This window comes from Brevundimonas sp. UBA7534 (assembly GCF_002479325.1).
GTDB lineage: Bacteria > Pseudomonadota > Alphaproteobacteria > Caulobacterales > Caulobacteraceae > Brevundimonas.
Genome location: NZ_DLMO01000106.1, coordinates 1 through 46,568, shown reverse-complemented (window position 1 = coordinate 46,568; position 46,568 = coordinate 1). Strand labels below are relative to the sequence as shown.

Below are 46,568 nucleotides of genomic sequence, written 5' to 3'. Positions count from 1 at the left end.
TCCGGCACGGCGTCGATGGGCAGTCGCAATAGCTCGCGCGCGCCCAGGATGCTCAGGATCAGGGCCAGTCCGACGACCAGCCAGCGGAAGCGCACGGCGGCGCCGATGATGCGGTCGAGCATGATCAGTGTCCATGCTCCACTTCGCCCTTGGCCAGTTCGGCCTTGAGCAAGAAGGCGCCGGCTCCGGCGATGCGTTCGGACCCAGTCAGGCCCGAAACGATTTCGATGCGGCCGTCCAGGGTCCGTCCGGTGACGACAGGGCGGGCGCGGAAGCCATCGGCCTCAACGACGAAGACCGACGCGACCCCCTCCAGCGTCTGGACGGCGTCCAGCGGCACGACGATGGCGCCCGCGCCCGCACCGGCGGTGACGCGAGCCGAGACGACCGAGCCGGCGGGCGGCACGACGCCGGTCGGACGCGCACGGACGATGACCACGCCCGCCTCATTAGCCGGGGCGATAGCGACGACGACGCCCGAGACGGCGTTGGCGCCAGCGATGGAGCTTTCCAGCGTGTCGCCGACCCTAAGCAGGGCGGCGGCGGCCGGCGGGGCCTCGAAAACCAGTTCGACGCGGCTGGGATCGGACACAGCGGCGACCTGCAGGACCTCCTCGTGCAGCACCTGGCCGGGCGCGGCGCTGATGCGTGTGACGACGCCGGCTATGGGGCTGCGGACCACGGTCAGGCCGTTCGAGCCGGGCGCGCCATAAGCGCCGACGCGGGCGCGAGCGGCGCGCAGGTCGGCCTCGGCCCTGCGCGCCTCGGCGGCCGTGACGTCGAGCCGCGCCTGCGAGACCCAGCCCTGTTCGAACAGGGTGCGGTCGCGGCGCTCGGCGGCGCGCGCGGCGTCGACCTGGGCCGAAGCGGCGTCGGCCTCGGCGCGGGAGGCGGCGCCGTCGGGACTGCGCAGGGTGACTAGCGGCGATCCGGCCGCAACCTGGTCGCCCAGGCCCACGTGGACCCGCGTCACCGCGCCGGCCAGCGGCGCATCGACGGCGGCCTCTGCCCCCGGCGCGAAGACGACCCGGCCGGGCAGTTTCAGCTCGGCGCCGCCGCCGCGTTGCAGGCCGACGACGGAGACACCGGCCGCCGCAGCCTTATCGGGCGTCAGGGCGACGACGGCGCCCCTTGCCTCTTCATGGCCCTCTTCGGGGTCGGCCTCCGGGAAGGCGGCTGAGGGCTTCATCAGTTGGGCGGCGCCGAAGCCAACACCCAAGGCGGCGATGACGGCGGCGCCGGTCATCAGCCAGTGTCTTTGCAAATTCATGATTGATCCTCGACCGGCGCAGGACCGGTCCGAACAGCAGGGCGCGCGCCCGAAAACGGGCGACGCGAGCGGGGGAGGCCGGGTCAGGAGACCCGGCGAGGATCAGGCGCGAGGAGGGCGGCGCGGGCCGGCTGCGTCCGCCAGAGGGGGCGCAGTGGAGTGGCTCCACAACAGCGGCGCAGGCAGGACCGGCGCCACCTGCAGCATCAAAACATCCGGGGGTGTGGCGACGTGCTGAGCGTGGCAGCAGCCATTCGAGCATGGCGCGCCGCAATCTGCGCACGGCGGCCCAGCGTCTGCGGCCGCGCGAACGGACTCCTCCACGACCACGGAGCAGGCGGCGTCCACGCACACGTGCGCCTCTGCTGCGGGGGCGGCGAACATCAGCGCCAAAAGCAGCCCACACATCAGGCCAGCTCTTTCGATCATGTGCCGCAGGCGCTTCGGCATGCCGGACATCTAGCAGTGATGGAGCTTAAAGTCGCTAGCGTCCGCTCGTTCACCAATAGGGTCGCATGGAAGAGTTGCCGCGGCCCAGGCTCAGGCTCGCCCGGCATACCGGTGTCTCCTTCGGCCTGGCGATGCTCATGCCTGGTCAAGGAAGGCGTCGTGGTCGGCGAACCCCGATGCGACGCGCCAGCGTTATCCAGGCGTCGCATCGAGGCTTAGCAGAGTGGCGCGTCGGCGTCAGAACCGGTAGCTGACGCCCAGCTTGTAGGATGCGCCGTAGCGGTAATAGCCCTGCGGCAGCAGCGGGTTGCCGTTGATGGAATAGGTGTTGGCCTCGTCCAGAAGGTTCTGGCCCTCCAGCGAGATGTCGATGCTGTCGGTGACCTTGTAGGAGACATGGGCCGTGACCCAGGTGATCGGGTCGGCTTCCTCATTGTAGCCTTCACCCAGCACGTTGATCGCCGTGGTGAAGCCGTCGGTGTGGTCGCCCGACACGCTCATCGACAGCGGACCGCGCTCATAGAACAGGCCCAGCGAATAGACCGACGGCGCGATGCCTTCCAACGGGCGTTCCTGGTCGCCGACATAGCTCTTGGACCAGTTGCGAGTGTATTGCGCGCGCACGCCCAGGCCGTTGTCCAGGAAGTGCTGCAGGCCCACCTCGACGCCGTGCACTTCGGCCGTATCGCCGTTGATCGGCCGGCTGATGTTGAAGAGGTAGCCCGGAACGCCGATGTCCTGGCCAGGCTCCCAGCTCGAAGTGATCTGGTCCTTGATGTCCTTTTTGAACACTGCGACGTTGAAGATCGAGTTGGGCCGGAAATAGTATTCCAGCGAAGCGTCGTACTGGGTGGCCGAATAGGGCTTGAGGTCCGCGTTGCCGCCGTAGATCTGGGTGAACTCGCCCCAGGAGACGCTCTCGGTGGTGTTGGTGGGCGCCAGGGTCTCGACCGACGGCCGGGCCATGGTCTTGGCCGCGCCAAGGCGCAGGCGAAGTTCGTCTGTGATGCGATAGTTCAGGTTAATCGACGGCAGGACATAGGTGTAGTCGTTGTCCTGGGTCACCGATGTCGGATCGTCATAGACGGCCGTATAGTTGAAGGCACCGTTCTCGATGATCTCCAGAATCTTGGCGTCCCACGCCTGGGCGCTGGTGTTGGTCTGGACGACGCGGACGCCGACGTTGCCGCTCCAGCGATCGGCGCGCAGGTTGGCCTGGACGTAGCCGGCCCAGGTCTCCTCGGTCACGCGATAGCTTTGCAGCGGGTTCCACACCGGCGCGGCGTCGGCGTAGCTGTAGACGCCGCCGCCCGGGCGAGGCGTGCCGTCGTAGGCCTGCAGGGCGGCCTGATAAGAGGCGATGTCAAAGGCCAGGAAGGTGCGGGGGAAGTTTCCGCTGACCTCGCTCATGAAGTTGGGCAGGGCGAAGCTGTTGGAGATGACGCCGCCGCCCAGGGCGCCGACGTTGATCGCATAGTCGCCGGAATAGTAGTCGGCGCCGCCGGTGAGGGCGTTGTTGATCAGGTCGCGCGACTTCTTGCGGTCGGTGTAGTTGACGCCGAACTGCACATTGTCGAGCCAACCGCGCTGGGCCGCCCAGCGTCCGCTGAATGCGGCGCCCGTGATCTCGTCGTCGATGTTGTCGCCCGCCAGCGAGAAGTAGTGGGTGTTGAAGTCGGCGTCGCCGAAGGCCCCATTGGCCAACCCGGTCGCCAGATCCCGTCCGTCATCGAAGTCCACCACGACATTGGGCACGTAATCGCCCGTCAGTTCGATGTGGGCGGTGTTGGGCTGGTTCATCCGCAACACGACATAGCTGTCCTGTCCGCCCGAGTGACGGCTGGACGTCGAGCGATAGACGTCGCCGGTCACGGTCAGGCTGTCGGTGACCTGCCATTCGGCGTTGACGCCGTACAGTTCGGTCTCGACCACGCGGTAGGAGGTCTGGTTCAGCAGTTCCGGATTCAGCCGCATCTCCGGATCGGGATTGTCCATGTCGAAACTGGTGACGATGCCGTCGGTGATCACCATGTTCGACCAGCGGCCGGGCGCGTACAGCGGATAGAAGGACTGCTGATAGCCGACCTGCGGGGAATCCAGCTTGGTCTTCAGGCCGTCGACCACCAGGCGGAAGGTGTCGGTGGGGCGCCATTCCAGCTTGGCCGTGTAGGCGTTGCGCTTCTTGGTTTCCAAGATGGAGCCGACGCGGAACTGGCCCGGTCCGATCAGGCCGTATTCTTCCGGATCCAACTCGCCGTTGCCGTTCGGGTCGATGTTTCCGCCCCAGGCGTTGCCCCACAGCCAGCTTTCGTCCGTGGGATCGGGGTTGCGGGTCCAGCCGCCGTCGTTGCCCGCGATGTCCGTGCGGTCGTCGCGACGTTCAGCCACCACGCCCAGGATCACACCGAAGGTGTCATTGAGGAAGGTGTTGCTGTACACGCCCGACAGCTTGGTCCCGTCCAGTTCGGACATCAGGTTGCGGTCGCCCTCGACACGGATGATGCCGTGCTGACCGCGCTGATCGAAAGGGCTGGCCGAGCGCAGGTTGATCAGGCCGCCGATGGCGCCTTCGGTGTTGGCCGCCTCGGCGCCCTTGATGACGTCGGCGCCCGATATGACGTCGGACGGCAGGACGTCATAGGCGAAGTCGCGCCCCGCGCCGTCGGTGGCCAGGATGCGGCCGTTGAAGGTCGACAGCGTGTATTCCGGACCCAGGCCGCGCACGCTGACGCTCTGGCCTTCGCCTCCCGCCGTGCGTGAGATCGAGACGCCGGTGATGTGGCTGAGGGAGTCGGCCACGTTGTCGTCGGGAAACATGCCAAGTTCCAGCGCGCTGATGGAATCCTGGACCGTGCCCGACTCCCGCTTCAGTCCCACGGCGCGGGCGATGCTGGCGCGCGTGCCGACGACGACGATTTCCTCGACCGTCTGGGCGTCGGCGGATGCCGGTTCTATCGCTTCGGTTTCCGCGGACTGCGCCTGCGCCGCCCCCGCGGCGAACAAGGCGGCGATGCCGACGCCGGCCATACAGGCCGTACGGAGAGATGGACGACGTGACATTGCGATCCCCTTTGCTCGCATGATCGACGAAGGTCGCCTGGCTGATCCGACGCTTTGGTTGCCGCCAGGAAAACGCTACAAAAAGGAACTACGGTTTCGCGAAACTGTCAAATAGATACGTAACGAAACTTTCGTATTGGTTGGAAGCATTGCCGTCAGGCCATGGCTCGCCTGCGAAAATCAGGCTGCGGCTGTGACGGGCAGGGTCTCGCCAGCCAGACGGGCGGCGTAAAGCGCGGCGCCGGTCGCCGGGCTGCACCGTGGCGCGATGATCTCGTAGTCCGGCGAACAGGCGGCGAGGCCCCGGCGGAACGGCTCAAGGATCAAGTCGCCGCTCTGGAACACCCCGCCGGAGTACGACAGGGCGACGCGCTCTCCCGGCGGATAGGCCAGTCGGCGGCGTATGCCGTCCACGATCTCGGCCAACTCTCGGCCGGCCTGATCGAAGATGCGCCGGGCGGCGTGATCGCCCTCGATCGCCGCCTGGGCCACCAGGCGCGACAGTGCGGCGATCCGGTCGCGCTGCGGCGTGTCCTTGGCGTAGATGCGCCCGCACAGATCCAGGTCGCTGGCCAGTGCGAACTCGCGCCTCAGCAAGGCGTGGAGAGGCCCCGTCGGCAGTCGGCCGTCGGCCATGCGGGAAAAGGCGTTCAGGCCCTGGGCGGCGATCCAGTAGGCCGAGCCCTCGTCCGAAAAGACCTCGCCCCAGCCGCCGCCGCGCGCCGCCAGGCCCTGGCGCTCGCCATAACCGATCGAGCCGGTGCCGGCGACGATGTTGATGCCGTCCTCGCCGCCCAGCGATCCGGCCCAGCCGCAGATCATGTCGTTGCCGCAGGCGTAGCGATGGTGGCCCAGCAGAGCCTCTGGGATCACGTCCAGAACCGGCTGGACCTGCGAATCCTCCCCGTGGGCGGGCAGGCCGAAGAAGGCGAATCGAACCTCGTCGGCCGAGGCCTTGGCCTGTTCCAGAACCGCGCGTACGCCTTCCTGCAGCACCAGGTGCAGGCGTTCGACGCCGATCTCGACATGATAGCTGGAGCCGCCTTCGTGGCGGGCGCGCTCGCGCCCGTCGCGGTCCATCAGCACGAAGGCCGTCTTGGTGCCCCCGCCGTCGACACCGAGATAGTATCCGCCCGTCCGGTCCATGCCCCCTGATCCCACGCCGGCCGCCCTCAGCTCAACTCGTGGATACGCACGCCCTGCACCACGCGATTGACGGTGCCGGAGGTGTTCGGATTGTCCGGGGTCAGGCCCCGGCGCAGGGATTCGAAGAAGGCCAGGATTTGCGGCGCGACGATATAGGCGAACAGCAGGTCGACGTCCTCGGCCACCGCCAGGCCCGGCACGCGCACCTCGTCCCGTTCGGGCAGGCCCACCCCGTCCTGGGCGGTGACGGCGATCACGCGCGCGGCGTCGTTGTCCCGGCGCAGTTCCTCCAGCAGGTCCCCATCGTAGCTGCGGGTGTAGGCGTTGTTGGAGAAGAAGACGACGATCAGGGTCCGGTCGTTGACGATGGTCTTGGGGCCGTGACGAAAGCCCAGCGGCGAATCGAACATGGTCACCAGGTCGCCGTTGGTCAGTTCCAGCAGCTTCAGCCCGGCCTCGCGCGCCAGGCCCTTGAAGATGGCGCTGCCCAGATAGACGACGCGCTGATAGCCCGCGTCCGCGGCCGCCTTCATGACCGCGGCGTACTGCGCGATCACCGCTTCGGTGGCGCGGGCGATGCCGTCGATGCGGCTCTCCATCGACGCGATGCCGCTGAACACCGCCAGCGCGGCATAGGTCATGCACGAGAAGCTGGACGTCATCGCGAAGCTGCGATCGTGGGTGGCCTCGGGCAGCTGCACCGTAAAGCCGCGCGGCCCCTTGCCGTATCTGGCCAGGGCGCCGTCGGCGTTGCAGGTGATGACCAGATGGCTCGGCGACTTGACCAGCCGGTCCGCCAGTTCGATGGCCGCCACGCTTTCGGGGCTGTTCCCGGAACGGCCGAAGGAAACCAGCAGCGTCGGGGTGTCGGCCTCGAAGTAGAGGTGGGGCGCGCAGACCAGGTCGGTGGTGGCGATGGCCTCGACCCGACGCCCCAGGCGCCGGGACAGCACCGGGGCCAGGCATTCGCCGGCGAAGGCGGAGGTGCCAGCGCCGGTCAGGATGACGCGCAGGTTCGGCTGGGCGACCAACGGCGTCAGGAAGGCCTCGATCTCGGCGCGGCGCCGCATCAGCAGATCCTGCGTCTCGCGCAGCATGGCGGGCTGCTGGGCGATCTCGCGCGCGGTCCACAGACCGCCCAGCCGTTCCAACTCGCTCTCGGCCAGCCCCAGGTGAACGGTCTCAGACATGGGCGGGCTCCGGTTGCGGCGTACAGGCCGCGCGATAGGTCTCTAGCGTGACGCCGACATGGGCGATCACGAGGTCAGCGGGGGCGAACGGGCGGCCGGCGTCGCGCAGGATGGCATGGGCCTGCGGCAGATGCTGGCTGACCAGCGCCATCGGCGGCGGATTGTCGGTCAGATTGGCGAACATCCGCGTCTGAGCCGCCGCGATCTGCGGGTCCGGCCAGTAGTAGCGGATGCGGTCAGACAGGCTGTACTGCAGGTCGAAACGCAGCGCCTCGCCGGCCGCATGATAATATTTGGCCCAGTTCTTCGGCTCGGCCTGCATCCGCGCGATGGCGGTCTCGCGGAAGCCGGACGCCCGGTCCTCGCCCAGCCATTCGCGCTCGATGGCGTCCAGCGCCCACAGCGCCTCGCGCAGGGCGAAGGTCACGCCCGGCCCGACCTTCAGGATGGCGAAGTGGTCCTCGACCAGGGCCTTCAGCGCCCGGGGCGTCTGATAGTCCGTCGAATGAGCCTCGAAGACGACGTGGGGCTGGCCGTCCATTGCATGGCTCAGCGCGGCGGCCTTGGCGCGGTCGTAGTCGATGACCTTGTGGTGATCGAACTCCACGCCGGGCTGGACCACGATGGCGATGACGCGGGGCCAGGCGTCCGACAGACCTTCCTCAGCGAAGAGGGCGCGGTGCGCTTCCAGGGTGGCCAGCGCGGCCTCGGGCGTCGTCGGCTCCAGTTCGGGCAGGTCCTCGGCGGCGCCGCCCGGCACGGGCACTTCGGTGCCGATCACATAGACGCACGGCTCGCCGCCGACGCGGGCCTGGGCGGCCTCGGCGACCGCGATCAGGCGCGCGGCGCGGCGGGCGATCGTCGCCTCGGGCAGGGGCGTCGGATCGTCGGCGCACGACATGGAGCAGTCCGCGTGGATCTTGCGGAAACCCGCCGCCACATACTGTTCGATCAGCACTTCGGCCTTCTTCATCGCCGCCTCGGCGGGCAGATCCGTCCAGGGATTGGGGCCCAGGTGATCGCCACCCAGCAAGACCCGTTCGACGGGCAGGCCGACCTTCGCGGCGATGGCGTGGACGAAGTCGCGGAAATCGGCCGGCGTCATGCCGGTGTAGCCGCCGTCCTGGTTGACCTGGTTGCAGGTCGCCTCGACCAGCAGCACCTCGACGCCGCCTTGCAGCGCATGGACGCAGGCCGCCTCGATGACCAGCGGATGGGCCGAACAGACGGAATAGATGCCGCAGGCTTGTCCGGTCTTGTGCCGGGCGACGAGATCGAGCATCGCCTTCATGAGCGAAATCCTTTCGGTAGCCGGCTCAGCCTAGCCGACTCGGACCGAAGCGCAATCAAAACAATGAAACCGAAACTTACAAACGTTGTTTCATGGGTCGCTATGCGGCGGTGGCCAGCAGCGCCGCCGCCACAAAGGCCAAGGCCAGGCCGACCATTTTCAGCTCGCCCGGCATGACGCCGGCCACGATCAGGGCGATCACGGCCGTGGCCAGGGGAGCGCCCGCATTGGTCAGGGGCGCGACCACGATCGCCTTGCCGTGCCGGAAGGCATAGACCAGGAACAGGGCGCCGATGGCGTTCAGCATCTGGATCGCGCCGGCCAGCCACGGCCCGTCCCAGCCCCAGTTGATCGGCCTGGAGAAGTCCGTCATGGCGAAGGCGACGGGCGTCAGTATCAGGCCGGTCAGCATCATGTAGAAGAAGATGCTCTCGGCGCTCATCCGGTTGTTGGCCAGCTTCATGAAGAAGGCCTGCACGCCCCAGCACAGCATGATGACCAGGGCCAGCGGAAACCAGGTTGAGCCGTTGGCGAACGAAAAGCCCTGGGGCGAGAAGTCGAACAGCGGCAGGGCGATCAGCGCCAGGGCCACGCCCAGCGCGCCCAGTCGCGACGTGCGTTCCCTCAACACCAGCAGCGACATCAGGATCGTCACCAGCGGCGACAGCGAGATGATCGGGAAGATCAGATAGGCCGGGCCGGTCGACACCGCGTAGAACAGGATCATCTGCCCGCCTGCGCCCGTCAGGCCGATCAGCAGGCCGTAGAGGATCGAGCGCGGGTCGCGGTCCAGCTTCCACTTCTCGCGCTGCATGACCACCACCGCCGGCACGATCATGGTCAGCGCCCACACGCAATAGACCAGGGTTTCGGGAAAGCCGCGCTGGGCCGAGATGCCCGCGAAGGCGCCCCAGACACCCCACAGGCCGACCGTCATCAGGGCGAACCACAGCCAGCGCCGCGACGCGACAGCAGCGGGGGAGGCGGTTGTATCGGTCACGCGGGGTCACCTTGCATCGGGGTCGCCTCGATCAGCAGGAATTTCTCGAACCGGGCCGGAATTCGCGGCGCCTCGGCGCTGGCGGAGCCCAGGTCCACGCCGTTGAAATAATCGGTCAGGCGCCAGGCGCCCTCGCCCAGGCCGCGCAGCTCGACCGGGCCGTCCCATTCCGGGGCGTAGAAGGCGTAATAGAGCCGACCGCCCTTGGCCACGGCGTGGGCCTCGGGCCTGTCGAAGCCGATGTCGTAAAGCTCGCCCAGATACTGGCCCTTGGGCAGCATTCGCGCGTTGTAGATGTCGGCCCACTTGCGCCAAAGCGCCTCGCGCTCCGGCGTCAGCAGGAAGTTCGCATCCTTGCCGCGCCCTTCGTGGGGCCAGGTGAACTTGGTCGAGATGACGGCGCCGATGCCGACCGACGAGGCGAAGTCGTTCCCGCCGTCGCTCAGTTCCACGTGGTCGCCGGCATAGGCGGCGTCGCGCCCCATCAGCGCCTTCAGCGACTTGCCCTTCAGCCGTACCTGCCACGACGACAGCGGGTCCGAAGCAGGGACCTGGTTTGTGTACGGCAGATTGTGGAAGGCGTAGGCGGTGCCGCAGGGACAGAATTCGACCACCGCCTCGGGATCGGCCTCGCGCGCCGTGTCGTAGACCATCTTCCAGAAGTCCTGGAGCTTCTCGACGGACTCTTCCGGGCGGGCGTGGTTGTGGGCCGGGTTGTAGCAGGGCGCCACGCCATTCATGTGCTGGCCGTCAAGTTTCAGGCCCTGGAAACCCCATTCGCCGATGATCTTGTGGACCAGCTTGCGGGTGTAGTCGCGCGTCGGCTCATAGGCGGGGCACAGGGTGAAGGCGTTCCACCAGGTGACATCCTGCACCGCGCCGTTCTCGTCCAGCAGCAGCATGTCGGTGTGATCGTGCAGCAGGTCGGAGCCCGGATCGACCGCCAGCGGGGCCAGCCAAAGCTTCGGCTTCAGCCCCGCCGCGCGGATGTTGCGGGCGAAGGCGATCATGTCCGCTTCGGTGTGGAACTTGCGCGGATCCAGCGCCCAGTCGCCCTCGTTCGTCTGCCAGCCGTCGTCCAGCACGGCCCACTTGAAGCCCAGGTCGCGGACCTTGGCGTAGGTGCCCTCGATTTCGGCGACGGTGAAGTCGCGGTCGTAGCCCCAGGCGCACCAGATCGCCTCGTAGGAGCCATCGGGCGCCTTGGGCGCCGCCAGGCCGCGGTCGGCCATCACGCGGCGATAGGCGTCCAGCGTCGCGTAGTAGTCGCGCCGGTGCGTCGTGACGAAGGTGTCCAGCGAGGTCAGAGTCTCGCCGGGGTTCAGCGTCACCGGCCGCGCCTCTTCCAGCGCCACCGAGGCTCCGGCGGGAGTGGCCACGATCGGCAGGGCGATCAGCTTGGGCGTCAGTTCGACGTGCCCGACGGCCAGGCCCGCGTCTGGCCGCCAGACGTCGGCCACAGGCGTGCCCGAGCCGTAGTCCGACGCGTTCATGCCCATGAAATTGGCTTGGTCGAAGTCTTCGCCGACCGGCTGGACCCAGTCTCGGCGGTCCTCGTGGGTCGAGCCGGACCAGGACCAGAAACCGGCGCCCGACGATTTCAGCGTATGGCCGCCCACGCGCCAGCTCTTGATGGCCAGCGGCTCGCCGCGGGTGGCGCGCCAGGAAACCTTCATAAGCCCAAAGCCGGGGTAGCGGTCGTAGAAGGTGAGGGCGACGGTCTTTTCCAGCCCCTCGGGCGAAACGCCGCGCACGGTGTGGCGCACGCCCGCGCCGTGGACGTCATTCACCGCCTGGCGGTCCTGATCGACGAAGGCGAAGCGGTCGATGATCCGATCGTCGGCCAGGGTCACCGTCTCGGACGGCGCGAAGTCGGTCAGGGCGGCGGTCCGACCGCCCAGCCGCGAGATCAGCCGGCTGTTCATTGACGAATCGAATGCGACCGTCAGCATTTCGTCGCCCGCCTGCGCCACGGCTGGACCGGCCCAGGCGCGCCCGGCGCCCATCGCACCCGTGGCAAGGACCGTTCCGCCCATCAGGGACAGCAGGCCGCGGCGGTGAAGAAGGGGTCTTGTCAGCATCGTCTTAACCCTCGTCTGGCGATCGGCGTCGAATAACCTTGCATGGGCCTCTTTCCACATGCAAACAAAAAGACGCACAACGAAACATGCGCTGTTTCGTCACAGAATGTCGGATGGAGGGCTGTCATGATCTTCAACACGCGCCGATCGCTGATGCTTGCGGCGAGCGGATTGTCGGCCCTGGCGCTATCCGCCTGCGCAACCACGCTCCCCGCGACCTACGCCGCGTCCGATTTCGCGGCGATCCGCAAGATCGACGCCCACGTCCATGTCAACGTCGCCGATGACGCGTTCCTGGACCAGGCGACGGCGGACAATTTCGAAGTGCTGTCGATCAACGTCGACTATCCGGCCTTTCCCTCCCTGGCCGACCAGGCCGAGGTCGCGCACCACTACGCCAAGGCGGAGCCGGAGCGGTTCCACTATGCGACGACCTTCTCGATGCAGGGCTTCGGCGAGGCGGGCTGGGCGGATCGGACCAAGGCCCATATCGACGCCGAGGTCCGGCGCGGCGCCGTGGCCGTCAAGGTGTGGAAGAATGTCGGCATGGTCGAACGCGACGCCGCCGGCGATCTGATCTTCATCGACGACGCCGGCTTCGATCCGGTCTTCGACCATCTGGCGGCGACAGGCATTCCCCTGATCGCCCATCAGGCCGAGCCCTATAACTGCTGGCTGCCGCTGGATCAGATGACGACCCGGAACGACCGGCTCTATTTCAGCGCCCATCCCGAATACCACATGTACCTCCACCCGGAGATGCCGCGTTATCAGGACCTGATGGCCCGGCGCGACGCCATGGTCGCCCGTCACCCCGATCTGCCGTTCGTCGGGGCGCACATGGCCAGCCTGGAATGGAGCGTCGACGAAGCCGCCAAATTCCTGGACGCCCATCCCAACGCGGTCATCGAGACCGCCGCCCGCATGGCCCAGATCCAGTACCAATCGGTGCGCGACTATCGAAAGGTGCGCGACTTCTTCATCCGGTACCAGGACCGCATCCTGTACGGAACGGACCTGACGCTTAATCCCGGCGAGGACCCCGCGACGTTCCGGCAGGCGGCGCACGACTATTGGACCTCGGACTGGGCCTATCTGGTCACCGGCGACACGCAGCATGTCGAGGACATCGGCGCCGAGGTGAAGGGCCTGGCCCTGCCGCGTTCGGTCATCGACAAGATCTATTACGCCAACGCCCGGCGGGAGTTCTTCTCCCGCCCCTGACCCCGGGGGTTCCATGCTCATTCGCGCTCTGCTGGCGTCCGCCGCCATTGGCGTGGTCGCCTTCGCTCAACCCGCTTCCGCCCTGTCGGCCGCCGATCCGCTGGCGCCCACAGGGCGTTGGTCGATCCCTGAACGCGCGCAGGCGCGCACGCCGCCGATGGGATGGAACTCGTGGAACGCCTTTCGCACCGAGGTGGACGAGGCCAAGGTCTTGGGCGCGGCTCAGGCTATGGTCGACAGCGGCCTGTCGAACCTCGGCTACACATACGTCAACATCGATGACGGCTGGTGGCTGCGACGGCGTCAGCCCGACGGACGGCTGGAAATCCGCACGGCGATCTTCCCCTCGGCGCAAATCGAAGGCGGCGCTTCCAGTTTTCGGCCCTTCACCGACGCCCTGCACCGCCTGAGGCTGAAGGCTGGCATCTACACCGATATCGGCCGCAACGCCTGTTCGCAGGCCTATGACCTGCATTCGCCGAACCTGCCCGAGGGCTCCACGGCCGAGCGCGAAGTCGGCCTGGCGGGCCATGTCGACCAGGACATCGGCCTGTATTTCCAGGAGTGGGGCTTTGACTACATCAAGGTCGACGCCTGCGGTGTGAATGTCTACGGACCGGACAACCCGCTGGTGGCCGCGCAGGGCTACACCCCCGTGCCGCCCCTGATCGACCAGGCGTCGATCGCCCGTACCGACGTGGCCGCGGTCAAGGGGCTCTATGAGTCTGTGGCCGAGGCGCTGGAGCATCATAACCCGGACGGCGACTACATCCTGGCCATCTGCAACTGGGGCTCGGCCGACGTGCGCGCCTGGGGCAAGGACGTGGGTCACATGTGGCGCACCAGCGGCGACATCACCCCCACCTGGACCCGGATGCTGCACAATTTCGACAGCGCCTCGACCCGCGCCCTCTATGCCCAGCCCGGCGCCTGGAACGACCCGGACATCCTGTTCATCGGCCACGGCGAATTCGACGAGGCCCACCTGACGGAGGCGCGGTCGCACTTCAGCCTGTGGGCCATGATCAACGCGCCGCTGCTGATCAGCTACGATCTGCGCCAGGCGCCGCAGAGTTTGATGGACATCTGGGGTAACGCCGACGTCGTGGCGTTGAATCAGGACCCCGGTGGGCACCAGGGGATCATCGCCTATGCCTCGGACGATGTGCAGATCATCGTCAAGACCCTGGCCGATGGCCGCAAGGCGGCGGCCCTGTTCAACCGGGGCCTCGGCGAGACCGAGGTGACGCTGACGGCGGCCCAGCTGAAGTTCGCGCCCGACGCCCCGGTGCGGCTGCGCGACCTGTGGGACGGGACCGAGAGCGCCTTCACCGGCGAAACCGCCTTCACACTGGCGCCGCGCCAGACCTTGGTGTTCGCCGCCAGCGGGACGCGTGTCCTGACCGACGGCCTTTACGTGTCGGAGATTCCGGGGGCCGTGAACGTGGCGGTGGATGGGGTCGTGACGCCCGAGCCTGATCCTGTGATCCACCGAATGAGAAACGCCTGGGGCGAGACGCGCGGATCGGGCGAGCGGCCGACCTACGCGGGATGGGGCGGAGCGCGGGCCGATTCCAGCCCCTATGATGAGGCGCTGAAGATCGACGGTCAGGGTTTCGACACCGGCGTCGGCGTGTTGACCAACTCACGCCTGGAAATCCGAAATGACGGCTTCGCCCGCTTCCAGGCCAAGGTCGGCGTCGACGATTCCACCCGCAATACCCGCGATGCGGTCCGCTTCGTCGTTTATGGCGACGGCCGGCTGCTGGCCGAAAGCGGGCCGATGCGGTTCGGCCAGGCGCCCGCCTTGCTCAGCGCCGACGTCGCCGGGGTCCGTCTGGTCGAGATTGTGGCCCGTTCCGACGCCCTTACCAGCGACCTGCCGCTGGTGGCCGTCTGGGGAGAGGCGGCCTTGCGCCGCTGAGACCTGATCAGGCCCGATGCAGGTGAAAGCCCAGCCGCGTCGCCGCCTCGTCGATATAGGCCGGCGCGTCCGCATCGGTGACCAGGGCGTCCAGGTCGGCCAGGCCGATGATGCGATGCAGGCAGATCTTGCCGAACTTCGAAGCGTCGGTCACGGCGATGACCTCGCGCGCGGTCTCGACCATGCGGCGGTTCAACTGGGCCTCGGGCTCATGGTGGGTGGTCACGCCCCGATCGATGTCCAGGCCGTCGACCCCCAGGAAAACCTTGTCCAGGGACATGTCGTCCAGAGCCGCCACCGTCTGCGCGCCATAGAAGGCCATGTTGCGCCGGCGCAGTTCGCCTCCCAGCATGACGATCTTGATCTTTCGTTTCTGGGCCAGGACCGACAGGATGTCGAAGTCGTTGGTCACGACCGTCAGGTCTTCGTCGTCTGGCAGGAAGCGGGCGATCTGCATGGTGGTGGTGCCCGAGTCCAGCATGATGGACTCGCCAGGCTTCACCATGCCGGCGGCCAGGCGGCCCACCCTTTCCTTGGCTTCGGTATGGCTGGCGCGCTTTGTCTCAAGCGCCGGCTCGACCGGGGCGTTGACCACTTCGGTGCTGATCGCGCCGCCATAGGCGCGCGTGGCCACGCCGCGCTCTTCCAGATAGTGCAGATCCTTGCGGATGGTCTGCATGGAGACGTTGAACATCTCCGACAGGGCCGCGACCTGAACGCTGCCCCGCGCACGGATCATGGTCGTGATCTCGCGCCGCCGCTCGGACGTGTCGCGTGAAATCACTCGGGAACCGTCGGCCACGACCCGCATCTCCTCAACCAGAAAGCGGCGTCCAAGCCGCGCGATTCAACATAGCCGTTTTCACTTTGCCTACAAAACGAAAGCTTTGGTGATGAAGCCGGCAGATCAGGCGGCGGTGATGCGGTCGGCCTTGGCAAGCAGGCCCTGGGCCTGGCGGATGGAGGCGACGTCGATCATGCGGCCTTCCAGCGTGGCGGCGCCCCGCCCCTGGGCCGCCGCCTCGTCCAGCGCCGCCAGGATGCGGCGGGCGTGGGCGATCTCGTCCTGGGGCGGGGTGAAGACGGCGTTGATGGTCTCGATCTGGCCGGGATGGATGGCCCATTTGCCGTCGAAGCCCATCGCGGCGGTGCGCCGGGCGGCGGTCTCGAGCCCGTCGAGGTCGGCGTGACGCGACCACGGGCCGTCCAGGGCGCGCAGGCCGTTGGCGCGCGCGGCGACCAGGATGCGCGACATCGGGTAGTGCCAAAGGTCGCCGGGATAGGCGGGGTCCTGTTCGCCGATCGCGGTGGTGCGCGCGCCGGTCGAGGCGGCGTAGTCGCCGGGGCCATAGTGCAGCGCCTCGATGCGGGGCGAAGCGGCGGCGATGGCGTCGACGTTCGCCACGCCCTGGGCGCTCTCGATAATGAGCTCGAGTCCGACGGGTTTCGTCCGGCCCTGCTCGCGCTCGACCTGGCCGATTAGGGCCTCAAGGGCGTGAACATCGGCCGGACAATGGACCTTGGGCAGCATGATGAGGTCCAGCCGATCGCCCTCACCCTCCAGCGCCGAGATGATATCGCGCACGGTCCAGGGGGTGTCCCAGGCGTTGACGCGGATCGACAGCGTCTTGGCGCCCCAGTCGAATGACGAAGGCGCGCGCGCGGCGTTCGCGCGCGCCTCGGCCTTGTCGCCAGCGGCGATCGAGTCTTCCAAGTCCAGGAAAACAACGTCCGCATCGCTGGCTGCCGCCTTCTCGATGAACCGCATCGAAGAGGCGGGGACCGAAAGCTGTGAGCGGTTGAGACGGACGGGAACGGACATGGGCGAAGCCTTCGGGCGGCGGGACGATTCCGCCGCCTGTCTAGCACGAGGTCACGCCTCCGCCTTCGCCTGCTGTTCCTTCGCATGGGCGCGGAAGGCGTGCAGCAGAGGCTCGGTATAGCCGTTCGGCTGGGCCGCGCCTTCGAAGATCAGGGCGCGCGCGGCCTGGAAGGCCAGGCTGTCGTCCGGCGCGGGCGCCATCGGGCGATAGGCGGGGTCGCCGGCGTTCTGGGCGTCGACCTTGGCGGCCATGCGGATCAGGGCGTCATCGACCTGCTCCGGGGTGCAGACGCCGTGCATCAGCCAGTTGGCCAGGTGTTGGGCCGAGATGCGCAGCGTCGCCCGGTCCTCCATCAGGCCCACGTCGTCGATGTCGGGCACCTTGGAGCAGCCGACGCCCTGGTCGATCCAGCGGACGACATAGCCCAGGATGCCCTGGCAGTTGTTGTCCAGTTCCCGCGCGACCTCGTCCGGCGACCAGTTGGTGTTCTTGGCCAGCGGGATCGTCAGCAGGTCCGACAGGGGCGGCGGCGCCTGGCCCGTGAGTTCCTGCTGGCGCGCGGCGACGTCGACCTGATGATAGTGGACCGCATGCAGGGTCGCCGCCGTCGGGCTGGGCGTCCAGGCGGTGTTTGCGCCGGCCTGGGGATGGGCGATCTTTTCCTTCAGCATGGCGGCCATGCGGTCGGGCGCGGCCCACATGCCCTTGCCGATCTGGCCACGCCCGGCCAGGCCGGCGGCCAGGGCGATGGCGACGTTGCGGGCCTCATAGGCCTGAATCCAGGCCGAGGCCTTCATCTCGGCCTTTCGCACCATGGGGCCCGCGCGCATGGATGTGTGAATCTCGTCCCCTGTGCGGTCCAGGAAGCCGGTGTTGACGAAGACGATCCGGCCCCGGACCTCGGCCATCACGGCGGCCAGATTGGCGGAGGTGCGGCGCTCCTCGTCCATCACCCCGACCTTGATCGTGTGGCGCGCCAGGCCCAGCAGGTCCTCCACTGCGTCGAAGACCCGGTTCGTGAAGGCGGCCTCCGCCGGCCCGTGCATCTTGGGCTTGACGATATAGACCGAGCCTTCGCGGCTGTTGCGGAACCGGCCCGTACCATTCAGGTCGTGCTTGGCGATCAGCGTGGTCAGGACGGCGTCGACCAGACCCTCGGGCGCCTCTGACCCGTCCGCCAGGCATATGGCGGGCGTGGTCATCAGGTGGCCGACGTTGCGGACGAACAGCAGGCTGCGGCCGGGCAGGGTGAATGATGCGCCGTCCGGGGCGACATAGGCGCGGTCGTCCGCCAGCCGCCGGGTCAGGGTCTTGCCGCCCTTCTGGAAGTCGGCCGACAGGTCGCCCTTCATCAGGCCCAGCCAGTTGCGATAGGCCGCGACCTTGTCGGCCGCATCCACGGCCGCGACCGAGTCCTCCAGATCGACGATGGTGGACAGGGCCGATTCCAGCACCACGTCGGCCAGGCCCGCCGGATCGGTCGCTCCGATCGGATGGGCGCGGTCGATGACCAGTTCGATGTGCAGGCCGTGGTGGCGCAGCAGCACGGCCTCCGGCGCCGCGGGATCGCCGCGATAGCCGACGAAGGCCGACGGGTCCGCCAGCGCCGGCGACAGGGCGCCGTCACGGACCGACCAGCCGGATGCGTCGGCGTGCGACCCTTCGGCCAGCGGAACGGCCTGGTCCAGGAAGGCCTTGGCCCAGGCGATGACCTGGCCGCCGCGTTCGGGATCGTAGCCGCCGCCCGCCGCCGGGATCGGCGCGATGGCGTCCGTGCCGTACAGCGCGTCATACAGGCTGCCCCAGCGGGCGTTGGCCGCGTTCAGCAGGAAGCGGGCGTTCAGCACCGGCACCACCAACTGCGGTCCCGCCGCGATCAGTTCGGCGTCGACCTTTTCGCTTTCGACGCGGAAGGGCGCCGGCTCGGCGGCCAGGTAGCCGATCTCGGTCAGAAAATCCCTGTACGTCGCGCCGTCGACGGCGCCAGGGTGGGCGTCGTGCCAGGCGTCGATCCGCGCCTGCATCCGGTCGCGTTCGGCCAGCAGGGCCAGGTTTTCGGGCGCGAAACGGGCCAGCAGGTCGGCGAACACGCGCCAGAAGGTTTCCGCATTCAGTCCCAGGCCGGGCAGGGCCTCGGTTTCCACGAAGGCGGCCAGTTCCCCGGCGACGGACAGGCCGGCGCGATCGACGATGCTCATTGGCGTTCTCTCTTTCGCGATTATCCTACGCGCCCGCCGCCCACATACCAGACGCAAAGATGGGTGATCTGTTGTGCGGATTATGCAAATATCGGCCGTGGACGACGAATACGCCCTGTTCGCCGCCGTGGTGGAGCACGGCAGCCTGTCGGCCGCGGCGCGGGCGATGCGCCTGTCGCCGGCGATGGCGTCGCGTCGCTTGGCGCGACTGGAGGACCGGTTGGGCGTCCGACTCTTGAACCGCACCACCCGCCGCCAGAGCCCGACCGAGGCGGGAGCGGCCTTCTATCGTCGGGTGGTGGAGATACTGGCGGCCTCGCGGGAGGCCGAGGCCCTGGTCGCGGGCGGCGCGCGGACGGCGGCCGGGCCGCTGAGGATCAGCGCACCCACCTCCTTCGGGCGTATGCACGTGGCGCCCTATGTGAAAGGTTTCCTGGACCGTCACCCGCGGGTGACGCTGCGGCTGGATCTGTCGGACGCCTATGTCGATGTGGTGGGAGAACGCTACGACCTGGCGATCCGCATCGGCCAGCGGGTGGAGGCGTCGATGGTCGGGGTGCGGCTGGCGTCCAACCGACGGGTGCTGTGCGCCAGTCCCGCGTATGTCGCGGAACACGGCGAGCCCCGGACGCTGCGAGACCTCTCAGGCCATCGACTTCTAGCGGCGGCGGGCCAATCTCCGTGGCGGCTGCAAGGGCCGAACGGCGCGGTGTCGGTCACGGTCGACAGCCGGGTGGCCACCAACTCCAGCGAGGTGGTGCGCGAGTTGGCCATCGCCGGCGCGGGCATCGCCCTGCGCTCCACCTGGGACATCCACCAGGATCTGGCCGCGGGCCGACTGCGGGTCGTGCTGCCCGATCACGAAGGCGCACAGTCGGTGGGACTATACGCCGTTCATCCGCGCTCAGACCTGGTTCCGGCCTCGGTCGTCGCCTTCATCGCCTATCTTGCGGAGATCTACGGCGATCTTCCGCCTTGGGAAGATCAGGCCGATTGACGCAGGTTGAAGCGAATTTCTTGGCGCGCAGCTTTTGTTGACGGCGACAGGACTGCTAGACACGCGCAAAACAAGGAGGAAACCATGCGCGACATCCGCCACTTCATCGACGGCGCGGCCTTCGAGGGCGCCTCGGGCCGGTTCGGCGACGTCTTCGACCCCAACACCGGCGAGGTGCAGGCGCGCGTGCAACTGGCCACGACGGCCGAGGTCGATCGCGCGGTGCAGGCCGCCCAGAACGCCTTCGACGGCTGGGCCAGCACCAATCCCCAGCGTCGCGCGCGGGTGATGTTTGAGTTCAAGCGCCTGGTCGAGGCGCGGATGGACGAACTGGCCGAACTGCTGTCCAGCGAGCACGGCAAGGTCATCGCCGACTCCAAGGGCGACATCCAGCGCGGGCTGGAGGTGATCGAATTCGCCTGCGGCATCCCCCACGCCCTGAAGGGCGAATACACCCAGGGCGCCGGGCCCGGCATCGACGTCTATTCGATGCGCCAACCGCTGGGCGTGGTGGCGGGCATCACCCCGTTCAACTTCCCGGCCATGATCCCGATGTGGATGTTCGGCGTGGCCATCGCGGTGGGCAACACCTTCGTGCTGAAGCCGTCCGAGCGCGATCCGTCTGTGCCGGTGCGCCTGGCCGAACTGATGCTGGAGGCCGGAGCGCCCAACGGCGTGCTGAACGTCGTGCACGGCGACAAGACGGCGGTGGACGCCATCCTGACCCATCCGCTGATCCACGCCGTCAGCTTCGTCGGCTCGTCCGACATCGCCCACTATGTCTATCAGACGGGCGCGGCCAACCATAAGCGGGTCCAGGCGATGGGCGGCGCCAAGAACCACGGGATCGTCCTGCCCGACGCCGACATGGATCAGGTCATTAAGGATCTGTCCGGCGCGGCCTACGGTTCGGCCGGCGAACGCTGCATGGCCCTGCCGGTGGTGGTCCCGGTCGGGAAGAAGACGGCGGACGAACTGCGCGAGCGGATGGTCGCCGAAATCCCCTCGATGCGGGTCGGCGTCTCGACCGACGCGGGCGCCCATTATGGGCCCGTCGTCACCGCCCAGCACCGCGACCGCATCGCCGGCTGGATCGAGAAGGGCGTGCAGGAAGGCGCCGAACTGGTCGTCGATGGTCGCGACTTCAGTCTGCAAGGCCATGAGAAGGGCTATTTCATCGGCCCGTCGCTGTTCGACCATGTGAAGCCCGAGATGTCGTCCTACCAGGAGGAAATCTTCGGACCGGTGCTACAGATCGTGCGCGCCGAGACGTTCGAGGAGGCGCTGGCCCTGCCGTCGAACCACCAGTACGGCAACGGTGTCGCCATCTTCACTCAAAATGGCCGCGCGGCGCGCGACTTCGCCGCCCGGGTCAACGTCGGCATGGTCGGGATAAACGTGCCGATCCCGGTGCCGGTCGCCTATCACACCTTCGGCGGCTGGAAGCGGTCGGCCTTCGGCGACATCAACCAGCACGGCATGGAGGGCGTCCGCTTCTGGACCAAGACCAAGACCGTGACGGCCCGCTGGCCGGACTCGGCGCTGGAGCATTCGGACAGTTCGTTCGTCATTCCGACGATGCGCTGAGGCGGTCATGGATTTCGCTCTCAACGACGATCAGCGCGCCATTCAGGACGCCGCCCGCGCCTTCGCCGAGGCCGAACTGGCGCCCCATTCGGCCCGCTGGGACGAGGACAAGCATTTCCCCGTCAAGGTGATGAAACGGGCGGCCGAGATGGGCTTCTGCGGCATCTACACCGGCGAGGAGCATGGCGGCATGGCCCTGGGCCGGGTCGAGGCGGCGGTGATCTTCGAGGAGCTGTCGCGCGGCGACGTGGCGACGGCGGCCTTCATCTCGATCCACAACATGGCGACGTGGATGATCGACCGGTTCGGGTCGGACGATCTGCGCGTACGGTTCGTGCCGTCGCTGGTCGGGATGGAGAAGATCGCTTCCTATTGCCTGACCGAGCCGGGCTCGGGATCGGATGCGGCGGCGCTGCGGACCGCGGCCGTGCGCGACGGCGACCACTATGTGCTGAACGGGTCGAAGGCCTTCATCTCCGGCGCTGGCACGTCGGACGTCTATGTCGTCATGGTCCGCACGGGCGCCGAGGGGCCGAAAGGCGTCAGCGCCATTGTCGTCGAAGCCGGCACGCCCGGCCTGTCGTTCGGGGCGCAGGAGCGGAAGATGGGCTGGAACGCCCAGCCTACCGCCATTGTCCAGTTCGACGACTGCCGCGTGCCGGTCGCCAATCTGCTGGGCGACGAAGGGGCGGGGTTCCGTTATGCGATGGCCGGTCTGGACGGCGGACGTCTGAACATCGCCGCCTGTTCGCTGGGCGGGGCGCGGCTGGCGCTGGAGACAGCGCAGGAATACGTCGCCACCCGCAAACAGTTCGGCCGTCCGATCGGCGAGTTCCAGGCGCTGCAGTTCCGGCTGGCGGACATGGCCACGGACCTGGAGGCGGCGCGGCTGATGGTGCTGCGCGGCGCCTGGGCCATCGACACCGACCACCCGGAAAAGACCAAATGGTGCGCCATGGCCAAGCGGCTGGCCACCGACGCCTGTTTCCACATCGCCGACGAGGCGCTGCAGTTGCACGGCGGCTACGGCTATCTAAAGGACTATCCGCTGGAGCGGATCGTGCGCGATCTGCGGGTCCACCGCATCCTGGAAGGGACCAACGAGATCATGCGGGTGATCGTGGCGCGGGAGATGGCCCGAGGATGACCGAACCCGAAGTCCTGACCCGCATCGAGAACGGCGTCGGCCGCATGACGCTGAACCGGCCCAAGGCGATCCATGCGCTGAACCGGTCGATGTGCGAGATGATGACCGAAGCCCTGCTGGCCTGGCGCACGGACCCTGCCGTCTCCTCCATCCTGATCGACCACGCCGGCGAGCGAGGTTTTTGCGCGGGGGGCGACATTCGCATGATCGCCGAAAGCGGTGCGGGCGATGCGTCGGAGGCCAAGGCCTTCTTCCTGGCCGAGTACCGGCTGAACCACCTGATGTTCGACTATCCAAAGCCGATCACGGCCATCGTGGACGGCATCGTCATGGGCGGCGGGGTCGGCATCTCGGAGCCGGCGAAGGTGCGGATCGCGACTGAGCGGACGACCTACGCCATGCCGGAAACGGGCATCGGCCTGTTTCCCGACGTGGGCGGGGGCTGGTTCCTGCCGCGCCTGCCGGGGCAGACGGGCGTCTGGCTGGCGCTGACGGGCGCGCGGCTGAAGGCGGCGGACACGGTGGCGCTGGGCGTCCACACTCATTTCATCGACAGCGGCGCGGTCGCGACCCTGACCGGCGAACTGCTGGCGGCCCCGGCCGATCCGCAATGCGTGGCCGATCGCGTGTCGGGCGACGCCGGACCCGCGCCCTTGGCGTCGCATCGCGAGGCGATCGACCGGCTGTTCGCCTTCGACACGGTCGAGGAAATTTTCGCGGCGCTGGCGGCGGACGGTTCCGACTGGGCGATGGCGCAGCTGGCGACGCTGAAGACCAAGTCGCCGCAGTCGCTGAAGGTCACCCTGCGCCAGTTGCGGACCGGGGCGACGCTGAACAGCTTCGGCGACAACATGGCGATGGAATACGCCCTGGGCGGGCGCGTGGTGCGGACCCACGACTTCCAGGAAGGCGTCCGCGCCGTGATCGTGGACAAGGACAATGCGCCGAAATGGTCCCCGGCGGAGGTGTCGGGCGTGACGGACGAGACGCTGGACGCGCTGTTCGCGCCGCTGCCGGAAAATGAAAAATGGACGCCGCTGGCCTGACCGCGTCGCCGCTTTCGCGGGGGTGAGCGGACAACAATAAGGGAGAGAGACCATGACCAAGATCGCCTTCATCGGCCTGGGCAACATGGGCGGCGGCATGGCCGCGAACCAGGCCAAGGCCGGCCATGCGGTCGCGGCCTTCGACCTGTCGGCCGAGGCGCTGGAGCGGGCGGGCGCGGCGGGCTGCACGCCGGCCGGATCGGTCGCCGAGGCCGTCAAGGACGCCGAGGTCGTCATCACCATGCTGCCGGCCGGGCCGCACGTGCTGAAGGTCTATTCGGAGCAGATCCTGGGCGCCGCGCCGTCCAGCGCCCTGCTGCTGGACTGTTCGACCATTGACGTGGAGACGGCGCGCAGGGTCGCGGGTCTGGCGCGAGACGCCGGCTACGCCTTCGCCGACGCGCCGGTGTCGGGCGGCACGGCGGCGGCCGAGGCCGGCACGCTGGCCTTCATGGTCGGCTGCGACGAGGGCGACTTCGGGCGGGTCGAGGCGGCGCTGGATCCCATGAGCCGCATCACCATCCGCGCCGGCGACCACGGCGCAGGGCAGGCGGCCAAGATCTGCAACAACATGCTGCTGGGCGTCAGCATGATGGGGACCTGCGAGGCCATCGCCTTGGCCGAGAAGCTGGGCCTGGACCCCGAGCGCTTCTTCGAGATCGCCTCCAAGTCGTCGGGACAGTGCTGGAGCGTCAGCAGTTATTACCCCTGGCCCGGTCCGGTGCCGACAGCACCGTCGAACCGCGACTACCAGGGCGGGTTCGCCACGGCCATGATGCTGAAGGATCTCAAGCTGGCGCAGGACGCGGCGGCCAAGAGCGGCGCCTCCACCCCCCTGGGCGCCCAGGCCGAGGCCATGTACGCCCTGTTCGACCGCCTGGGACATGGCGGTCGCGACTTCTCGGCCATGCTGCAATTGCTGCGCGGCCGCCTTTCCGAACTGGAGACCTGAGATGGCCGACGCCTATTCGACGCTGCTGATCGAACGCCATGCGGACGGCTATGCGGTCGTCACCCTGAACCGGCCCGAGGCGCTGAATGCGCTGAACTCGACCCTGTTCGGCGAATTGGCGGCCTTCTTGGATGCCGTCGAGACGGACGACAGCGTGCGCTGCCTGATCCTGACCGGATCGGCCAAGGCTTTCGCCGCCGGCGCCGACATCAAGGAGATGGCGGACCAGTCCTACGCCGACATGTTCAAGGGCAACTTCTTCGCCCTGGGCCATGACCGCATCTCGCGGTTCAGGAAGCCGATCATCGCGGCGGTGTCGGGCTACGCCCTGGGCGGCGGGTGCGAACTGGCGATGCTGTGCGACTTCATCATCGCGTCCGAAACGGCCAAGTTCGGCCAGCCGGAGATCAACCTGGGCGTGGCGCCGGGGATCGGCGGATCGCAACGGCTGACGCGGCTGGTCGGCAAGTCCAAGGCGATGGACATGATCCTGACCGCGCGGATGATGGATGCGGCCGAGGCGGAACGCGCTGGCCTGGTCAGCCGCGTGGTGGCCCCCGACGCGCTGCTGGACGAGGCGCGAGCGGCGGCGGCGAAGATCGCCTCGCAGAGCCCGCTGGCGGTGATGATGAACAAGGAAATGGTCAATGTCGCCCTGGAGACGACCCTGACCGAGGGCGTGCGCTTCGAGCGCCGCCTGTTCCACAGCCTGTTCGCCTTCGAGGACCAGAAAGAGGGCATGTCCGCCTTCGTTGAGAAGCGGAAACCGGACTTCAAGGGGCGTTGATGCCCGCGCGCGGCTGGCGCCGCGCCGCCGCGACGCCTTAATAGGGCGAACCCTTCAACGACCCAGGATCGCCTCGCCTTCATGTCCTCGCCCTTCGCCATCGACGAACCGGACCTGGAGTCCTGGGGTGAGGCCGACGATCCCGTGGTTGTTCTGGTCGGCCCGCGCGAACGAATTTCGGCGGATTGGCGCGCTTCGGTCCGGGCCCTGGTCGAGGCAGGACGTCGCGTGGTCGCGCCCGACCTCGATAGGTTGGAGCCGCCTTTCGCAGTCGCGGCGCTGCGTCGCCTGCTGACGGAGATGTCGTCGCGGCCGTCGATCCTGTCCACGGCCGAGAGCTGCGATCTGATCGCCCAGGCCCTGTCGGGCTCAGGCCCGTCGCCGGCGGCGGCGGTCATCGTCGCGGGCGAGGTTTCCGTAGAGGCCGCCGCGTTCGGCGCGCCGGTGCTGGCCCTGGCCCGGGGGCAGGGGGAGGCGTTCGACACCGCCCTGGTCGCCTTTCTGGAGGAGACCGCCCCGCGCGAGGCCCTGGTCTATCACTCGGGATCGGATGCGCGGACGCTGCGCGACGCCCTGGGCTGTTTCGCCACCGGGGTGACGGTGGTGACGACGCGCGACGGGGCGGGTCTGCCCGTCGGCCTGACGGCCAACTCGTTCAGCGCGGTGTCGCTGGATCCGCCGCTGATCCTGTTCTGCCTGGCCAGGAGTTCCAGCAACCTGGACCGGTTCCGCGCCGCCGAACACTTCGCCATCAATGTGCTGCACATCGGCCAGCAGCCGACCTCGGGCGTTTTCGCCCGTTCGACAGAAGATCGTTTTCAGGACGTGGCCTGGGAGGCGTGGGACACCGGCGCGCCGATCCTGTCGGGCGCCCTGGCCAGTTTCGAATGCGCCACCCATCAGGTGGTCGAGGCCGGCGACCATCTGGTCTTCATCGGCCGGGTGCTGCGGGCGCGGTTCGAGCCGCGTCGCGATCCGCTGCTGTTCTTCCGGGGCAAGTATCGTCGGCTGCACTTCGCCTGAGCGCCCTGTTCACGACGCCACGCGCGTCCTATCTGTCCGCCGAAGATCAAGAGGAAACTGTCATGTCCGCGTCCGATCCCGTCGTCATCGTCTCCTACGCCCGCACGCCGATGGGCGGCTTTCAGGGCGCGCTGTCGGACGCCAAGGCCACCGACCTGGGCGCGGCGGCGGTGAAGGCGGCGCTGGATCGCGCAGGCCTGGCGCCCGAGAAGGTCGAGCAGATCATCATGGGCTGCGTCCTGCCGGCGGGCCTGGGCCAGGCGCCGGCGCGCCAAGCGGGCATGGGCGCGGGCCTGCCGGTCTCGACCGAGGCCACCACGGTCAACAAGATGTGCGGCTCGGGCATGCAGGCGGCGATGATGGCGCGCGACGCCCTGCTGGCCGGTTCGACCGAGGTCATCGTGGCGGGGGGCATGGAGTCCATGACCAATGCGCCGTACCTGATGCAGAAGCACCGCGGCGGGGCCCGCATCGGCCACGACGTCATCTCCGACAGCATGTATCTGGACGGGCTGGAGGACGCCTACAATCCCGGCAAGCTGATGGGCCAGTTCGCCGAGGACACGGCCCAGGCCTATCAGTTCACGCGCGAGCAGCAGGACGCCTATGCGACCGCCAGCGCCGCGCGCGCCAAGGCGGCGCAGGAGTCCGGCGGCTTCGACGCCGAGATCGTTCCGGTCGAGGTCAAGACGCGAAAGGGCGTGGTGACGGTCGATCGCGACGAACAACCGACCAAGTCCGACCCGTCCAAGATCCCGAACCTGAAGCCCGCCTTCGGCAAGGACGGCACCATCACCGCCGCCTCGGCCGCCTCCATCTCGGACGGCGCCGCCGCCCTGGTCATGATGCGTCAATCGACGGCCGGCGCGCTGGGCCTGACGCCCGTCGCCCGCGTGGTCAGCCAGGCCGCCCACGCCCACGAGCCCAGCCTGTTCACCACCGCGCCGGTGTTCGCGCTGCGCAAGGCGCTGGAGAAGGCGGGCTGGTCGGCCGAGGACGTGGACCTGTGGGAGGTCAACGAGGCCTTCGCCGTGGTGCCGATGATCGCCATGCAGGAGCTGGGCGTCCCCCACGACAAGATCAATGTGAACGGCGGCGCCTGCGCCCTGGGCCATCCGCTGGGCGCCTCGGGCGCGCGGGTGCTGACGACCCTGCTTTCGGCGCTGAAGGCGCGCGGCAAGACCAGGGGCGCGGCCGCCCTGTGCATCGGCGGCGGCGAGGCCACGGCCATGACGGTGGAAATGGTCTGACCGTCCTGGGGGCGGGAGGACCTAGGCGGCGTGACGACGAAGGTCGTCGGCCAGTCGCGCCGGGTCGAAAGGCTTGGCGATCACGTCGGCGGCACCCAGCGCGCGATAGCGGGCGCGTTCATGCTCGGCCGCACGACCGGTCAGAAACACGACCGGCGTGTCGGCCAGGCCGTCCAGGCGTCGCAGGGCGGCCAGCGTCGTGGGGCCGTCCATATCCGGCATGCAGACATCCAGCAGGATCAGGTGGGGCGGCGGCGCGGCCTTGAGGTGCTCGAGCGCCGCATGTCCCGAATCCAGCGAGGTCAAGGTCATGTCCTCGGCTGCGGCCAGGCAAACGGCGATCAGGTGGCGCATCTCGGCGTCATCGTCGACATGCAGGATCAGCAAGGTGCGAAACGACATAGGGCGCAATACGCGATCAAGCCCGGCGCGGATGCCGCGGCTAGGGTTGAACAGTGTCGGTAATCGACTTCGTCCAGGCGACTCATAGGGATGAGGCTTGACCAAACCAGTGTTACTTGAAGCCGCTCACCTGTCAAAGCGCAGATTGAGCGCGCTTCCCAGGCGGTAGGGCACCACGCCGCGCTCGTTCTCGGGCACTTCCAGCGGGCGGTCGATGGGCGGGAAGGCGCGCTGAGTGCAGTCGGTCCTCTCGCAGATGCGGCAGCTGACGCCGATCTTGGTCGCCGGACCGTTCAGGTCCAGCCCGGCGGCATAGACCAGCGAGGATGCATGCTCGACCTCGCACCCCAGCGACAGGGCGTAGCGCCGGTCATTGGCCAGATAGGAGCCGCTGGGCTTGGACACGCTTTTCGCAATGGAGACGTAGCGGGACCCGTCCGGCATCTCGGCCAGCTGCACATCGATACGGTCGGGGGCGGCGAAGGCCTCATGCACGTTCCACAGCGGGCATGCGCCGCCGAAGCGGGCGAACTGGAAGCGCGTCGCGCTGTGCCGCTTGGTGATGTTGCCCGCCATGTCCACGCGGGCGAAGTAAAAGGGCACGCCGCGCCAGCCGGGCCGTTGCAGGTTCGACAGCCGGTGGCAGACCTGTTCGAAACTGACCTGGAACCGCGTCCGCAGTCGGTCCACGTCGTGCCGTTCCTCGCGCGCCGCTTCCAGGAAGGCGCGGTAGGGCAAAAGGGTCGCCCCGGCGGCGTAGTTGGCCAGGCCCACCCGGGCGACGTCGCGCGCCGCGTCCGTGCGAAAGGCGGCCTGATCCAGTTCGGCTTCGATCCGGTCGCGAAAGGACAGCAAAGCCAGTTGGTGCGCCATCTGAAAGGTCCGCGTCGCGCCCGGTTGCCAGGCGTCGAGCGTCAGCACGCGGCTGGCGGGGTCGTAGCGGCGCAGCGCCTCCTGTCCGCCCACGGTGACGACCCGGACGCCGTGCAGGTCGCCCAGCGCCGCCTCCAGCGAACGCTCCGCCTGCCCCTCTTGCGGCAGGTCGGCGGCCAGGGCCTCGGCCGCCGTGTCCAGGCTGTCGATGTAGTTGTCGCGGTAGTGGAAAAAGTCGCGCACTTCCTCGAACGGCAGCACGGTCACCCCGGCGCCGCGTTCGTCGCGCCCCAGGGTGTCGTCCAACGCCTTCACCCGCTCGTCCAGCCGGCGGAAGGTCTGGTGCAGGGCCAGGAACTGGCGCGCCAGCTTGGGCGCATTGACCACGGCCTGTTTCAACTCCGCGGCGGTCGGCGGCTCGGCCTGGCCGGCGATGTCGGTGGTGGCCTCGCGCAGGTCCGCCAGCAGGCGCGCGTCGCCCTCCAGGTCGAACAGGCTGGCGTCGACGTGAAAGGCGCGGGTCAGGGCGATCAGCACCCGCGCGGTGGCGGGCCGCTGATTGGTCTCCAACTGCGACAGATAGGAGGGCGACAGGCCCAATCGCTCGGCGCACGCCTCCAGCGTCCAGCCCCGCGCCTCGCGCAGCTTCCTCAGCTTGGCGCCCAGAAACAGCTTCTCAGCCATTCGCAACTTCGCAGATCAACCCAACATCCTTTGCAAAGCCCCGCAGTTCCGCACTTTTTGCGAAGTTGCGTTTGCGTATTTGCGATGAAGCCGCCACCCATAGCGCAACGAACGGGAGGTCCGACACCGAAATGACCCAAGTCATCCTGGAGGAACTGGAGCGCCGCCGCGCCGCCGCCAAGCTGGGCGGCGGGGAAAAGCGTATCGCCGCCCAGCACGCCAAGGGCAAGCTGACGGCGCGTGAACGCATCGACGTCCTGCTGGACGAAGGCTCCTTCGAGGAGACCGACATGTTCGTCGAGCATCGCAGCCACGACTTCGGGATGCAGGACCAACGCATCCCCGGCGACGGGGTGGTGACGGGGCGCGGCACCATCGGCGGGCGGCTGGTCTATGTCTTCTCCAAGGACTTCACCGTCTTCGGCGGATCGCTGTCGGGCGCCCATGCGGCCAAGATCGTCAAGCTGCAGAAGATGGCCCTGACCACGGGCGCCCCGATCATCGGCCTGTTCGACGCGGGCGGCGCGCGCATCCAGGAGGGGGTGGAGAGCCTGGCCGGTTACGCCGACATCTTCCTGCAGAACACCCTGGCCAGCGGCGTCATTCCCCAGATCAGCGTGATCATGGGGCCGTGCGCGGGCGGCGACGTCTATTCGCCTGCCATCACCGACTTCATCTTCATGGTGAAGGACACGAGCTATATGTACGTCACCGGCCCCGATGTGGTGAAGACGGTCACCAATGAGGTGGTCAGCCATGAGGACCTGGGCGGCGCCCGCGTCCATTCGGCCAAGTCGGGCGTGGCGGACGGGGCGTTCGAAAACGATCTTGAGGCCCTGTCGGAGGTGCGGCGCCTGATCGGCTTTCTGCCCCTGTCGAACCGCGAAAAGCCGCCGGTGCGCGAAAGCTATGACGAGCCGGAGCGTGACGAGCCGAGCCTGGACACCCTGATCCCGGCCAATCCGAACCAGCCCTATGACATGAAGGAGTTGATCCTGAAGGTGGTCGACGAGGCCGACTTCTTCGAGATCGGGGCCGACTTCGCCAAGAACATCATCTGCGGCTTCGGGCGGCTGGACGGCCAGACGGTCGGGATCGTCGCCAACCAGCCCCAGGTGCTGGCCGGCGTGCTGGACATCGATTCAAGCCGCAAGGCCGCGCGGTTCGTGCGCTTCTGCGACGCCTTCGACATTCCTCTGGTGACGCTGGTGGACGTGCCGGGCTTCATGCCGGGGACCAAGCAGGAGTACGGCGGCCTGATCAAGCACGGGGCCAAGCTGCTGTTCGCCTATGCCGAGGCGACGGTGCCGAAACTGACCCTGATCACGCGCAAGGCCTATGGCGGCGCCTATGACGTGATGAGCTCCAAACACCTGCGCGGCGACGTCAACTACGCCTGGCCCTCGGCCGAGATCGCCGTCATGGGCGCCAAGGGGGCGGTCGAGATCATCTTCCGCAAGGAGGCCGGCGATCCCGAGGCCCTGGCGGCGCGCGAGACCGAATACAAGGACCGTTTCGCCAATCCGTTCGTGGCGGCGGGGCTGGGCTATATCGAGGACGTCATCATGCCGCACGGGACGCGGCGGCGGCTGGTGAAGGCGCTGCGGACGCTGAAGAACAAGGCCCAGGAGAACCCCTGGAAGAAGCACGACAATATTCCGCTGTGATGTCGGTTTCGATGCTTCAGCAGAGTTCGTCATCCTCGGGCTTGTCCCGAGGATCCATAAGCTCGATAGGGGCCGGTGTTCACCGGCCTCGCCGGATTCTATTGATCCGAGGCAAGAGGCCTAGGATGACGGGATGGGGGAGGAGGGCGTCACTCCTCTTTGGGCGTCCAGTTGCGGTACGTCTCGGGATCGGGCGCGACCTCAATCCTGTTATGTGCCAACCCGTCGAACAGATCGTCCCAGTGCGGATTTGTTCGCTCGATCAGGTTGGCCTTCCAGTCTCGCGGCCAGCGTTTCAGCGACTTCTCCCGCTGGATCGCGCCGACAATGGTTTCGTGGAACTCGTACCAGACGAGGCGTTTCAGGCCGTGTTGTTTGGTGAAGCCTTCGATGAGGCCTTCGCGATGCTGCGCGACACGGCCGACAAGTTGGCTGCTGACGCCGATATAGATCACGCCGTGCTTCCGATTGGCCATCATGTAGCAGCCGATCAAGCTTTCGACACCGACCATCCTAATCCCCTCAACCGTCATCCTCGCCCTTGTGGCGAGGATCCATACTCCGCGCTCTCGACCGAGGCGCACCGTTCGAAACCGAGCGTATGGATCCTAGGCACAGGGCCTAGGATGACGAAAGTAAACGTCCGCAGGAACTGACCATGTTCTCCAAAATCCTCATCGCCAACCGGGGCGAGATCGCGGTTCGGATCATCAAGACCTGCCGCAAGATGGGCATCAAGACGGTGCAGGTCTATTCGGAGGCCGACGCCGGGTCGTTGGCGGTCGAGATGGCCGACGAGGCGGTGCTGATCGGGCCGGCGCCGGCGGCGCAGTCCTATCTGCTGGCGGACAAGATCGTCGAGGCGGTGCGCCAGACGGGGGCGCAGGCCGTGCATCCGGGCTTTGGCTTCCTGAGCGAGAACGCCGGCTTCGCGCGGCGGCTGAGGGACGAGGGGATCGCCTTCATCGGGCCGAACCCCGAGGCCATCGAGGCCATGGGCGACAAGATCAGCTCCAAGAAGCTGGCGGCCGAGGCGGGGGTTTCGACCGTGCCGGGCCATATGGGTCTGATCGAGACGCCGGACGAGGCGGTCAGGATCGCGCGCGAGATCGGCTATCCGGTCATGATCAAGGCTTCGGCCGGCGGAGGCGGCAAGGGCATCCGCGTGGCCCATTCGGACGCCGACATGGCCGAGGGGTTCGCAGCGGTGAAGGCCGAGGCGCTGAACGCCTTCGGCGACGACCGGGTCTTCCTGGAGAAGTTCATCGTCGATCCGCGCCACATCGAGATCCAGGTGCTGGGCGACAAGCACGGCCATGTCGTCCATCTGTTCGAGCGCGAATGTTCGATCCAGCGCCGCAATCAGAAGGTCATCGAGGAGGCGCCGTCGCCCCTGCTGGACGAGGCCACCCGCGCCGCCATGGGGGCGCAGGCCGTCGCCCTGGCCCAGGCCGTGAACTATGACTCGGCCGGCACGGTCGAGTTCGTCGCCGGTCAGGACAAGAGCTTCTACTTCCTGGAGATGAACACCCGTCTTCAGGTCGAGCATCCGGTGACGGAGCTAATCACCGGGGTCGATCTGGTCGAACAGATGATCCGGTCGGCCTGGGGCGAGAGGCTGGCCTTCGAGCAGAAGGACCTGAAGATCGACGGCTGGGCCATCGAGAGCCGGATCTACGCCGAGGACCCCTATCGCGGCTTCCTGCCCTCGATCGGGCGGCTGGTCCGATACGAGCAGCCGGAAGAGGGCGACCAAGGCGACTACACCGTCAGAAACGATTCCGGCGTCCGCGAGGGCGACGAGATCAGCATGTTCTACGACCCCATGATCGCCAAACTGTGCGCCTGGGGCGAGACGCGCGAGGCGGCGGTCGAGGGCATGGCCCGCGCGCTGGAGGACACCCATTTGTCAGGCCTGGGCCACAACGTCCCCTTCCTGGCCGCCGTCATGGATCAGGAGCGGTTCCGGTCGGGTCAGCTGTCGACCAGCTACATCAAGGACGAGTTCCCGGACGGCTTCCACGGCCTGAGGCCGACGGTCGCCCAGCAGCGCGTCCTGATCGCGGCAGGCATGGCGATGCACGAGATCATCGCCGAACAGGACGGCGATCCGTCGGACCGCACCGACTGGATCGTCACGCTGGACCGCGAGATGCACGGCGTCGGCCTGTCCTACGACGAGGACGAGGCCCTGCTGCTGACCCTCACCGGCGGGGGCGACATCCGGCTGTCGGACATCGACTGGCGCCCGGGCCTGGCGCAGTTCAGGGCGACGCTGGACGGCGAACCCTTCACCGCCGAGGTCAGGCGCGCCGCCGACGGCTTCGACATCCGCCACCGCGCGGCCAGGGCGCGGGTGCGGGTGCTGCGCCCGCACGTCGCGGAGATGTATGCGCGCCTGCCCGAGAAGCAGGCGGCCGATACGTCCAAGCTGGTGCTGTCGCCGATGCCGGGCCTGGTCGTCGATATTCCCGTGGCGGTCGGCCAGGAGGTCAAGACCGGCGAGACGGTCGCCATCATCGAGGCCATGAAGATGCAGAACATCCTCAAGGCCGAGCGCGACGGCGTGGTGAAGGCGGTCTCGGCCAAGGCCGGCGATCCGGTTGCGGCGGACGACGTGCTGGTGGAGTTCGGATGATGGGGGCCTTCCCCATCCCCACGCCCCTGGAATGGCGCGAGGCGGCCGAGAAGGCGCTGAAGGACCGGCCGCTGGAAACGCTGCTGCATCTGGACGCGGACCGCCTGATCACGCGGCCCCTCTACGCCGAGGCGACAGGGGGCGCGCCGGTCTTCGCCCCGCGCGCGTCCGATGCGGAAGGGCGGGCCTGGGATCTGCGCACACTGGTCGAGGGCGACGACGCCGAGGCGGTGAACGCCGCCGTCCTGACCGATCTGGAGAACGGGGCGGCCTCGGTCCTGCTGGCGGGCGCGTCGCTGTCGGACGGCGCGTGGCTGGGCCGGGCGCTGGACGGCGTGGCGCTGGACCTGGCCCCGGCGGCGCTGGACGCGGGCTTCGACGGGCCGGAGGCGGCGGACGCCCTGGCGACCCTGGCCAAGGGGGCGCCGCGCGCGCAGCTGCGGTTTCATCTGGATCCGATCTCGGCCTTCGCCGAGGCGGGTGGATCGCCGCGCCCGATCGAGGATCATCTGGCCGAGGCGGCGCAGGCGGCGGCGCGCCACGCGGCGCCCTATCCCGAGGCGAGCCTGTTTCTGGCCAGCGGCCGGGTCGGGCACGAGGCGGGCGGGTCCATCGCCCAGGAGCTGGCCTTCGCGGCCGGCGCCGCGGTCGCCTACGTCAAGGCGGGCGTCGCGGCGGGCCTGACGGCCGAGACGGCGCTGCGCGGCGTGACGCTGGGCCTGTCGGTCGATCAGGAGTATTTCGACGGCCTGGCCAAGGTCCGGGCCATGCGCCTGATCTGGAACAGCCTGGTCCAGGCGTTCGGCGTGGACGCCCCGGCTGTGATCGAGGCGCGTTCGTCGCGGCGGATGCTCTCGGCGCGCGACCCGTGGCCGAATCTGCTGCGGCTGACCGCGGCCGGTTTCGCCGGCGCGGTCGGGGGCGCGGACGTGGTGGTGCTGGACGGCTTCACCCGCGCCGAGGGCCTGGCCGACGCCTTCGCCCGGCGCCAGGCGCGCAACACCCAGCTGGTCCTGATGGAGGAGGCCAGCCTGGGCCGGGTGGACGATCCGGCGTCAGGCTCCTGGTATCTGGACGCCCGCACGCGCGAACTGGCCGAGGCGGGCTGGGCCGAGTTCCAGGCCATCGAGGCCGAAGGCGGCCTGGTCGAGGCCCTGAAGGGCGGGATCGTCCAGGGACGTATCGCGCGGGCGCGTCAGACGCGTGAGGCCGCCATCGCCGACGGCGCCGCCCAGATCGTGGGCGTGACCAAATACGTCGACCCGGAACCGCGTCCGGCGCCGGTCGAGGCGGCGGCCCCGCCGCGCGCGGCGACGAACGCCGACCTGGCCCTGAGGCCGATCCGTTTCGCGGCCCCGTTCGAGGAGGCGGCGCAATGAGCTTTCCCGACTTCAGCAAGATCGCCCTCGATATGGCGCCGACCGGGGCGGGGCCGGCGCGCGAGCCCTGGATCACGCCCGAGGGTTTGACGGTCAAGACGGCTTACGGCGCGGCCGATGCGCAAGGGCTGGAGCATCTGCACGGCCTGCCGGGCTTCGCCCCCTTCGTGCGCGGTCCCTATCCGACCATGTATGCGGGCGCGCCGTGGACGATCCGGCAGTACGCCGGCTTCTCGACCGCCGAGGAGTCCAACGCCTTCTATCGCCGCAACCTGGCGGCGGGCCAGAAGGGCCTGTCGGTCGCCTTCGACCTGGCCACCCACCGGGGCTATGACAGCGACCACCCACGGGTGAAGGGCGACGTCGGCATGGCGGGCGTCGCCATCGACAGCATCTACGACATGCGGACGCTGTTCGACGGCATTCCGCTGGACCAGATGTCGGTGTCCATGACGATGAACGGGGCGGTGCTGCCGATCCTGGCCCTCTATGTCGTGGCGGGCGAGGAGCAGGGCGTCGACCACGCCAAGCTGACCGGGACCATTCAGAACGACATTCTGAAGGAGTTCATGGTCCGCAATACATACATCTATCCGCCCGAACCCTCGATGCGGATCATCGCCGACATCTTCGCCTGGACGGCGCAGGAAGCGCCCAAGTTCAACAGCATCTCCATCTCCGGCTATCACATGCAGGAGGCGGGGGCCTCGGCGGACATCGAGCTGGCCTACACCCTGTCGGACGGGATCGAATATCTGCGCTGCGGTGCGGCGGCGGGCATGTCGATCGACCGGTTCGCGCCGCGCCTCAGCTTCTTCTGGGCCATCGGGATGAACTACTTCATGGAGGTGGCCAAGATGCGGGCCGGCCGCCTGCTGTGGGCCGAGGCCGTGCGGCGCGAGGGGGGCGAGAACCCCAAGTCGCTGTCGCTGCGGACCCACTGTCAGACCTCGGGCTGGTCGCTGGCGGCGCAGGACGTGTTCAACAACGTCAGCCGGACGATGGTGGAGGCGATGGCGGCGGCCGGCGGCCAGACGCAGAGCCTGCACACCAATGCGCTGGACGAGGCCCTGGCCCTGCCGACCGACTTCTCGGCCCGGATCGCGCGTAACACCCAGATCCTGCTGCAGCAGGAGACGGGGCTGACGCGGGTGATCGACCCGTGGGGCGGCAGCTACTATGTCGAGCGGCTGACCCAGGAATTGGCGGACCGAGCGCGCGCCCACATGGCCGAGGTCGAAGCGCTGGGCGGCATGGCCAAGGCCATCGAGGCCGGCATTCCCAAGCTGCGGATCGAGGAATCCGCCGCCAGGACCCAGGCGCGGATCGACACGGGCCAGCAGACGGTCGTGGGGGTGAACAAGTATCTGAACCCCGTCGTGGACGACATTCCGATGCTGAAGGTCGACAACGCCGAGGTCCGCGCCCGCCAGATCGAGAAGCTGGAACGGCTGCGCGTCGAGCGGGACGAGGCGGCGACCCAGGCCGCCCTGACCGAACTGACCAACGGCGCGCGCGGGAAGGCCAATCTGCTGGAGCTTTCGGTGCGGGCGGCGCGCGCCAAGGCGACCGTGGGGGAAATCTCGGACGCGCTGGGCGCCGCGTTTGGCCGGCACGTGGCGACGGTGAAGACGGTGTCCGGCGTCTACGCCAAGGAGGCGGGCGCCGACGCGCGCTTCGCCCGCGCCCGCGACATGGTCGCCGCCTTCGTCGAGAACGACGGCGGGCCGCCGCGCATCCTGATCGCCAAGCTGGGGCAGGACGGGCACGACCGCGGCCAGAAGGTGGTCGCCACCGGTTACGGCGACCTGGGCTTCGACGTCACCGCCGGCGCCCTGTTCCAGACACCGGCCGAGGCGGCGAAGGACGCGGTGGAAAAAGGCGTCCATGCCGTGGGCGCCTCCTCGCTGGCGGCCGGGCACCTGACGCTCGTGCCGGAATTGAAAGCCGAGCTGGAGAAGCTGGGGCGTCCAGACATCATGATCGTGGTCGGGGGCGTGATCCCGCCTTCGGACGTGCAGCCCCTGCTGGATATGGGGGCGGCGGCGGTCTATCCGCCCGGATCGGTCATCGCCGACACCGCCATCGACCTGATCGAGAAACTGAACCAGCGGCTGGGCTATGCCCAACCCGAACCGAACAAGGACAAGCCATGATCGGCGCCCTGAACCATGTCGGGGTCGCCACGCCCTCCATCGCCGAGTCCATCAAGCTCTATCGCGACGTGCTGGGCGCCACGAAGATCGGCGAACCCTTCGACCTGCCGGCCCAGGGGGTGAAGGTGTGTTTCATCGACACGCCGACGGCCCAGATCGAACTGATCGAACCCTATGACGAGACCAGCCCCATCGTGGGCTTCCTGGCCAAGAATCCCAAGGGCGGGCAGCACCACGTCTGTTTCGAGGTCGCGGACATCCACGCCGCCCTGGCCGAGATGCGGGCCAAGGGCGTGACGATCCTGGGAACCGGCGAGCCGAGGATCGGCGCGCATGGGACGCCGGTGGTGTTCCTGCACCCGCGCCACATGGGCGGAGTGCTGATCGAGCTGATGGAGACGCCGAAAGGCGCTCACTAAGCGGAGCCTTTTGGCGGGCTGGGCCGTTGAGGCGCAGGACAAGGAGCCTTCTCATGACCCGCCGTCTCGCCGTCGCCGCCCTGGCCTGCCTGACCGGACTGGCCGCCTGCCAGCAGCCCGCGCCGGATGACGCGCCCGCGCCCGCGCCGCCGGTCGAACTGGCGCCAAGCACGGCGCCGACCATCGGCTACGCCTGCGAGAGCGGGGTGACGATCCAGGCCCGCTACCCCGACAGCGAGACGGCGGAGCTGGTCTATCGCGACCAGACGCTGGCCCTGCGCTCGGCCGTGGCGGCCAGCGGGGCGCGCTATGTGGGCGAAGGCGTCGAATGGTGGACGGCGAATCGCAATGGCGAGGAGAGCGCGACCCTGAGTCGGCTGGGGCCGAACGACCAGACGGGAACGGCTGTCATGGAGCGCTGCACGCGACCGACCACGGGTGGCGAGCCGGCCGGGCCCCTGCCGTCGCCGACCCCTGCGCCGGGCGGCGTCCTGCCGGCGTCGACGCCGTGCAAGGGACCGCAGCTGAGGCTGTCGGTCGGGGACGGCGACGCCGGCGCGGGCAATCGCGTGCGGAACTTCGCGCTGGAGAATGCGGGAAGCCAGGCCTGCACCCTGACCGGCTATGCCACGGTGACGGTCAGGGACGGCGATGGCGACGTCCTGTCCGCGATCCGCGCCGAGCAGAGCCCGGGCAGCTACTTCCGCCAGGGTCAGGCGCCCGCGCCCGTGACCCTGGCGCCGGGCGGCAAGGCTCTGTTCGAGGTGGCCTGGAACGTGGTGCCGCACGAGGGCGAAGGCGAGAAGACCTGTCCGACGGCCAAGACGATCCGCGTGGTCGCCCCCGCCGACACGGCGGCCCTGACGGCCCCGTTCGAGTTCACACCCTGCGGCGGACGTATTCGGGTCAGCCCGCTGCGCGCGGCCGAATGACCGAGCTGCTCGCGGCGTCGGCCGGGGTGGAAAGCGGACCGGATTCGGCGTAGGTCGCGGCCATGACCCAGAGCTTCTACGACCGCGTCGCCGGCGAACTGAACGATATCGACGCGCAGGGGCTGACCAAGCCCGAGCGCGTCATCGCTTCGCGCCAGGGGCCGGTGATCCGGGTGGCGGGGCGCGAGGTTCTGAACTTCTGCGCCAACAACTATCTGGGGCTGGCGGGCGACGAGCGGGTGACCCAGGCGGGCATCGCCGCGCAGCAGAAGTGGGGCGCGGGCACCGCGTCGGTGCGCTTCATCTGCGGCACCCTGGAGATTCACAAGGAGCTGGAGTCGGCGATCGCCGGCTATCTGGGTTTCGAGGACGCCATCCTGTTCGCCGCCGCCTTCGACGCCAACGGCGGCCTGTTCGAACCGCTGCTGGGCGAGGGCGACGCCATCGTCTCGGACAGCCTGAACCACGCCTCGATCATCGACGGCGTTCGGCTGTGCAAGGCCAAGCGCTATCGCTTCGCCAACTCGGACATGGACGAGCTGGAAAGCCAGCTGAAGCAGGCCCGCGCCGACGGCGCCCGCGACATCATCATCGCCACCGACGGCGCCTTCTCGATGGACGGCTATATCGCCAAGCTGAAGGACATTCGCGCGCTGGCCGACAAGTACGACGCCCTGATCATGGTCGACGACTGCCATGCGACCGGCTTTCTGGGGCCGCAGGGGCGCGGCTCGTTCGCCCATCACGGGGTCGAGGTCGACTTCGTCACCGGCACCTTCGGCAAGGCGCTGGGCGGGGCGATGGGCGGCTTCATCTGCGCCAGAAAGTCGGTGGTGGAACTGCTGAAGCAGCGGGCGCGGCCCTATCTGTTCTCCAACGCCCTCTCGCCGGCGGTGTGCGGCTCCAGCCTTGAGGCCATCCGCATCGCCCAAGGGGCGGAGGGCGACAAGCTGCGCACGCGCCTGTCGGCCAATGCTCATCGCTATCGCGGGGCCATGGCGGACGCCGGCTTCACCCTGCTGGAGGGCGAGCACCCCATCATCCCGGTGATGCTGGGCGACGCCAAGCTGGCCCAGGATTTCGCCGCGCGCGCGCTGGACCTGGGCGTCTATGTGATCGGCTTCAGCTTCCCGGTGGTGCCGCGCGGCCAGGCGCGTATCCGCACCCAGATGTCGGCGGCGCACACCTTCGAGCAGATCGACCGGACGGTCGCGGCGTTCACGACGGCCGGCAAAGAATTGGGAGTGATCTGATGGCGGACACGATGAAGGCCCTGGCCAAGACCGGGCCGGTGCAGGGGCTTGAGCTGATCGACGCGCCGATCCCGCAGGCGGGACCGGAAGACGTGCTGATCAAGGTGCATCGCACGGCGGTGTGCGGCACCGACATCCACATCTGGAACTGGGACGAGTGGTCCCAGAAGAACGTGCCGACGCCGATGATCACCGGCCACGAGTTCGCCGGCGAGATCGTCGCCGTGGGATCGGAGGTGGATCGTCCGCTGAAGATCGGCCAGCGCGTCTCGGCCGAGGGGCACGTCATCGACCTGAACTCCGAGGCGGCGCGGGCGGGGCATTTCCACCTGGACCCCAAGACGCGGGGCATCGGCGTGAACCGCCAGGGCGCCTTTGCTGAATATGTCGTGGCGCCGGCGTTCAATGTGATCGAGCTGCCCGACGACGTGCCGTACGAGATCGGTTCGATCCTCGATCCGTTCGGCAATGCGGTGCACACGGCCCAGCAGTTCGACCTGCTAGGAGAGGACGTGCTGGTGACGGGCGCGGGACCGATCGGGGTGATGGCGGCGGCGGTGGCGCGCCACGCGGGCGCGCGCACAGTGGTGCTGACCGACATCAACGACTACCGGCTGGAGCTGGCGCAGAAGGTGGCGCCGGGTGTGCGGACGGTGAATACGACGAGGGAAGACCTGCACGGCGTCGTCAAGGAACTGGGCATGAAGGTCGGCTTCGACGTGGCCTTGGAGATGTCGGGGTCGCCCATCGCCTTCAAGCAATGCGTCGACACCCTGATCATGGGCGGCGGCCTGGCCATGCTGGGCATCCCCTCCAAGCCGATGGAGACGGACTGGGGCGCGATCATCCTGAAGGCGCTGACGATCAAGGGCGTCTATGGCCGCGAGATGTTCACCACCTGGAGGAAGATGCTGGGCCTGTTGAAGGCCGGCCTGGACCTGAGCCCACTGATCACCCACCGCCTGGCCTACGATCAGTACCGCGAGGGCTTCGAGGCGATGAAGTCCGGGCAGTCCGGCAAGGTGGTGCTGGACTGGGACAAGGCGGCCTGAGCAAGGCGGCCTGAGCAGGGCGGGGCGAATTGCACTGCACCCCGAAAAACAGTGCAAGGTGCAATATGGTGCAATTCGTCGGCGGACCGGATCATCGGCCCAGCATAGGCCGGACGCCGACCCAGGCGCGCTGACCGCGACGATGCGAAGCCAAGGCGTTGATTTCCGCTGGTTTCATCGTCGGAAGTGCGCGCGCTGGGCGACGACGGCCATCCTATCCGGCCTGGCGAAGCACCTTGATCAGGGCGGTCTCGAACGCCTTGGCCTCGGGGCCGGGCAGGGCGTCGGCCATCTGTCCGGCCTGGAACAGCTCGAACACGCGCGGGTGGACGTAGGAGGCGCGGCAAACGGTCGGGGTGTTGCCCAGAAGGCCTGAGACCGCCTTCACGCACAGGGTGATCTTTCGCTTCCCGTCGGTCTGGGAGGTCGGCGGCTCCATCTCTCGCAGCGCCCGCGCCGCCGAGACGGTGCCGGCCCAGGTGCGGAAATCCTTGGCCGAGAACTGCTCGCCCATCGCGTCGCGGATATAGGCGTTCACGTCGTCGGAGGTCACGGGGCACAGGTCGCCGTTGGCGCTGCGATACTTGAACAACTGCTGGCCGGGCAGGTCCTCCAGCGCGCGGACGACACGGGCCAGGCGGCGGTCCTTGACGCTGACGGAATGATCCTTGCCGCTCTTGCCGCGAAACTCGAACGTCAGGGCGGCGCCGTCGACGTCCAGGTGGCGCTTGTGCAGGGTGGTCAGGCCGTAGCTGCGGTTCTGCTTGGCGTAGATCGCATTGCCGATGCGGATCAGCGTCAGCTCCAGCAGGCGCACCGCGGTGGCCAGCACCTTAGCCTTGCACACGCCGCGCAAGCCCAGATCGTGCTCCACCTGGGCGCGCAGTTTGGGCAGGGCGCGGGCGAAGGCGGGCAGGCGGTCGAACTTGTTGGTCGAGCGGGCCGTGCTCCAGTCGGCGTGATAGCGATACTGCTTGCGGCCCTTGGCGTCGCGGCCGATGGCCTGGATATGGCCGTTGGCGCGTGGGCAGATCCACACGTCGGTCCAGGCCGGCGGAATGGCCAGGGCGCGGATGCGGTCCAGCACCCTGGCGTCGCGGATCGGTCGCCCCTTGGCGTCCCGATAGGACCAGCCCTTGCCGGCGCGGCGGCGGGACAGGCCGGGATGGTCGTCGCTGCACCAGGTCAGGCCCTGCGGAACCTCGATATCGGGTTCGAAGGCGTGGGAACCGTCGGGCATGGGCGTCTTCCTGAACTTCGCCGGACACCGCCGGGGCGAGCCACGAACGCGAGGCCGGTCCGCCGGGTTCCGCTTGACCCCAGGGGCCGGGCGGGGGACGAGGACGCCATGAATTATCGCCACAGCTTCCACGCCGGAAACTTCGCCGACCTGGTCAAGCACGCGCTGTTGATCGCGCTGATGGAAACGCCGCGGGCCGAGCCGCGCGTGGTCATCGACACCCATGCGGGCGCGGGGCTGTACGACCTGGCGGGCGACGGCGCGCGGTCCAGGGAGGCAGAGGACGGGGTGCTGAAGCTGATGTCGGCCCAGGGGCGGCCGCCGCTGATGGAGACACTGGCGGCCGAGGTGGCGGCGACCAATCCGGGCGGCGGCGCGCGCTTCTATCCGGGATCGCCGCTGCTGATCGCGCGGCGGCTGGGGCCGGGCGGGCGCTACGTGGGATTCGAGCTCAACCCGCCGGTGCGGGCGCTGCTGGCCGAGGCGCTGAAGCATCACCCCGACGCGCGGGCGGTCGAGGGCGACGGTTATGACGGCGCGACGTCAGAGGCGGCCCGGTCCAGCGCGCCGCTGGTCCTCATCGACCCTCCGTTCGAAAAGCCCGACGACTATGCCCGTGCGGCCCAGGCGGCGCTGGCGATCCGGCGGCGCGATCCGGGGGCCACCATCGCGATCTGGACGCCGCTGAAGGATCTGGAGACGTTCGACGCCTTCATCCGCCGGCTGGACGGCAAGGCGGGGCCGACCCTGGTGGCCGAGGCGCGGCTGCGCCCGCTGACGAACCCGATGAAGATGAACGGCTGCGCGTTGGTGGTGGTCAATCCGCCGCCGGGCCTGGACGCGGCGGCGCGCGAGGTCTGCGACTGGGTGGTCGAGGCGCTGGGCGAGCCCGGCGCCAAGGCCGAGGTCTGGACCTTCTGAGCCCGCGCCCTAGGTTAGACCCATGACCCGCATCGCCATTCTGGAGACCGGCCATCCGCCGGACGACCTGACTGACCAGTTCGACGACTATCCGGCGCGGTTTCGAGCGCTGCTGGGCGAGGGCGTGCCGACGACGCGGTTCGATGTGCAGCGCGGGCATCTGCCGGACGACCCGGCCGCCTTTCAGGGCGCCATCGTCACGGGGTCGGCGGCGGGGGTCTATGACGACCTGTTCTGGATCCCCCGACTGCTGGACTGGCTGAGGGCGGCGCGGGGCAAGACGCGGCTGGTCGGCATCTGCTTTGGCCACCAGGCGATGGCGACGGCGTTCGGCGGGGCGGTGGAGAAGTCCGACAAGGGCTGGGGCGTGGGGCTGCACCGCTATGACGTGCGGCGTGACGAGCCGTGGATGCATCCGCGCGCGACGGCCATCTCGATCCCCGTCTCGCACCAGGACCAGGTGACGGCGGTGTCGCCGGACGCGCGGGTGATCGCCGCGTGCGACTTCACCCCCTATGCGGGCCTGGCCTGGGGCGAGGACGCGATCTCCTTCCAGTGTCATCCCGAGTTCCAGCCGGAATACGCCGCCGCCCTGGTCGAGAGCCGGCGCGGAGACCGCATCCCCGACGCCGTGGCGGATGCGGCTCTGGCCAGCCTGGCGCGGCCCAACGACCGGCCGGTGCTGACGGCCTGGATACGGGCCTTCCTGCTGCTGACCCCGCCGCCGGTGGAGACCGACGGCAGCGGGATCTAGAGCCCCAGCAGCCGGATCAGCAGCAGCGCCAGCGCCAGCAGCGCCGCCAGCGACAGCACCACCGCCGCCGCCACCCGGCCGCCGGCGCGCGCCACAGTGCGGATGTCGGTCTGAAGGCCCAGGGCGGCCATGGCGATCACCGTCAGCAGGCCCGAGGCCGAGGCCAGCCAGGGCTGGGCGGTCTGGGGGATCAGGCCCAGCGAGCGCAGGCCGATCATGACCAGGAAGCCGACGATGAACCACGGAACCAGGCGGTGCAGGCCGGGCGTGCGCGCCTGATCCTTGCGCCCCCGGCCCGTGCGGCCCGCGATCAGCGACAGGGCGAAGACCACCGGCCCCAGCATCAGGACGCGCACCAGCTTGACCACCGTGCCGGTCTGGGCGGCGGCGGGTCCGAAGGGGGCGGCGGCGGCCAGCACCTGGGGCACCGCGTAAACCGTCAGGCCGGCCAGGGCGCCGAACTGCAGCGTCGACATCTGCAGCAGCACGCCCAGCAAAGGCAGGGTCAGGACGACGACGACGCCCAGCACGGCGGTGAAGGCGATGGAGGCGGCCACCTCGTCCCCGTCGGCGTCGATCACCGGGGCCACGGCGGCGATGGCGGAGTTGCCGCAGATGGCGTTGCCGCAGGCCACCAGCAGGGCCATGCGCGGGTTCAGACCCAGGGCCCGACCCAGGCCGAAACCGACGACGATTCCGACGACGACCAGAAGGAAGATTCCGACGACGACGAACACGCCGAGCGACGACAGGGTGGCGGCGCTGACCGAAGCGCCGAGGAGGACGACGGCGACCTCCAGAACCGTCTTGGCGCCGAACTCGACCCCCGGCGTCCAGCGCGCGCCGGGCGACCAGACGTTGCGCACCGCCGCCCCCAGCAGGATCGCCAGGACCAGGGGCTCCAGCCACGGATGACCGAACAGACTCTGTTCGAGCCCAGCCAGGGCGTAGGCGGCCGCCGCGACGGCCGCGGCCAGCGCCAGACCGGGCGCGATCCGCCAGCCAGGCAGGGCGCGGACGACGGGGGAGGCGACGAGATCGGCGGACGGCGCGGACATCGCCGCAGGGTGGGCCGGGCCTCGACTGTGTTCCAACGAATAGATATGCTCATTTCAATCCGATTTGAGGATCAATCATGACGCTGGAACGCCTACGCATCTTCGTCGCCGTGGCCGAGCGCGAGCATGTGACGGCGGCCGCGCGGACGCTGAACCTGACCCAATCGGCGGTGTCGAACGCGCTGGGGGCGCTGGAGGTTGAACATCAGGTGCGGCTGTTCGATCGCGTCGGCCGCGGCGTCGTGCTGAACGAGACAGGTCGCGCCTTCCTGCCCGAGGCCAGGGCGGTGCTGGCGCGGGCGGCGGCGGCGGAGGCGGCGCTGGCGGACATGAGCGCGCTGCGCCGGGGGCGTCTGGCGGTCTTCGCCAGCCAGACCATCGCCAGCTACTGGCTGCCGCGCCGGCTGGTGGCCTTTCACGCGGCGCATCCGGGCATCGAACTGGATGTCGCCATCGGCAATACCCGCGAGGCGGCCGAGGCGGTGTTGAACGGGGCGGCCGAGATCGGCCTGGTCGAGGGGGCGGTGGATGCGCCGGCCCTGTCGCAGGCCACGGTCGGCTCGGACCGGCTGGCCGTGCTGGTGACGCCGGACCACCCGTGGGCGACGCGCAGCCGACTGGCGGCGCAGGACCTGACGGCGACATCCTGGGTGTTGCGCGAACCGGGTTCCGGCACCCGGTCGACGCTGGAAGCGGCGGTCCGCATGGCGGGCGTCGATCCGGCCGCCCTGGCTGTGGCCATGACTCTGCCGTCCAACGAGGCGGTGCTGGCGGCGGCCGAGGCGGGGGCGGGGGCCACCGCCCTGTCGGAAAGCGTCGCCTACGCCTCGGTCGCGGCGGGTCGGCTGGCCACGGCGCCGTTCGCCTTGCCGGAACGTCCCTTCCGCTTGTTGCGGCACAAGGAACGCTATCGCAGCAAGGCCGGCGACGCCTTCATCGCCGCGATGGGCTGAGGCCTCAGGCGCTCAGGCGCGCGGGCGCGACAGGAAGACCCGTTCAACCATCAGGTTGGCGGCGAAGGAGAAGGCGGCCAGGACGGCCAGCGTCCCCGGAATGCCCGGCTGGCGGCCGATGGCCATGTATATTCCGTACAGAACCACGAAGATCAGCGTCGCCACGAGGCTGCGCAGCAGGATTTTCACGATCGGAGAGGTCATGGCCACTTCACCACCGGGGGCATGGAACTGAGAATTGAATCGACGTTGCCGCCGGTCTTGAGGCCGAACATGGTGCCACGGTCGTAAAGCAGGTTGAACTCCACGTAGCGGCCGCGCCGAACCAACTGCTCCTCGCGCTCTTCGGGCGTCCAGGCCTCGGCCATGCGGCGGGCGACGATCCGGGGATAGACGTCCAGGAAGGCCAGGCCCACGTCGCGGGTGAAGGCGAAGTCCCTGTCGTAGTCGCCGCTGTCGTGGTGGTCGTAGAAGATTCCGCCCGTGCCGCGCGGCTCGTTGCGGTGCGGCAGGAAGAAGTAGTCGTCGCACCAGGCCTTGTACTTGGCGTGCCAAGCCGGATTGTGGGCGTCGCAGGCGGCCTGCATGGCGGCGTGGAAGGCCAGGGTGTCGGGGTGATCCTGATGTCGATCGGCCTCCAGCACCGGCGTCAGGTCGCCGCCGCCGCCGAACCAGCTTTGGGTCGTCGCGATGAAGCGCGTGTTCATGTGCACGGCCGGCACGCGCGGGCGGACCTGGCGG

General features: G+C 68.5%; 38 protein-coding genes. 21 read left to right on the top strand and 17 right to left on the bottom strand.

The annotated features are described in order from the left end of the window. Nucleotides 1-124: 124 nt before the first annotated feature. From B2U11_RS08270 to B2U11_RS08240, 7 genes are all read right to left on the bottom strand, one after another. Complete coding sequence (locus tag B2U11_RS08270) at nt 125-1,270, bottom strand: efflux RND transporter periplasmic adaptor subunit (RefSeq protein ID WP_292071027.1); 1,146 nt, start codon at nt 1,268-1,270, stop codon at nt 125-127. Between the two features lie 687 nt (nt 1,271-1,957). After that, the gene (locus B2U11_RS08265; RefSeq protein WP_292071026.1) at nt 1,958-4,747 is read right to left on the bottom strand and encodes a TonB-dependent receptor; all 2,790 of its coding nucleotides are present in this window, start codon (nt 4,745-4,747) and stop codon (nt 1,958-1,960) included. Between the two features lie 213 nt (nt 4,748-4,960). Then, nucleotides 4,961-5,926, bottom strand: a complete 966-nt coding sequence (locus B2U11_RS08260; RefSeq protein ID WP_292071025.1) for an N-acetylglucosamine kinase — start codon at nt 5,924-5,926, stop codon at nt 4,961-4,963. Between the two features lie 26 nt (nt 5,927-5,952). Further along, entirely contained in the window at nt 5,953-7,116 is a 1,164-nt protein-coding gene (locus B2U11_RS08255) for an SIS domain-containing protein (RefSeq protein WP_292071024.1), read from the bottom strand. Continuing rightward, the gene (locus B2U11_RS08250) at nt 7,109-8,407 is read right to left on the bottom strand and encodes a D-tagatose-bisphosphate aldolase, class II, non-catalytic subunit (protein ID WP_292071023.1); all 1,299 of its coding nucleotides are present in this window, start codon (nt 8,405-8,407) and stop codon (nt 7,109-7,111) included. The genes B2U11_RS08255 and B2U11_RS08250 overlap by 8 nt, the downstream gene beginning before the upstream one ends. Nucleotides 8,408-8,507: 100 nt before the next feature. Next, on the bottom strand, nt 8,508-9,407 hold the full coding sequence (locus tag B2U11_RS08245; protein WP_292071022.1) for an EamA family transporter: 900 nt from the start codon (nt 9,405-9,407) through the stop codon (nt 8,508-8,510). Further along, on the bottom strand, nt 9,404-11,488 hold the full coding sequence (locus B2U11_RS08240; RefSeq protein ID WP_292071021.1) for a glycoside hydrolase family 36 protein: 2,085 nt from the start codon (nt 11,486-11,488) through the stop codon (nt 9,404-9,406). The genes B2U11_RS08245 and B2U11_RS08240 overlap by 4 nt, the downstream gene beginning before the upstream one ends. A gap of 126 nt (nt 11,489-11,614) precedes the next feature. Here B2U11_RS08240 and B2U11_RS08235 point away from each other — a divergent pair, with 126 nt between their 5' ends. After that, nucleotides 11,615-12,712 carry an amidohydrolase family protein gene (locus tag B2U11_RS08235; protein ID WP_292071020.1) on the top strand — a complete coding sequence of 366 codons (1,098 nt, stop codon included), beginning with the start codon at nt 11,615-11,617 and terminating at the stop codon, nt 12,710-12,712. 13 nt (nt 12,713-12,725) lie between these two features. Beyond that, nucleotides 12,726-14,636, top strand: coding sequence for an NPCBM/NEW2 domain-containing protein (locus tag B2U11_RS08230; protein WP_292071019.1), 1,911 nt, complete (start codon nt 12,726-12,728; stop codon nt 14,634-14,636). Between the two features lie 7 nt (nt 14,637-14,643). Here the strand turns inward: B2U11_RS08230 and agaR are convergent, their stop codons facing one another. From agaR to B2U11_RS08215, 3 genes are all read right to left on the bottom strand, one after another. Further along, a complete protein-coding gene (gene agaR / locus B2U11_RS08225) occupies nt 14,644-15,447 on the bottom strand; it encodes a transcriptional repressor AgaR (RefSeq protein WP_292071018.1) in 804 nt (267 codons plus the stop codon). 96 nt (nt 15,448-15,543) lie between these two features. Continuing rightward, the gene (locus B2U11_RS08220) at nt 15,544-16,458 is read right to left on the bottom strand and encodes an HpcH/HpaI aldolase/citrate lyase family protein (protein ID WP_292071017.1); all 915 of its coding nucleotides are present in this window, start codon (nt 16,456-16,458) and stop codon (nt 15,544-15,546) included. 51 nt (nt 16,459-16,509) lie between these two features. Further along, nucleotides 16,510-18,657: a malate synthase G gene (locus B2U11_RS08215; protein WP_292071016.1), complete on the bottom strand. Its 2,148-nt coding sequence runs from the start codon at nt 18,655-18,657 to the stop codon at nt 16,510-16,512. Between the two features lie 82 nt (nt 18,658-18,739). Here B2U11_RS08215 and B2U11_RS08210 point away from each other — a divergent pair, with 82 nt between their 5' ends. The 8 genes from B2U11_RS08210 to B2U11_RS08175 all read left to right on the top strand — a co-directional run bounded on the left by B2U11_RS08210 (nt 18,740) and on the right by B2U11_RS08175 (nt 27,446). After that, nucleotides 18,740-19,654 carry a LysR family transcriptional regulator gene (locus B2U11_RS08210; protein ID WP_292071015.1) on the top strand — a complete coding sequence of 305 codons (915 nt, stop codon included), beginning with the start codon at nt 18,740-18,742 and terminating at the stop codon, nt 19,652-19,654. An 84-nt stretch (nt 19,655-19,738) separates the two neighbouring features. Next, nucleotides 19,739-21,241 carry a CoA-acylating methylmalonate-semialdehyde dehydrogenase gene (locus B2U11_RS08205; protein ID WP_292071014.1) on the top strand — a complete coding sequence of 501 codons (1,503 nt, stop codon included), beginning with the start codon at nt 19,739-19,741 and terminating at the stop codon, nt 21,239-21,241. A gap of 7 nt (nt 21,242-21,248) precedes the next feature. Next, complete coding sequence (locus B2U11_RS08200) at nt 21,249-22,388, top strand: isobutyryl-CoA dehydrogenase (RefSeq protein WP_292071013.1); 1,140 nt, start codon at nt 21,249-21,251, stop codon at nt 22,386-22,388. Next, nucleotides 22,385-23,434, top strand: a complete 1,050-nt coding sequence (locus B2U11_RS08195) for an enoyl-CoA hydratase/isomerase family protein (protein WP_292071012.1) — start codon at nt 22,385-22,387, stop codon at nt 23,432-23,434. Before B2U11_RS08200 ends, B2U11_RS08195 begins: the two co-directional genes overlap by 4 nt. A 52-nt stretch (nt 23,435-23,486) precedes the next feature. Continuing rightward, complete coding sequence (mmsB, locus tag B2U11_RS08190; protein ID WP_292071011.1) at nt 23,487-24,386, top strand: 3-hydroxyisobutyrate dehydrogenase; 900 nt, start codon at nt 23,487-23,489, stop codon at nt 24,384-24,386. Between the two features lies 1 nt (nt 24,387). Next, the gene (locus B2U11_RS08185) at nt 24,388-25,173 is read left to right on the top strand and encodes an enoyl-CoA hydratase (RefSeq protein ID WP_292071010.1); all 786 of its coding nucleotides are present in this window, start codon (nt 24,388-24,390) and stop codon (nt 25,171-25,173) included. Between the two features lie 81 nt (nt 25,174-25,254). Next, complete coding sequence (locus B2U11_RS08180; RefSeq protein ID WP_292071009.1) at nt 25,255-26,196, top strand: flavin reductase family protein; 942 nt, start codon at nt 25,255-25,257, stop codon at nt 26,194-26,196. Nucleotides 26,197-26,258: 62 nt separating this feature from the next. After that, complete coding sequence (locus B2U11_RS08175) at nt 26,259-27,446, top strand: acetyl-CoA C-acyltransferase (RefSeq protein ID WP_292071008.1); 1,188 nt, start codon at nt 26,259-26,261, stop codon at nt 27,444-27,446. Between the two features lie 21 nt (nt 27,447-27,467). On the opposite strand, the gene B2U11_RS08170 is transcribed toward B2U11_RS08175, so the two are convergent. Both B2U11_RS08170 and B2U11_RS08165 read right to left on the bottom strand, forming a co-directional pair. Next, on the bottom strand, nt 27,468-27,848 hold the full coding sequence (locus B2U11_RS08170; protein WP_292071007.1) for a response regulator: 381 nt from the start codon (nt 27,846-27,848) through the stop codon (nt 27,468-27,470). Between the two features lie 126 nt (nt 27,849-27,974). Then, nucleotides 27,975-29,405, bottom strand: a complete 1,431-nt coding sequence (locus B2U11_RS08165) for a helix-turn-helix domain-containing protein (protein ID WP_292071006.1) — start codon at nt 29,403-29,405, stop codon at nt 27,975-27,977. 131 nt (nt 29,406-29,536) lie between these two features. Between B2U11_RS08165 and B2U11_RS08160 the strand changes: the two genes are divergently transcribed. Continuing rightward, nucleotides 29,537-31,072: an acyl-CoA carboxylase subunit beta gene (locus B2U11_RS08160; RefSeq protein ID WP_292071005.1), complete on the top strand. Its 1,536-nt coding sequence runs from the start codon at nt 29,537-29,539 to the stop codon at nt 31,070-31,072. 149 nt (nt 31,073-31,221) lie between these two features. On the opposite strand, the gene B2U11_RS08155 is transcribed toward B2U11_RS08160, so the two are convergent. Further along, on the bottom strand, nt 31,222-31,584 hold the full coding sequence (locus B2U11_RS08155) for a GIY-YIG nuclease family protein (protein WP_292071004.1): 363 nt from the start codon (nt 31,582-31,584) through the stop codon (nt 31,222-31,224). Nucleotides 31,585-31,730: 146 nt separating this feature from the next. Between B2U11_RS08155 and B2U11_RS08150 the strand changes: the two genes are divergently transcribed. The 7 genes from B2U11_RS08150 to tdh all read left to right on the top strand — a co-directional run bounded on the left by B2U11_RS08150 (nt 31,731) and on the right by tdh (nt 40,901). Further along, nucleotides 31,731-33,710, top strand: coding sequence for an acetyl-CoA carboxylase biotin carboxylase subunit (locus B2U11_RS08150; protein ID WP_292071003.1), 1,980 nt, complete (start codon nt 31,731-31,733; stop codon nt 33,708-33,710). Next, nucleotides 33,710-35,089 carry a methylmalonyl-CoA mutase family protein gene (locus tag B2U11_RS08145; protein WP_292071028.1) on the top strand — a complete coding sequence of 460 codons (1,380 nt, stop codon included), beginning with the start codon at nt 33,710-33,712 and terminating at the stop codon, nt 35,087-35,089. Before B2U11_RS08150 ends, B2U11_RS08145 begins: the two co-directional genes overlap by 1 nt. Continuing rightward, nucleotides 35,086-37,245, top strand: a complete 2,160-nt coding sequence (scpA, locus tag B2U11_RS08140) for a methylmalonyl-CoA mutase (protein WP_292071002.1) — start codon at nt 35,086-35,088, stop codon at nt 37,243-37,245. Before B2U11_RS08145 ends, scpA begins: the two co-directional genes overlap by 4 nt. Beyond that, nucleotides 37,242-37,664: a methylmalonyl-CoA epimerase gene (gene mce, locus B2U11_RS08135; RefSeq protein WP_292071001.1), complete on the top strand. Its 423-nt coding sequence runs from the start codon at nt 37,242-37,244 to the stop codon at nt 37,662-37,664. Before scpA ends, mce begins: the two co-directional genes overlap by 4 nt. Before the next feature lie 53 nt (nt 37,665-37,717). Next, entirely contained in the window at nt 37,718-38,596 is an 879-nt protein-coding gene (locus B2U11_RS08130) for a DUF4232 domain-containing protein (RefSeq protein WP_292071000.1), read from the top strand. 62 nt (nt 38,597-38,658) lie between these two features. Beyond that, nucleotides 38,659-39,849, top strand: a complete 1,191-nt coding sequence (locus B2U11_RS08125) for a glycine C-acetyltransferase (RefSeq protein WP_292070999.1) — start codon at nt 38,659-38,661, stop codon at nt 39,847-39,849. Nucleotides 39,850-39,860: 11 nt separating this feature from the next. Next, nucleotides 39,861-40,901, top strand: a complete 1,041-nt coding sequence (gene tdh / locus B2U11_RS08120) for an L-threonine 3-dehydrogenase (protein WP_349680719.1) — start codon at nt 39,861-39,863, stop codon at nt 40,899-40,901. Between the two features lie 214 nt (nt 40,902-41,115). Here the strand turns inward: tdh and B2U11_RS08115 are convergent, their stop codons facing one another. Then, on the bottom strand, nt 41,116-42,141 hold the full coding sequence (locus B2U11_RS08115; RefSeq protein WP_292070997.1) for a DNA topoisomerase IB: 1,026 nt from the start codon (nt 42,139-42,141) through the stop codon (nt 41,116-41,118). 108 nt (nt 42,142-42,249) lie between these two features. On the opposite strand from B2U11_RS08115, the gene rlmJ reads away from it, so the two are divergent. Beyond that, on the top strand, nt 42,250-43,062 hold the full coding sequence (gene rlmJ / locus B2U11_RS08110) for a 23S rRNA (adenine(2030)-N(6))-methyltransferase RlmJ (protein WP_292070996.1): 813 nt from the start codon (nt 42,250-42,252) through the stop codon (nt 43,060-43,062). A gap of 22 nt (nt 43,063-43,084) precedes the next feature. After that, nucleotides 43,085-43,816, top strand: a complete 732-nt coding sequence (locus tag B2U11_RS08105; protein ID WP_292070995.1) for a glutamine amidotransferase-related protein — start codon at nt 43,085-43,087, stop codon at nt 43,814-43,816. Here B2U11_RS08105 and B2U11_RS08100 read toward each other — a convergent pair. Next, nucleotides 43,813-44,874 carry a YeiH family protein gene (locus B2U11_RS08100; RefSeq protein WP_292070994.1) on the bottom strand — a complete coding sequence of 354 codons (1,062 nt, stop codon included), beginning with the start codon at nt 44,872-44,874 and terminating at the stop codon, nt 43,813-43,815. The genes B2U11_RS08105 and B2U11_RS08100 overlap by 4 nt on opposite strands. Before the next feature lie 77 nt (nt 44,875-44,951). Here B2U11_RS08100 and B2U11_RS08095 point away from each other — a divergent pair, with 77 nt between their 5' ends. Continuing rightward, a complete protein-coding gene (locus B2U11_RS08095; protein ID WP_292070993.1) occupies nt 44,952-45,827 on the top strand; it encodes a LysR family transcriptional regulator in 876 nt (291 codons plus the stop codon). Between the two features lie 12 nt (nt 45,828-45,839). Here the strand turns inward: B2U11_RS08095 and B2U11_RS08090 are convergent, their stop codons facing one another. Together B2U11_RS08090 and B2U11_RS08085 are read right to left on the bottom strand one after the other, a co-directional pair. Further along, a complete protein-coding gene (locus B2U11_RS08090; protein WP_292070992.1) occupies nt 45,840-46,031 on the bottom strand; it encodes a hypothetical protein in 192 nt (63 codons plus the stop codon). Next, the coding region (locus B2U11_RS08085) for a coproporphyrinogen III oxidase (RefSeq protein ID WP_292070991.1) at nt 46,028-46,568 on the bottom strand (541 nt) is incomplete at its 5' end. The genes B2U11_RS08090 and B2U11_RS08085, both read right to left, overlap by 4 nt.

Coding starts and splice junctions, on each gene's coding strand:
- B2U11_RS08105 (WP_292070995.1), top strand. CDS start 43,085: ATGACCCGCATCGCCATTCTGGAGACCGGCCATCCGCCGGACGACCTG.
- B2U11_RS08155 (WP_292071004.1), bottom strand. CDS start 31,584: ATGGTCGGTGTCGAAAGCTTGATCGGCTGCTACATGATGGCCAATCGG.
- B2U11_RS08215 (WP_292071016.1), bottom strand. CDS start 18,657: ATGAGCATCGTCGATCGCGCCGGCCTGTCCGTCGCCGGGGAACTGGCC.
- mce (WP_292071001.1), top strand. CDS start 37,242: ATGATCGGCGCCCTGAACCATGTCGGGGTCGCCACGCCCTCCATCGCC.
- B2U11_RS08235 (WP_292071020.1), top strand. CDS start 11,615: ATGATCTTCAACACGCGCCGATCGCTGATGCTTGCGGCGAGCGGATTG.
- B2U11_RS08115 (WP_292070997.1), bottom strand. CDS start 42,141: ATGCCCGACGGTTCCCACGCCTTCGAACCCGATATCGAGGTTCCGCAG.
- B2U11_RS08170 (WP_292071007.1), bottom strand. CDS start 27,848: ATGTCGTTTCGCACCTTGCTGATCCTGCATGTCGACGATGACGCCGAG.
- B2U11_RS08260 (WP_292071025.1), bottom strand. CDS start 5,926: ATGGACCGGACGGGCGGATACTATCTCGGTGTCGACGGCGGGGGCACC.
- B2U11_RS08090 (WP_292070992.1), bottom strand. CDS start 46,031: ATGACCTCTCCGATCGTGAAAATCCTGCTGCGCAGCCTCGTGGCGACG.
- B2U11_RS08175 (WP_292071008.1), top strand. CDS start 26,259: ATGTCCGCGTCCGATCCCGTCGTCATCGTCTCCTACGCCCGCACGCCG.
- B2U11_RS08265 (WP_292071026.1), bottom strand. CDS start 4,747: ATGGCCGGCGTCGGCATCGCCGCCTTGTTCGCCGCGGGGGCGGCGCAG.
- B2U11_RS08255 (WP_292071024.1), bottom strand. CDS start 7,116: ATGTCTGAGACCGTTCACCTGGGGCTGGCCGAGAGCGAGTTGGAACGG.
- B2U11_RS08095 (WP_292070993.1), top strand. CDS start 44,952: ATGACGCTGGAACGCCTACGCATCTTCGTCGCCGTGGCCGAGCGCGAG.
- B2U11_RS08220 (WP_292071017.1), bottom strand. CDS start 16,458: ATGTCCGTTCCCGTCCGTCTCAACCGCTCACAGCTTTCGGTCCCCGCC.
- B2U11_RS08240 (WP_292071021.1), bottom strand. CDS start 11,488: ATGCTGACAAGACCCCTTCTTCACCGCCGCGGCCTGCTGTCCCTGATG.
- B2U11_RS08205 (WP_292071014.1), top strand. CDS start 19,739: ATGCGCGACATCCGCCACTTCATCGACGGCGCGGCCTTCGAGGGCGCC.
- agaR (WP_292071018.1), bottom strand. CDS start 15,447: ATGCGGGTCGTGGCCGACGGTTCCCGAGTGATTTCACGCGACACGTCC.
- B2U11_RS08125 (WP_292070999.1), top strand. CDS start 38,659: ATGACCCAGAGCTTCTACGACCGCGTCGCCGGCGAACTGAACGATATC.
- B2U11_RS08100 (WP_292070994.1), bottom strand. CDS start 44,874: ATGTCCGCGCCGTCCGCCGATCTCGTCGCCTCCCCCGTCGTCCGCGCC.
- scpA (WP_292071002.1), top strand. CDS start 35,086: ATGAGCTTTCCCGACTTCAGCAAGATCGCCCTCGATATGGCGCCGACC.
- B2U11_RS08195 (WP_292071012.1), top strand. CDS start 22,385: ATGACCGAACCCGAAGTCCTGACCCGCATCGAGAACGGCGTCGGCCGC.
- B2U11_RS08180 (WP_292071009.1), top strand. CDS start 25,255: ATGTCCTCGCCCTTCGCCATCGACGAACCGGACCTGGAGTCCTGGGGT.
- B2U11_RS08185 (WP_292071010.1), top strand. CDS start 24,388: ATGGCCGACGCCTATTCGACGCTGCTGATCGAACGCCATGCGGACGGC.
- B2U11_RS08250 (WP_292071023.1), bottom strand. CDS start 8,407: ATGAAGGCGATGCTCGATCTCGTCGCCCGGCACAAGACCGGACAAGCC.
- B2U11_RS08200 (WP_292071013.1), top strand. CDS start 21,249: ATGGATTTCGCTCTCAACGACGATCAGCGCGCCATTCAGGACGCCGCC.
- B2U11_RS08150 (WP_292071003.1), top strand. CDS start 31,731: ATGTTCTCCAAAATCCTCATCGCCAACCGGGGCGAGATCGCGGTTCGG.
- B2U11_RS08160 (WP_292071005.1), top strand. CDS start 29,537: ATGACCCAAGTCATCCTGGAGGAACTGGAGCGCCGCCGCGCCGCCGCC.
- B2U11_RS08270 (WP_292071027.1), bottom strand. CDS start 1,270: ATGAATTTGCAAAGACACTGGCTGATGACCGGCGCCGCCGTCATCGCC.
- B2U11_RS08210 (WP_292071015.1), top strand. CDS start 18,740: ATGCAAATATCGGCCGTGGACGACGAATACGCCCTGTTCGCCGCCGTG.
- B2U11_RS08165 (WP_292071006.1), bottom strand. CDS start 29,405: ATGGCTGAGAAGCTGTTTCTGGGCGCCAAGCTGAGGAAGCTGCGCGAG.
- mmsB (WP_292071011.1), top strand. CDS start 23,487: ATGACCAAGATCGCCTTCATCGGCCTGGGCAACATGGGCGGCGGCATG.
- B2U11_RS08230 (WP_292071019.1), top strand. CDS start 12,726: ATGCTCATTCGCGCTCTGCTGGCGTCCGCCGCCATTGGCGTGGTCGCC.
- B2U11_RS08145 (WP_292071028.1), top strand. CDS start 33,710: ATGGGGGCCTTCCCCATCCCCACGCCCCTGGAATGGCGCGAGGCGGCC.
- B2U11_RS08130 (WP_292071000.1), top strand. CDS start 37,718: ATGACCCGCCGTCTCGCCGTCGCCGCCCTGGCCTGCCTGACCGGACTG.
- rlmJ (WP_292070996.1), top strand. CDS start 42,250: ATGAATTATCGCCACAGCTTCCACGCCGGAAACTTCGCCGACCTGGTC.
- tdh (WP_349680719.1), top strand. CDS start 39,861: ATGAAGGCCCTGGCCAAGACCGGGCCGGTGCAGGGGCTTGAGCTGATC.